55 protein-coding genes and 1 other annotated feature (1 of these 56 running past the window's edge) are annotated in these 57,671 nt (G+C 27.5%); of the genes, 42 read left to right on the top strand and 13 right to left on the bottom strand.

Annotated elements, in window-relative coordinates:
- The 19 genes from ruvB to I2A75_RS14085 all read left to right on the top strand — a co-directional run.
- Window positions 1–57: the final stretch of a Holliday junction branch migration DNA helicase RuvB gene (gene ruvB, locus I2A75_RS14175; RefSeq protein ID WP_195265644.1), read on the top strand. 969 nt of this gene lie to the left of the window's left edge; only the last 57 of its 1,026 coding nucleotides appear in the window; its start codon lies off the left edge, out of view; it ends in the stop codon at window positions 55–57.
- A 43-nt stretch (window positions 58–100) separates the two neighbouring features.
- On the top strand, window positions 101–1,129 hold the full coding sequence (queA, locus tag I2A75_RS14170; RefSeq protein ID WP_195265642.1) for a tRNA preQ1(34) S-adenosylmethionine ribosyltransferase-isomerase QueA: 1,029 nt from the start codon (window positions 101–103) through the stop codon (window positions 1,127–1,129).
- Window positions 1,130–1,150: 21 nt separating this feature from the next.
- A complete protein-coding gene (tgt, locus tag I2A75_RS14165) occupies window positions 1,151–2,293 on the top strand; it encodes a tRNA guanosine(34) transglycosylase Tgt (RefSeq protein WP_195265639.1) in 1,143 nt (380 codons plus the stop codon).
- Window positions 2,294–2,393: 100 nt separating this feature from the next.
- Entirely contained in the window at window positions 2,394–2,669 is a 276-nt protein-coding gene (gene yajC / locus I2A75_RS14160; RefSeq protein ID WP_195265637.1) for a preprotein translocase subunit YajC, read from the top strand.
- Window positions 2,670–2,720: 51 nt separating this feature from the next.
- On the top strand, window positions 2,721–3,089 hold the full coding sequence (locus I2A75_RS14155; RefSeq protein WP_195265635.1) for a TIGR04086 family membrane protein: 369 nt from the start codon (window positions 2,721–2,723) through the stop codon (window positions 3,087–3,089).
- A 402-nt stretch (window positions 3,090–3,491) separates the two neighbouring features.
- Window positions 3,492–4,757, top strand: coding sequence for a protein translocase subunit SecD (gene secD, locus I2A75_RS14150; RefSeq protein ID WP_195265633.1), 1,266 nt, complete (start codon window positions 3,492–3,494; stop codon window positions 4,755–4,757).
- A complete protein-coding gene (gene secF, locus I2A75_RS14145; RefSeq protein ID WP_195265631.1) occupies window positions 4,750–5,622 on the top strand; it encodes a protein translocase subunit SecF in 873 nt (290 codons plus the stop codon). The genes secD and secF overlap by 8 nt, the downstream gene beginning before the upstream one ends.
- Before the next feature lie 141 nt (window positions 5,623–5,763).
- On the top strand, window positions 5,764–6,615 hold the full coding sequence (locus I2A75_RS14140) for a DHH family phosphoesterase (protein ID WP_195265629.1): 852 nt from the start codon (window positions 5,764–5,766) through the stop codon (window positions 6,613–6,615).
- A 92-nt stretch (window positions 6,616–6,707) separates the two neighbouring features.
- On the top strand, window positions 6,708–7,226 hold the full coding sequence (locus I2A75_RS14135; protein ID WP_195265627.1) for an adenine phosphoribosyltransferase: 519 nt from the start codon (window positions 6,708–6,710) through the stop codon (window positions 7,224–7,226).
- Window positions 7,227–7,326: 100 nt separating this feature from the next.
- The gene (locus I2A75_RS14130) at window positions 7,327–9,519 is read left to right on the top strand and encodes a bifunctional (p)ppGpp synthetase/guanosine-3',5'-bis(diphosphate) 3'-pyrophosphohydrolase (RefSeq protein WP_195265625.1); all 2,193 of its coding nucleotides are present in this window, start codon (window positions 7,327–7,329) and stop codon (window positions 9,517–9,519) included.
- Between the two features lie 12 nt (window positions 9,520–9,531).
- Entirely contained in the window at window positions 9,532–9,981 is a 450-nt protein-coding gene (gene dtd / locus I2A75_RS14125; RefSeq protein WP_195265623.1) for a D-aminoacyl-tRNA deacylase, read from the top strand.
- Window positions 9,982–9,995: 14 nt separating this feature from the next.
- Window positions 9,996–10,598, top strand: coding sequence for an MBL fold metallo-hydrolase (locus I2A75_RS14120; RefSeq protein ID WP_195265621.1), 603 nt, complete (start codon window positions 9,996–9,998; stop codon window positions 10,596–10,598).
- Window positions 10,599–10,609: 11 nt separating this feature from the next.
- Window positions 10,610–12,034, top strand: coding sequence for a coproporphyrinogen III oxidase (locus tag I2A75_RS14115; RefSeq protein ID WP_195265619.1), 1,425 nt, complete (start codon window positions 10,610–10,612; stop codon window positions 12,032–12,034).
- A gap of 13 nt (window positions 12,035–12,047) precedes the next feature.
- Complete coding sequence (gene hisS / locus I2A75_RS14110; RefSeq protein ID WP_195265617.1) at window positions 12,048–13,295, top strand: histidine--tRNA ligase; 1,248 nt, start codon at window positions 12,048–12,050, stop codon at window positions 13,293–13,295.
- Between the two features lie 16 nt (window positions 13,296–13,311).
- Window positions 13,312–15,096 carry an aspartate--tRNA ligase gene (gene aspS / locus I2A75_RS14105; protein ID WP_195265615.1) on the top strand — a complete coding sequence of 595 codons (1,785 nt, stop codon included), beginning with the start codon at window positions 13,312–13,314 and terminating at the stop codon, window positions 15,094–15,096.
- Window positions 15,097–15,587: 491 nt separating this feature from the next.
- Window positions 15,588–15,962 (top strand): GntR family transcriptional regulator, encoded by a 375-nt coding sequence (locus tag I2A75_RS14100; RefSeq protein WP_195265613.1) that lies wholly within the window; start codon window positions 15,588–15,590, stop codon window positions 15,960–15,962.
- Between the two features lie 2 nt (window positions 15,963–15,964).
- Window positions 15,965–16,816, top strand: a complete 852-nt coding sequence (locus tag I2A75_RS14095) for an ABC transporter ATP-binding protein (protein ID WP_195265611.1) — start codon at window positions 15,965–15,967, stop codon at window positions 16,814–16,816.
- A gap of 1 nt (window position 16,817) precedes the next feature.
- The gene (locus tag I2A75_RS14090; protein WP_195265609.1) at window positions 16,818–17,444 is read left to right on the top strand and encodes an ABC-2 transporter permease; all 627 of its coding nucleotides are present in this window, start codon (window positions 16,818–16,820) and stop codon (window positions 17,442–17,444) included.
- 252 nt (window positions 17,445–17,696) lie between these two features.
- Window positions 17,697–18,653 carry a GNAT family N-acetyltransferase gene (locus tag I2A75_RS14085; protein ID WP_195265607.1) on the top strand — a complete coding sequence of 319 codons (957 nt, stop codon included), beginning with the start codon at window positions 17,697–17,699 and terminating at the stop codon, window positions 18,651–18,653.
- 21 nt (window positions 18,654–18,674) lie between these two features.
- Here I2A75_RS14085 and I2A75_RS14080 read toward each other — a convergent pair whose 3' ends face one another.
- From I2A75_RS14080 to I2A75_RS14065, 4 genes are all read right to left on the bottom strand, one after another.
- On the bottom strand, window positions 18,675–18,947 hold the full coding sequence (locus I2A75_RS14080; protein WP_195265605.1) for a DUF1294 domain-containing protein: 273 nt from the start codon (window positions 18,945–18,947) through the stop codon (window positions 18,675–18,677).
- A gap of 72 nt (window positions 18,948–19,019) precedes the next feature.
- Window positions 19,020–19,895 carry a carbohydrate ABC transporter permease gene (locus tag I2A75_RS14075; RefSeq protein ID WP_195265603.1) on the bottom strand — a complete coding sequence of 292 codons (876 nt, stop codon included), beginning with the start codon at window positions 19,893–19,895 and terminating at the stop codon, window positions 19,020–19,022.
- Window positions 19,895–20,761 (bottom strand): sugar ABC transporter permease, encoded by an 867-nt coding sequence (locus tag I2A75_RS14070; RefSeq protein WP_195265601.1) that lies wholly within the window; start codon window positions 20,759–20,761, stop codon window positions 19,895–19,897. Before I2A75_RS14070 ends, I2A75_RS14075 begins: the two co-directional genes overlap by 1 nt.
- 85 nt (window positions 20,762–20,846) lie before the next feature.
- The gene (locus tag I2A75_RS14065; protein ID WP_195265599.1) at window positions 20,847–22,133 is read right to left on the bottom strand and encodes an ABC transporter substrate-binding protein; all 1,287 of its coding nucleotides are present in this window, start codon (window positions 22,131–22,133) and stop codon (window positions 20,847–20,849) included.
- A 654-nt stretch (window positions 22,134–22,787) separates the two neighbouring features.
- On the opposite strand from I2A75_RS14065, the gene I2A75_RS14060 reads away from it, so the two are divergent.
- The 5 genes from I2A75_RS14060 to recQ all read left to right on the top strand — a co-directional run bounded on the left by I2A75_RS14060 (window position 22,788) and on the right by recQ (window position 29,124).
- Complete coding sequence (locus tag I2A75_RS14060; protein ID WP_195265597.1) at window positions 22,788–24,125, top strand: APC family permease; 1,338 nt, start codon at window positions 22,788–22,790, stop codon at window positions 24,123–24,125.
- A gap of 185 nt (window positions 24,126–24,310) precedes the next feature.
- Window positions 24,311–25,090 (top strand): EFR1 family ferrodoxin, encoded by a 780-nt coding sequence (locus I2A75_RS14055; RefSeq protein ID WP_195265595.1) that lies wholly within the window; start codon window positions 24,311–24,313, stop codon window positions 25,088–25,090.
- Window positions 25,091–25,169: 79 nt separating this feature from the next.
- Window positions 25,170–25,520 carry a DUF1540 domain-containing protein gene (locus tag I2A75_RS14050; protein ID WP_195265593.1) on the top strand — a complete coding sequence of 117 codons (351 nt, stop codon included), beginning with the start codon at window positions 25,170–25,172 and terminating at the stop codon, window positions 25,518–25,520.
- A 271-nt stretch (window positions 25,521–25,791) separates the two neighbouring features.
- Window positions 25,792–26,478 (top strand): TIGR01906 family membrane protein, encoded by a 687-nt coding sequence (locus tag I2A75_RS14045; RefSeq protein WP_195265591.1) that lies wholly within the window; start codon window positions 25,792–25,794, stop codon window positions 26,476–26,478.
- 213 nt (window positions 26,479–26,691) lie between these two features.
- A complete protein-coding gene (gene recQ / locus I2A75_RS14040; protein ID WP_195265589.1) occupies window positions 26,692–29,124 on the top strand; it encodes a DNA helicase RecQ in 2,433 nt (810 codons plus the stop codon).
- A 58-nt stretch (window positions 29,125–29,182) separates the two neighbouring features.
- On the opposite strand, the gene I2A75_RS14035 is transcribed toward recQ, so the two are convergent.
- Both I2A75_RS14035 and I2A75_RS14030 read right to left on the bottom strand, forming a co-directional pair.
- Window positions 29,183–30,349, bottom strand: coding sequence for an iron-containing alcohol dehydrogenase (locus I2A75_RS14035; protein WP_195265587.1), 1,167 nt, complete (start codon window positions 30,347–30,349; stop codon window positions 29,183–29,185).
- Between the two features lie 107 nt (window positions 30,350–30,456).
- Complete coding sequence (locus I2A75_RS14030; protein ID WP_195265585.1) at window positions 30,457–31,833, bottom strand: aldehyde dehydrogenase; 1,377 nt, start codon at window positions 31,831–31,833, stop codon at window positions 30,457–30,459.
- Between the two features lie 356 nt (window positions 31,834–32,189).
- Here I2A75_RS14030 and I2A75_RS14025 point away from each other — a divergent pair, with 356 nt between their 5' ends.
- From I2A75_RS14025 to I2A75_RS14015, 3 genes are all read left to right on the top strand, one after another.
- A complete protein-coding gene (locus tag I2A75_RS14025) occupies window positions 32,190–32,462 on the top strand; it encodes a metal-sensitive transcriptional regulator (RefSeq protein ID WP_195265583.1) in 273 nt (90 codons plus the stop codon).
- A 72-nt stretch (window positions 32,463–32,534) separates the two neighbouring features.
- Window positions 32,535–32,794, top strand: a binding site (T-box leader).
- Window positions 32,795–32,899: 105 nt separating this feature from the next.
- Window positions 32,900–33,913, top strand: coding sequence for an aspartate--ammonia ligase (asnA, locus tag I2A75_RS14020; protein ID WP_195265581.1), 1,014 nt, complete (start codon window positions 32,900–32,902; stop codon window positions 33,911–33,913).
- A 157-nt stretch (window positions 33,914–34,070) separates the two neighbouring features.
- A complete protein-coding gene (locus I2A75_RS14015) occupies window positions 34,071–34,259 on the top strand; it encodes a ferredoxin (RefSeq protein ID WP_195265579.1) in 189 nt (62 codons plus the stop codon).
- A gap of 43 nt (window positions 34,260–34,302) precedes the next feature.
- On the opposite strand, the gene I2A75_RS14010 is transcribed toward I2A75_RS14015, so the two are convergent.
- Together I2A75_RS14010 and I2A75_RS14005 are read right to left on the bottom strand one after the other, a co-directional pair.
- Window positions 34,303–34,776: a threonine/serine exporter family protein gene (locus I2A75_RS14010; RefSeq protein ID WP_195265577.1), complete on the bottom strand. Its 474-nt coding sequence runs from the start codon at window positions 34,774–34,776 to the stop codon at window positions 34,303–34,305.
- Between the two features lies 1 nt (window position 34,777).
- Window positions 34,778–35,542 carry a threonine/serine exporter family protein gene (locus I2A75_RS14005; protein WP_195265575.1) on the bottom strand — a complete coding sequence of 255 codons (765 nt, stop codon included), beginning with the start codon at window positions 35,540–35,542 and terminating at the stop codon, window positions 34,778–34,780.
- Between the two features lie 217 nt (window positions 35,543–35,759).
- Here I2A75_RS14005 and glyA point away from each other — a divergent pair, with 217 nt between their 5' ends.
- The 4 genes from glyA to I2A75_RS13985 all read left to right on the top strand — a co-directional run bounded on the left by glyA (window position 35,760) and on the right by I2A75_RS13985 (window position 40,149).
- Window positions 35,760–36,995, top strand: coding sequence for a serine hydroxymethyltransferase (gene glyA / locus I2A75_RS14000; protein WP_195265573.1), 1,236 nt, complete (start codon window positions 35,760–35,762; stop codon window positions 36,993–36,995).
- 223 nt (window positions 36,996–37,218) lie between these two features.
- Complete coding sequence (locus tag I2A75_RS13995) at window positions 37,219–37,974, top strand: exodeoxyribonuclease III (RefSeq protein ID WP_195265571.1); 756 nt, start codon at window positions 37,219–37,221, stop codon at window positions 37,972–37,974.
- Between the two features lie 349 nt (window positions 37,975–38,323).
- Window positions 38,324–39,136 (top strand): cation transporter, encoded by an 813-nt coding sequence (locus I2A75_RS13990; RefSeq protein WP_195265569.1) that lies wholly within the window; start codon window positions 38,324–38,326, stop codon window positions 39,134–39,136.
- Window positions 39,137–39,189: 53 nt separating this feature from the next.
- Window positions 39,190–40,149, top strand: a complete 960-nt coding sequence (locus tag I2A75_RS13985; RefSeq protein ID WP_195265567.1) for an RsmB/NOP family class I SAM-dependent RNA methyltransferase — start codon at window positions 39,190–39,192, stop codon at window positions 40,147–40,149.
- A 164-nt stretch (window positions 40,150–40,313) separates the two neighbouring features.
- Here I2A75_RS13985 and I2A75_RS13980 read toward each other — a convergent pair whose 3' ends face one another.
- Window positions 40,314–41,456 (bottom strand): amidase domain-containing protein, encoded by a 1,143-nt coding sequence (locus I2A75_RS13980; protein ID WP_195265564.1) that lies wholly within the window; start codon window positions 41,454–41,456, stop codon window positions 40,314–40,316.
- Window positions 41,457–41,610: 154 nt separating this feature from the next.
- Here I2A75_RS13980 and I2A75_RS13975 point away from each other — a divergent pair, with 154 nt between their 5' ends.
- Genes I2A75_RS13975 through I2A75_RS13965 form a run of 3 tightly spaced genes read left to right on the top strand, consistent with a single transcriptional unit; the run spans window position 41,611 to window position 44,295 of the window.
- Complete coding sequence (locus I2A75_RS13975; protein WP_195265562.1) at window positions 41,611–42,579, top strand: metallophosphoesterase; 969 nt, start codon at window positions 41,611–41,613, stop codon at window positions 42,577–42,579.
- Between the two features lie 13 nt (window positions 42,580–42,592).
- Window positions 42,593–43,525: a dipeptidase gene (locus I2A75_RS13970; RefSeq protein WP_195265560.1), complete on the top strand. Its 933-nt coding sequence runs from the start codon at window positions 42,593–42,595 to the stop codon at window positions 43,523–43,525.
- Window positions 43,526–43,551: 26 nt separating this feature from the next.
- Window positions 43,552–44,295 (top strand): SDR family oxidoreductase, encoded by a 744-nt coding sequence (locus I2A75_RS13965; protein WP_195265558.1) that lies wholly within the window; start codon window positions 43,552–43,554, stop codon window positions 44,293–44,295.
- 239 nt (window positions 44,296–44,534) lie between these two features.
- Here the strand turns inward: I2A75_RS13965 and I2A75_RS13960 are convergent, their stop codons facing one another.
- Entirely contained in the window at window positions 44,535–44,933 is a 399-nt protein-coding gene (locus I2A75_RS13960; protein WP_195265555.1) for a hypothetical protein, read from the bottom strand.
- 216 nt (window positions 44,934–45,149) lie between these two features.
- On the opposite strand from I2A75_RS13960, the gene I2A75_RS13955 reads away from it, so the two are divergent.
- From I2A75_RS13955 to I2A75_RS18135, 3 genes are all read left to right on the top strand, one after another.
- Complete coding sequence (locus I2A75_RS13955; protein ID WP_195265553.1) at window positions 45,150–47,348, top strand: DNA topoisomerase III; 2,199 nt, start codon at window positions 45,150–45,152, stop codon at window positions 47,346–47,348.
- Window positions 47,349–47,498: 150 nt separating this feature from the next.
- The gene (locus tag I2A75_RS13950) at window positions 47,499–49,559 is read left to right on the top strand and encodes an SPFH domain-containing protein (RefSeq protein WP_195265551.1); all 2,061 of its coding nucleotides are present in this window, start codon (window positions 47,499–47,501) and stop codon (window positions 49,557–49,559) included.
- A gap of 396 nt (window positions 49,560–49,955) precedes the next feature.
- Window positions 49,956–50,087, top strand: coding sequence for a hypothetical protein (locus I2A75_RS18135; RefSeq protein WP_279325042.1), 132 nt, complete (start codon window positions 49,956–49,958; stop codon window positions 50,085–50,087).
- Between the two features lie 114 nt (window positions 50,088–50,201).
- On the opposite strand, the gene I2A75_RS13945 is transcribed toward I2A75_RS18135, so the two are convergent.
- Window positions 50,202–51,716: a HAMP domain-containing sensor histidine kinase gene (locus tag I2A75_RS13945; RefSeq protein ID WP_195265549.1), complete on the bottom strand. Its 1,515-nt coding sequence runs from the start codon at window positions 51,714–51,716 to the stop codon at window positions 50,202–50,204.
- Complete coding sequence (locus I2A75_RS13940; RefSeq protein ID WP_195265547.1) at window positions 51,700–52,374, bottom strand: response regulator transcription factor; 675 nt, start codon at window positions 52,372–52,374, stop codon at window positions 51,700–51,702. Before I2A75_RS13940 ends, I2A75_RS13945 begins: the two co-directional genes overlap by 17 nt.
- Before the next feature lie 355 nt (window positions 52,375–52,729).
- Between I2A75_RS13940 and I2A75_RS13935 the strand changes: the two genes are divergently transcribed.
- Genes I2A75_RS13935 through I2A75_RS13925 form a run of 3 tightly spaced genes read left to right on the top strand, consistent with a single transcriptional unit; the run spans window position 52,730 to window position 55,714 of the window.
- The gene (locus tag I2A75_RS13935; protein ID WP_195265545.1) at window positions 52,730–53,968 is read left to right on the top strand and encodes a pitrilysin family protein; all 1,239 of its coding nucleotides are present in this window, start codon (window positions 52,730–52,732) and stop codon (window positions 53,966–53,968) included.
- A 16-nt stretch (window positions 53,969–53,984) separates the two neighbouring features.
- A complete protein-coding gene (gene recX, locus I2A75_RS13930; protein WP_195265543.1) occupies window positions 53,985–54,620 on the top strand; it encodes a recombination regulator RecX in 636 nt (211 codons plus the stop codon).
- Between the two features lie 23 nt (window positions 54,621–54,643).
- Window positions 54,644–55,714 carry a transglutaminase-like domain-containing protein gene (locus I2A75_RS13925; protein WP_195265541.1) on the top strand — a complete coding sequence of 357 codons (1,071 nt, stop codon included), beginning with the start codon at window positions 54,644–54,646 and terminating at the stop codon, window positions 55,712–55,714.
- A gap of 36 nt (window positions 55,715–55,750) precedes the next feature.
- On the opposite strand, the gene I2A75_RS13920 is transcribed toward I2A75_RS13925, so the two are convergent.
- Window positions 55,751–56,107 (bottom strand): tetratricopeptide repeat protein, encoded by a 357-nt coding sequence (locus tag I2A75_RS13920; RefSeq protein WP_195265539.1) that lies wholly within the window; start codon window positions 56,105–56,107, stop codon window positions 55,751–55,753.
- A gap of 275 nt (window positions 56,108–56,382) precedes the next feature.
- Between I2A75_RS13920 and I2A75_RS13915 the strand changes: the two genes are divergently transcribed.
- Window positions 56,383–57,327, top strand: coding sequence for a carbohydrate kinase family protein (locus tag I2A75_RS13915; protein WP_195265537.1), 945 nt, complete (start codon window positions 56,383–56,385; stop codon window positions 57,325–57,327).
- Between the two features lie 96 nt (window positions 57,328–57,423).
- Window positions 57,424–57,549 carry a CPC_1213 family protein gene (locus I2A75_RS18130; protein ID WP_257442288.1) on the top strand — a complete coding sequence of 42 codons (126 nt, stop codon included), beginning with the start codon at window positions 57,424–57,426 and terminating at the stop codon, window positions 57,547–57,549.
- Window positions 57,550–57,671 lie beyond the last annotated feature (122 nt).

Genomic DNA, 57,671 nt, shown 5'->3' with positions numbered 1-57,671 from the left:
TTAGGTAGAAGTAAGGGCAAGAGAAAAGTAACAGGGGAGCAGCAAAAGCTGTTTTAGAGAAAATATAAATTATTAACGATAAAGATTAGGAGACGAGAAAATGAAAGTAAGCGATTTTGATTTTGATTTGCCAGAAGAATTAATTGCACAACATCCTTTAGAAAGAAGAGATTCTTCAAAGCTAATGGTTTTAGATAAAAAAAGTGGAGATATAGAACATAGATCTTTTCATGATGTAATAGAGTATTTAAATGAAGGAGATACCTTAGTTTTAAATAATACAAGAGTAATGCCAGCAAGATTAATAGGTGAAAAAGAAGGAACTGGTGGAAAAATTGAGTTCTTGTTATTAAAAAGAATTGAGGGCGATAAATGGGAATGTTTAGCTAAGCCAGGTAAAAGAGCAAAGGTTGGTCAAAAATTTACATTTGGTGAAGGTAAATTAACATGCACTGTAGTGGATGTTGTAGAAGAAGGAAATAGAATAATAGAGTTTTCATATGATGGAATTTTCGAACAAGTATTAGATGAGTTAGGAGAAATGCCACTTCCACCATATATTACTGAAAAACTTGAAGATAAAGAAAGATATCAAACTGTATATTCAAAAGAAAAGGGATCAGCAGCAGCTCCAACAGCAGGATTACACTTTACAGAAGCATTATTAAAAGAAATCAAGGCTAAAGGAGTTAATATTGCATATTTAACTCTTCATGTTGGCCTAGGAACCTTTAGACCTGTAAAAGTTGAAGATATTAATGAACATATAATGCATTCCGAATATTATCACTTAGATAAGGAAAATGCAGATTTAATAAATGAAACTAAAAAAAGAGGAAATAAAGTAATAGCAGTTGGTACTACTTCCACAAGGACTTTAGAGACCATTGGCGATGAGAGTGGATTTGTAAGAGAGCAAAGTGGATGGACTGATATATTTATTTATCCAGGATATAAATATAAAGTTATTGATGAATTAATAACTAATTTCCATTTGCCTGAATCTACTTTAATAATGTTAGTTTCAGCTTTAGCAGGAAAAGAAAATGTAATGAATGCTTATAATGAAGCTGTTAAAGAAAAATATAGATTTTTCTCCTTTGGAGATTCTATGCTAATAAAAGAATAAACAAGAAGAGGAAGTGAGATTTTGAGTAAGAAAAGATATACTTTACTAAAAAAGGATGGAAACGCAAGAAGAGGGAGATTTGAAACTCCACATGGAACTATAGAAACTCCTGTATTTATGAATGTTGGTACGCTTGCTGTAATAAAAGGCGCAGTATCAACAATGGATTTAAAAGAGATAGGATGTCAAGTGGAGTTATCAAATACATATCATTTACATTTAAGACCATCAGATAAAGTTGTAGCAAAACTTGGTGGACTGCATGAATTTATGAATTGGGATAGACCAATACTTACAGATTCAGGTGGATTCCAAGTATTTTCATTATCAGGAATGAGAAAGATAAAAGAAGAAGGTGTTTATTTCTCATCACATATAGATGGTAAAAAGATATTTATGGGGCCAGAGGAGTCAATGCAAATTCAAAGTAATTTAGCTTCAACTATAGCAATGGCATTTGATGAATGTATTCCAAATCCATCTACAAGAGAGTATGTAGAAAAGTCAGTTGCAAGAACAACAAGATGGCTTGAAAGATGTAAAAAGGAAATGGATAGATTAAATTCACTTCCTGAAACTATAAATAAAGACCAAATGCTATTTGGAATAAATCAAGGTGGATGTTATGAAGATATAAGAATCGAGCATGCAAAGACTATAACAAAGATGGATTTAGATGGATATGCAATAGGTGGTTTAGCAGTTGGTGAAACCCATGAAGAAATGTATAGAATTATAGATGCTGTAGTACCATATTTACCAGAAGATAAACCTATATATTTAATGGGAGTAGGAACGCCAAGTAATATATTAGAAGCAGTTGACAGAGGAGTAGATTTCTTTGATTGTGTACTTCCAGCAAGAAATGGTAGACATGGTCATGTATTCACAAAAGAAGGAAAGATAAATCTAATGAATGCAAAATTTGAGTTAGATACAAGACCGATAGATGAAGGGTGTCAATGTCCAGCTTGTAAAAGCTATACAAGAGCATATATAAGGCACTTATTTAAAGCTAAGGAAATGCTTGCAATGAGACTATGCGTATTACATAATCTTTATTTCTATAATAAGCTTATGGAGGATATAAGAGCTGCTATAGATGGTGGATACTTTAAAGCCTTTAAAGAAGAAAAATTAAAAGAATGGAATGGAAAAGCTTAAAGTATTAAGTATCTGTTAATATAATTGACAATACCATATAAATAAGATATAGTTTTTATTATGAAACATATTAGTTATTTAATGAAGGGAATGAATATAAATGGCACAAATATTATCACTTGTAGTACCATTCGCATTAATGTTTGGTCTTATGTACTTTTTACTAATTTTACCTGAAAAGAAGAGAACAAAAAAATACAATGAAATGTTATCAGCATTAGAAAAAAACGATGAAATAGTAACTAGAGGCGGAATAATGGGAAAGATAATAATAGTAGAAGAAGACTATGTTATTATCGAAACTAGCGCTGAAAGAACAAAATTAAAAATTTCTAAAAATGGTATTGCATCAAAAGTAAATAAAGTAACAGAATAAGAATAATACCCCCTAGTATTTCATAAATTAATACTAGGGGGTGAAATGTTTATGGACTGGTCAAATTATTTTAAAAGTGTTCTAAAAGGTGTTGTTTGGGCAATTATGATTACATTTTTAGTAACAGCAATACTTTCTCTAGTAATGAATAGTGTTACTCTTGGAGAAGGTGTTTTTAATATTATTTATGTAGTTATTTCTTGTCTAGCTTTAGTTGTAGGCTCACTAGTTGCAGTAAAAGCACATGGAAGTAAAGGGTGGATTGTTGGTTTAGCAGTAGGATGTATGTTTTACATAGCTCTATATATAATTGGTATTATATTCGGCGCAGAACCAACATTAGGCATGTATGATTTTATTAAATTTACATTATGTGTATTTATTGGCCTTTTTTCTGGAATGCTAGGCGTAAATCTATAACGTTATTAATACAATAAAAATTTATTTGTAAAACTAAAGATTCTTTCAATCAATTCATAATAATTATATAATATATTAAAAAATAAGAGGATTTCGTGTTCTCTTATTTTTTTATTTAATAAAAATATATAATTGATTAATATTAAATTTAATGAATATATGATCAAAACTAAAGTTACTAATATTCTATGAAATATGAGATTAATCTAAATTATATGTAATTATTGTATAAATTTACAAAATAATAGTTATACTTATTTATATAAGTGTGCTAAATAATATTTATTAAGAGAATTTGGAATAAAAAGGATGGAAAACGACTCCAATTAAGTAAAAAGTAGTTGATATTACTTAACATAAGTAATATAATTTTAATTGAAAACTTACCAGAGGGGGAAGAACATGAAAGCGAGAAGCAAAAGCAAGAGTAAAAGTTCAATATTATTTATACTCTGTATCGTTGCTATTTTCTCATTAGCATTTACAGGTTTTAAAGGGTTTGAAATAGCAGGATGGGAGTTTAAGTCTTTTAATAAAGCAATAACTAAAGGACTTGATCTTCAAGGTGGAGTATCAGTTTTGATGGAGATTCAAGAAGATGATGTCCCATCAGATGTTCGCCAAAGAACAAAGCAATTATTAGAACTTAGAGTTAATAAAATTGGAGTATCTGAAACAGTAGTAACTGAAGAAGGTGAAAAAAGAATAAGGGTAGATATACCTGGAGCATATAACTCAAGTGAAATAGTTGATGGATTAAGTAAAACTGGTAACTTAGAATTTAAGGACCCAGAAGGTAATGTTGTTTTAACAGGTAAAGATGTTAAAGAAGCAACGGCTATTCTTGATGATACATCAAGACCAGTTGTATCATTAGAATTAAATGAGGAAGGGCAAAGAAAATTTGCTGAAGCTACAGCTGATAATATAGGAAAGACTATAAGTATATCAATGGATGATGAAGTAGTATCTCAGCCAGTAGTTCAAAGTGCTATTACTGATGGGAAAGCTGTTATTAATGGAATGTCTTCAATGGAAGAAGCAACAAAATTATCAGGAATTATAAGTTCAGGTGCGCTTCCAGTAACAGTTAAAGCAGTATCTATTAATAATGTAGGAGCTCAATTAGGTGCAGAAGCATTTCCAAATGCAGTCAAGGCTGGTGTTATTGGTATATCATTAATATTTATATTCATGATACTTTGGTATAGAGTTCCAGGAATTTTGGCAAGTATAGCATTAACATTATATATAACATTAGTACTTTTAGTATTTGTAGAGATGGGTGTAGCACTAACGCTACCAGGAATTGCAGCATTATTGCTAACAGTAGGTATGGCGGTAGATGCAAATATCTTAATTTTTGAAAGAATTAGAGAAGAACTTTCTAGAGGAATATCTGTTAAAAGCGCAGTAAAAAGTGGATTTGAAAATGCAATGTCATCAATAGTGGATTCAAATGCTACAACATTTATTGCTGCACTTATATTGTATTTTATAGGTTCAGGAACTGTAAAGGGATTTGCGGTGACACTAATGATAGGAATAGTTTTAAGTTTAATTACTGCTTTAGTAGTTACTAAAATTTTAATAAATTTTGCAGTAGATATGGGACTTTTAAAGAGTTTATGGCAGTTTAGAGTAAAGAGGGGGGCTAATAATGCTTAAAATTATAGAAAAAACTAAGCTTTGGTTCGCCTTATCAATAATAGTTATAGTAGTTGGAGTAGGATTTACTATTTCAAGAGGATTAAATTTTGGTATAGACTTTTTAGGTGGTACTAAAGTTGTTATTGAATTAGGTGAAGGATTTAATAAACCTGAAGCAGATGAAATAGTTAAAGGGATAGTTCCAGATGCAGTTACAAATGAGGCAAATGGAACACAATACGAAATTAAAGCAAAAGATTTAGATAGTAAAAAAGTTTCAGAAGTTTTTAAAGCCTTACAAGATAAATATAATCTAGAAGATGACGATTTATTATCACAGAATGAAATTGGAGCTTCAGTAGGAAAAGAACTTACAAGAAATTCAGTTGTTGCATTATTAGTAGCTTGTGTAGCAATGCTTGCATATATTGCAATGAGATTTGAAATGAATTATGGTATAGCTGCTATCATAGCACTTGTACATGATTTATTTATTACAATTAGCGTATTTGCAATTTTCAACATACCTGTTAATACACCATTTATAGCAGCCATATTAACAATTGTGGGTTATTCTATAAATGATACAATAGTAATTTTTGATAGAATAAGAGAAAATTCTAAAAACATGAGAAGAGCATCAGCTACTGAAATTGCAAATAAGAGTTTAACTCAAACTATGTCAAGATCAATAAATACAACATTAACGACATTAATTACAATTATAGCCGTAAATATATTTGTTCCAACAGTTAGGGAGTTTACATTCCCATTAATAATAGGTATTGCAACGGGGGCATATTCTTCTATATGTATAGCTTCACCAGTATGGGTTATATTAAAAGATGAAAGAGGTAAAAAAAGTAAAGCTGAATTGGCTTAATCTTTTAAAAAATAACAAAAAAAGTTAAACCTCCGAAATATTTTGGAGGTTTATTATTTTTTTCCTTAGAAAACATTTGTAATATTGGAGATTTTACATTATAATATATGTGTTTTCTTAAGTTTTATGGAGGAGTTTATAATGCGTAAGTTTTGGGAGAGTATTTATAGTCCAAATTATATTACTGGATATAATCCCTTTATACTTAAAAATATGAATAAAGCTATTGAACATATGGTAGAAGCTATAAATAATAGAAAAAAGATAGTTATTTATGGAGTACCTAATGTAGATGGAATATGTGCTATATCATCTTTAATATTGGTATTAAAATATTTAAATGCAGATATAGAATATATAATTCATGATGAAACTTCTAGTTCTGGAATAACATCAGAAGATATAAAGAATAATGTTAGTTTTCTAGGGGGTCAACTTTTGATAACCTTAGGTATAGATTTGAGTTCAGAAAAAGAAGAAAAGCTTTGTAGGGATCTTGGGATAGATTTGATAGTTTTGGAAAATAAAGAAGTTAATAATGAGAGAAATTACATATACATAAATCCAAATCAAAGGGGATGCCAGTATAGATATAAAAATTTATCTATTAGTGGATTAACCTTTAAATTAATGCAAGCAATTGCTATATACTATAACATAAAGAGCATAAATAAGTATTTGGATTTGATACTTATAGGAGAGCAGTGGGCAGAAGTTCCTTTAAAAGGAGAAAATGGTGTTATTTTAAAGGAAGGAAGAAAATTTTTAATAAATACTAATAATTATGGCTTAAGGTCTATAATGAATTATTATAGTATTGTTGAAATGGATGAAGAGTGCATATTGAAAATTATAGATGTCATTACACCAACTATAAATGCAGTTACAATGATGGATAATGCACGTATAATTATAGAACTTTTGACTACTACTAAGAAAGATAGAGCTGAACAAATAACAAAATATTTAAACAAATCAAAGATAACTATATAATTAATTAGATAATTACTGTAAAATTATATTGATGGTTTTTAGTAAGAAAAATGATTATATAGTTTGTAATTTTTAGTAATGGAGGATTTATCATGAATCTAAAAGAAAAGATACGAGTAATTGAAAATTTCCCAAAGGAAGGAATAAGCTTCAAGGATATAACAACAGTAATTGGAGACGGAGAAGCACTAAGATATTCAATTGATAAAATGGTTGAACATCTTAAGGATAAAAATATAGATTTAATAGTTGGGCCAGAAGCAAGAGGGTTTATTTATGGAGTTCCTGTAGCTTATGCAATGGGTATAGGTTTTGTACCAGTAAGAAAGCCAGGAAAGTTACCTGGTGAAACAATATCAATAACTTATGATTTAGAATATGGTAGCGATACATTACAAATACACAAAGATGCTATAAAAAAAGGACAAAGAGTTGCAATAGTTGATGATTTACTAGCAACAGGTGGTACAATAGATGCAGTAGCTAAGCTTGTAGAATTAGCTGGTGGAGAAGTAGTTTGTTTAGATTTCGCAATTGAGCTTACAGGTTTACATGGAAGAGATAAATTAGGAAAATATGAAGTTATGTCTTTAGTTGATTACGAATTTTAATATTGTTGAAATATCAAATCAAATATTATATAATAAAAGAAAATGGCTGGTTGTTAAAACCAGCCAATTATTTTAGACTTAATCAAAGGAGATTACCCATATGTATGAAAGCCTATTACGAAAAATAAATGAAAATTGTAACAATATAGATACAGATATCGTAAAAAAAGCATATGATTTAGCATGTGATGCTCATAAGAACCAAAAGAGAGAGTCAGGTGAGCCCTATGTAACACATCCAATAGATGTGGCTGAAATACTTGCTGAAATGGGTATGGATACTAGTACAATCGTAGCTGGACTTTTACACGATGTTATAGAAGATACACACTATACATATGATGATATAAAAAACATATTTAATGAAGAAATTGCAGATTTAGTTCAAGGTGTAACTAAGCTTGGAAAAATAGAATATAAGACAAAAGAAGAGCAACAAGCCGATAATGTTAGAAAAATGCTTTTAGCTATGGCAAAGGATATTAGAGTAATAATTATAAAGCTAGCGGATAGATTACATAATCTTAGAACTTTAAAATTTATGCCTAAAGAAAAACAAAAGCAAAAGGCTAAAGAAACTTTAGATATTTATGCTCCATTAGCTCATAGATTAGGTATTTCTAAAATTAAGTGGGAACTTGAAGATTTATCTTTTAGATATTTGCATGAAGAAGAGTATTATGATTTAGTAAAACAAATAGCAGAAAAAAGAGCTGAAAGAGAAACTTATATTGCTGAAATAATAGAAGATTTACATAATAAATTGGAGGAATCTGAAATAGATTCTGATATAGATGGAAGACCAAAGCATTTTTATAGTATCTATAAAAAGATGATAAATAAAAATAAAAGTATTGAGCAAATATTCGATTTAACAGCAATAAGAATTTTAGTAAATACAGTTAAAGATTGTTATGGTGTATTAGGGATAGTTCATACTATATATAAACCTATTCCTGGTAGATTTAAGGATTATATAGCAATGCCAAAGCCTAATATGTATCAATCTCTTCATACTACTGTAATAGGGCCTCAAGGGAAAACATTTGAAATACAAATTAGAACCTTTGAGATGCATAAAACTGCAGAATATGGTATAGCAGCCCATTGGAAGTATAAAGAGGGTGATACGCAAGAAGATAAGGAAAAATCCTTTGAAAATAAGCTTGCATGGTTAAGAGATATGCTTGAGTGGCAAAAAGAAACATCAGATGCAGAAGAATTTATTGAAGGTTTTAAGATAGATTTATTTACAGATGAAATTTTTGTATTTACTCCAAAAGGCGTTGTGATAAATTTACCAAGTGGAGCTACTCCAATAGACTTTGCATATAGAATACATACAGATATAGGAAATAGATGTATTGGAGCAAAGGTAAATGGTAAAATAGTACCTCTTGATTATAATCTAAAAACAGGTGAAATAGTAGAAGTATTAACATCTAATAATGCTAAGGGACCTAATATGGATTGGCTAAATATGGCTAAAAGTAATCAAGCTAAAAGTAAAATAAGACAATGGTTTAAGAAAATTAAAAAAGAAGAAAATATAGATAAAGGGAAAGAAGTTTTTGAAAAAGAACTAAAGAAGCAAGGGGTAATTTACTCAGAAATTGCCAAAGGTGAAGCATACGAAAAGTCAGTTAAAAGATACAATATTCACAGTATGGAAGATTTATATGCTTCAATAGGAGTGGGGCAGATTTCAGCTTCATCATATATAGCTAAGTTAAAAGAAGAAAATATTACTGAAAAACAAAGTTTAGAAAGCATAAATAAGTCAATTGATGATCATATTTCTAAATCAGATAAGGCAAATACAAATAAGAAAACATCTCCTAATGATTATGGAGTAACAGTAAAAGGCGTTAATAATCTTATGGTAAGGTTTGCCAGATGTTGCAATCCAGTTCCGGGAGATGAGATACTTGGATATATAACTAAAGGAAGAGGAATTTCAGTTCATAGAAGTGATTGCAGTAATTTAAAAGCTTTAATTGATTATGATAATGGAAAAGTTGTAGAAGTTTCATGGGGTTCTTCAAAGGGAACAGCCTATGTAGCTGAAATACAAGTTAGAGCAGAAGATAGAATAGGAATATTATCGGATATAATGATGATAATAACTGAAGCTAAATTACCATTAAATGCATTAAATGCTAAATCATCAAAAGGCAATATTGCCATAATAAATATAAAGGTAAAAATTGATTCCATTGAACAGCTAAGAGAGCTTATGAGAAAGATAAGAAGACTAAAAGGTGTAATGGATGTATATAGAATGAATAACTAAAGAGGTGATTATATGAGAGCCGTGGTTCAAAGAGTAACATCTTCTAAAGTTACAGTAGAAGAAAATATTATTGGGTCAATAAATAAAGGACTGAATGTATTAATAGGTATCTCAAAGGATGATACTGAGGAAGATTTATTATATATTAAAGAGAAGCTAGTTAATTTAAGAATATTTGAAGATGAAGCTGATAAAATGAATTTATCAGTTTTAGATGTAAAAGGTGAAATTTTAGTGATTTCTCAATTTACTCTTTATGGAGATTGTAGAAAGGGTAGAAGACCAAACTTCATGGAAGCAGAAGGTGGGGAAAAAGCAAAAGTTTTATATGAAAGGTTTGTTGAATTATTAAAGGAATCAAATTTGAAAGTTGAAACTGGTGAGTTTGGAGCACATATGAAAGTAGATATCCAAAATGATGGACCTGTGACTTTAATGTTAGATAGCAAAAAGAACTTTTAAAAAGGAGGATAAGTATGATAGTAAAAACATATCCGCTTGGATCATTGCAAACAAATTGTTATTTAGTAATAGATGAAAAGACAAATAAAGCTGCTGTAATAGACCCAGGTGCAGAGGCGAGTTATTTAATGAAAGAAATTGAAGCTCTAGGAATTGAAATAGAAGTAATACTTTTAACACATTGCCATTTTGACCACAATGGAGCTGTAGAAGAATTAAAAGATAAATATAAAGTAGATGTTTATCTTAATAAAGCAGAAGAAGAATATATGGAAATGGATTCTTCAGGAATATTTGGAAAGCTACCTAACATTTATAAATATATAAATGAGGGTGATGAAATAAAGGTTGGAGAATTAACTTTTAAAGCAATATTTACCCCAGGGCATACAAAAGGTGGAACTTGTTACTTAGTAGAAGATAAGGTATTTACTGGAGATACTTTATTTAATGGTTCAATAGGTAGAACAGACTTCTTAGGTGGTAGTTATAATGAGCTTATAGAAAGTATAGAAACTAAGCTTATGGTACTTGATAATGATGTAGAAGTTTACCCAGGTCATGGACCAAAATCTACTATTATATTTGAAAGGATGAAAAATCCATTTCTAGCATAAGAGGAGAATAAATGGAATTAAAAATAAGTTTAAATAATTTAAAATATAGATATGACGTATATCAAATGTTTAATATATATTATGCGCTTGATGAAATTAAGTTTGAAGAAGATGGTAACTATATAATAAACATAGAAGAAGATAAAATATCATTTTCATTTAATGAGTTTTATAGAGAATGTACTGTTTTAGAAAATATAAAAGAGGATATTAAGAGATTAATTTTTTCTTCATTGAAAGAAATAACAGGAGATTACTATCCATGGGGAATACTTGTAGGAATAAGGCCATCTAAAATAGCGTTGAAATACTTAGAAGAAGGAAAAAGTGAAAAGGAAATAATAGATATATTTGCAAAGAAGTACTTAGCTTCAGAAGAAAAAGCTAAGCTTTGCATAAAAGTAGCTAAAAAAGAGCAAGAACTTGTAAATAAAGATGAAAAGAGTATTGCTATCTACATTGGAATGGCATTTTGTCCAACAAGATGTTTTTATTGTTCCTTTACAGCTAATCCTATAGGTGGAAATAAAAAATTAGTAAATCCTTATTTAGAAGCATTAACATATGAAATAAGAGAAATGAAAGAATATGTTAATGAGAGAAATTTAAAAATAGAAAGTGTATATTTTGGTGGAGGAACTCCAACAGCAGTAAATAATGAAGAGTTTGAAGATATTATGGAAGAAATTTATAATGCCTTTGTATTAGATAAAGATATAGTTGAATTTACTGTAGAATGTGGAAGACCAGATAGTATAACTTTAGAAAAGCTTCAAACTATGAAAAAATATAACACTACTAGAATAAGTATTAACCCTCAAACAATGAACGATGATACATTAAAAATGATTGGTAGAGGACATACATCAAAAGATGTTATAGATAAATTTAACTTAGCTAGAAATTTAGGATTTGATGATATAAATATGGATATGATAATTGGCTTGCCAGGAGAAGGGATAAAAGAAGCAGAATATACTGCAAATGAAATCTTAAAGTTAAGACCAGATAGCTTAACTGTCCATGGATTATCCTTAAAAAGAGCATCAATTCTTTATGAAAACTTCATTTTAAAAAAAGGAATACAAATAAAGAAGCAAGATGAACTTTCATCAATGTATGAAGTAAGTAGAAGTTTAGCTAAAAGTTTAAATATAGAGCCATATTATATGTATAGACAAAAAAATATGGTTGGCAATATGGAGAATTTAGGCTATTCTAAAGAAGGCAAAGAATGCTTATATAATATACAGATGATAGAAGATAAGCAAACTATAATAGCTTTAGGAGCAGATGCCGTATCAAAAGTAGTCTTTCTAGAAGAAAATAGAATTGAAAGATTTGGAAATGTTAAAGATATTAGAGAGTACACAACTAGAATTAAGGAAATGGTAGAGGAAAAGATAAAACTTTTAGATACACTTTACCTTAAATAGGAGGAGATATTTTATGGAAATCCAAGCACCTAAGGGTACTAAGGATATGCTACCTCAAGATGCATATAAGTGGCATTATGTAGAGGGAGTTTTAAGAGAAGTTTCAAAAGCATATGGAGTAAGAGAAATAAGAACGCCAATGTTTGAACATACAGAATTATTTTTAAGAGGTGTTGGAGAAACAACTGATATAGTGCAAAAAGAAATGTACACTTTTAATGATAAAGGTGATAGAAGCATTACCTTAAAACCAGAAGGTACTGCACCAACAGTAAGAGCTTTTATAGAAAATAGATTATTTAATGAAGCTCAACCAACAAAGTTATATTACATAATACCTTGTTTTAGATATGAAAATGTTCAAAAAGGTAGGCTTAGACAATTCCATCAATATGGAGTTGAAGTTTTTGGGTCAAAAGAAGCTTCAATTGATGCTGAAGTAATTTCATTAGCTATGGAATCACTAAAGAAGCTAGGACTTAAAAGCCTAAGTTTAAATATAAATAATTTAGGATGTCCTAAGTGTAGACCTAAATACAATGAAGCACTTAAAAAATATCTTGAAGAAAATTATGATAATCTTTGTGGAATTTGTAAAACGAGATTTGAAAAAAATCCAATGAGAATTCTTGATTGCAAAGAAAAAAGTTGTAATGAAATAACTAAGAATGCTCCAATTATATTAGATTATATATGTGAAGAATGTGATTCTCATTTTACTGAGGTGAAAAATTATTTAGATGCTTTAGATATAAAATATAAAGTAGATCCAGGCATTGTTAGAGGATTAGATTATTATACAAAGACTATATTTGAAATATTAAATGATGATTTTACAGTTTGTGGTGGAGGAAGATACGATAAGCTTATAGAAGAAATCGGCGGACCAGAAATGCCAGCTGTAGGATTTGGATTAGGATTAGAAAGACTTATAATGACTTTAGAAAAAGAGGGCGTAGAAATTCCAAATGAGGGCTTAATTGATCTTTATATTGGAGCTAGAGGTGAAGAAGCAAAAACAAAAGGTTTTGTATTAGCTAATAAGCTAAGAGCTATTGGTATAAAGACAGAAATAAATCATATGGGAAGAAGCATAAAGGCAGAAATGAAATATGCAAATAAGATAGGTTCAGCCTTTACTACAATTTTAGGTGATGACGAACTTCAAAATAATACATTAAAGCTTAAAAGAATGAGCGATGGTGAGCAGTTTGAAGTAAGTTTAGATAATATAGAAGAAATAGCAAAGCTTGTAAAATAGTTAGGAGGAAGAAAAAATGGGTGAAGCTTTAGGTGGCTTAAAAAGAACCCTAATGTGTGGGGAAGTTAGAGAAAGTAATGTATCACAAAAAATCACATTAATGGGTTGGGTGCAAAGAAATAGAAAATTAGGAGGTCTACAATTTATTGACCTTAGAGATAGAACAGGAATAATGCAAATAGTATTTGGTGAAGAGATAAATGCTGAAGCTTTCGAGAAAGCTAAAGATGTTAGACCTGAATATTGTATAGCAGTTACTGGAGAAGTAGTCTTAAGAGAAGCTCCTAATCATAATATGCCAACAGGATTAGTAGAGCTTAAATGTGAGAGCTTAAAAATTCTTTCAGAATCAGATACACCTCCAATATATATAAAGGAAGGCTTAGATGCTGCTGAAAGTATAAGATTAAAATATAGATATTTAGATCTTAGAAGACCAGATATGCAAAGAATATTCATGATTAGAAATAGAATCTCTAAATCAGTTCGTGACTATTTAGATGATAATAACTTTTTAGAAGTAGAAACTCCAATGCTTACAAAGAGTACACCAGAAGGAGCTAGAGATTATCTTGTACCTTCTAGAAATTATCCTGGAATGTTCTATGCGCTTCCACAATCACCACAAATTTTTAAACAACTATTAATGGTTTCAGGATTTGATAGATACTATCAAATTGTAAAATGCTTTAGAGATGAAGATTTAAGAGCAAATAGACAACCAGAATTTACTCAAATAGATTTAGAAATGAGTTTTGTTGAACAAGAAGACGTTATTAAAATGAATGAAGGTTTAATAGCTCATGTGTTTAAAGAAGTAGCAGGAGTAGATGTTAAATTACCAATAAAGAGAATGACATTTAAAGATGCTATGGAAAAGTATGGTTCAGATAAACCAGATTTAAGATTTGGAATGGAAATAACTAATATTACAGAAGACGTAAAGGATATGGATTTTGTAGTATTTAAATCAGCAATAGAAGCTGGTGGATCAGTAAGAGCACTTTGCTTAAAAGGTGGAGCAGATCTTGGAAGAAAGCCAATAGATAAATTAGGTGAATTTGTTAAGACTTATAAAGCTAAAGGTCTTGCATGGATTCAATTAAAAGAAGATGGAGTTAAATCTTCTATTTCTAAGTTCTTAACTGATGATGTTACAAACTCAATAGTTAAAACTATGGGAGCAGAGGTTGGAGATGCTATCTTTATAGTTTCAGACAAGAATTCAGTAGTATTCCAAAGTTTAGGAGCATTAAGATTAGAGCTTGCTAAACAATTTGATTTAATAAAAGATAAAAATGAATTTAATTTTACTTGGATTACAGAATTCCCACTATTTGAATATGATGAAGAAGAGGGAAGATATCATGCAGCACATCACCCATTCACATCACCAATGGATGAAGATTTAGATATGCTAGAAACTAATCCAGGTGAAGTAAGATCAAAAGCATATGATTTAGTTTTAAATGGTGAAGAATTAGGTGGAGGATCTATAAGAATTCACGATTCAAAGCTTCAACAAAGAATGTTTAAAGCATTAGGATTCACAGAAGAATCAGCACAAGAAAGATTTGGATTCTTAATAGATGCATTTAAGTTTGGACCACCACCACACGGCGGATTAGCTTTTGGACTTGATAGAATGGTAATGTTCTTAGCTGGAACAGAAAATATAAAGGATGTTATTGCATTCCCTAAAAACCAAAATGCTTATTGTTATTTAAGTGAAGCACCTAATATAGCAGATGAAAAGCAATTACAAGAATTAGGTATTTCAATAAATGTAAAAGAAGACTAAAATATATTAAAAAGAGGATGTATCAAAATAAACTTTGATACTAGTCTAGAGAAAGGGAAGTTCGAATTAGAACTTCCCTTTTTTAGTATATTAATATCATTATGAAAGATTTTCGTGAAAATGTGAAACCTATGTAAGCATCAGGTTTCTTTATTTAAATTTCTTTTATACATAAGGAAGATGATTCAGTAAGATTACTATTCAAATTAAGCAGAATCAATGGGTTAAAAGGACCTCGCGTTTCGCGAGCCCCTTTAGAAAGAATTAATAGAAAAGTATATAAGGTGGTGATGAAACACGCCCCCTTTTATAAAAATAATAAATTTACTTTTTCAAGGTAATAAAGCTTACTTGAAAAAGTAAATTAAATTTTACGTTAAATATGTTTATTAGACTGTTAAATTTTTAATTCTATTGACAATAGTGTATATATGAATTAATATATGTATATATATAGTATATACACTTCATATACAATTGGAGGTGAAAAAGTGGATATAGTGATTAGCAATTCCTCACAAGTGCCTTTATATGAGCAAATTGAAAATCAAATAAAGAATCAAATTATTAATTTAACTTTAGAGCCTGGCGAAGCACTACCTTCAATAAGAACTTTAGCTAAAGAGTTGAAAGTAAGCATAATTACTACTAAAAGAGCGTATGAAGAACTTGAAAAAGAAGGATTTATTAAAACTGTTGTAGGTAAAGGAACTTTTGTAGCCGAAGCAAATAATGAACGACTTAAAGAAGTGGCTATGTTTGAAATTGAAAATAAATTAGAAGAAGCAATAATTTCTGCAAAAGCTATTGGATTAACATTAGATGAGGCGTTAGAAATATTTAAGAGTTTATATGAGGAGGTATAATAGTGGAGGCAATTGAAATTAAAAATTTAAAAAAAGAGTATAAGAATTTTAAATTAAATATAGAAGAATTAAAAGTAAAGGAGGGCTTCATAACAGGATTTATTGGCCCGAATGGTTCAGGAAAAACAACTACTATAAAAGCTATAATGAATATGATTAAATGTGATGAAGGAGAAATATTAGTTCTAGGAGAAAATATTTCGGAAGAACCTAAGGCTAAAGAACAAATAGGATTTGTTGGTGATGTATGTGGTTTTTTAGAAGAAAGTAAATTAAAAAATATAAAGGCTTCTGTATCTAGATTTTATAGTAACTGGGATGAAAATTTATATAATAATTTAATTAATAAATTCAATATAAAGGAGTCAGCGGTTTATGGAAAATTATCAAAAGGGCAAAAGAAGCAATTTGAATTAACTATGGCATTATCCATAAAGCCTAAAATTATAATAATGGATGAGCCTACTGCTAGTTTAGATCCAATTGTAAGAAATGAGTTTTTAGAAATATTGCAAGAAGAAATGGAAAAAGAAAACCTTACAATTTTTTACTCAACTCATGTAACTAGTGATTTAGAAAAATGTGCTGATTATATTATATTTATATATAAAGGTAAAATCATTTTATATGGAGAGAAAGACGAAATTTTAGAACAGCATTCTATAATAAAAGGAAAAAAAGAACTTTTAGATAATGAAACAAGAAAATATCTTATTTCTATTAAAACTAATGAGTTTGGGTTTGAAGGATTAGCATCAAATAAAAAAGAAGTATTTGAGATATTTGGAAGTGAAGTTATTTATGAAAAACCAACTTTAGAAGATATTATGCTTTATTATACTAGGAGGGATTAATATGAACAGAATACTAAATTTATTATTTTTGCAATTTCAAACAGTATTGTCGCTAAAGAAATATATGGCTCTAGTAATTGCTATGGGAATATTTTTAGGCTTTATAAGTCCTCAAATGATAACCTTTAGTGGAGCATTATATATAATGGCTACATGCTACAGCACTGCATTTTATGAAGAAAAAAGTAAAATGAATTATTTAATATATTCTCTGCCAATAAAGCCAAAAGAATATATATTATCAAGATATATATTTGTAGCTATTAATACACTAATAGCTATTATAATATCATCAGTATTATATACAGGATTAACTTCTTTTAATATAGTTACAATAAGTGAAATTGGTCCATTATGGTCATTGATTTATATAATGATAGGCATAGGTATTTTTATGATGTCCATATTGATTCCGTTCGAATTAATATTAGGATTTGAGAAAGGTAGAATAGCACTTGTATTTTTGGCAGTTTTTCCAATGGTGTTTTCAACTGAATTAATAAAGTACTTGCCTAAGATAAATTTTGATATGTTAATAGTTAAAATACTGGTTGGTCTATGCGTATTTACATTGGTTTTAGCATCATATTTTATTACATCTAACGTATATTCTAAAAAAGATATTTAATAAATTGGAATAGAATTTATGTTATATAAATTCTATTCCAATTTACTTTAGCTACTCTTTAGTAAGTAATATGAAGTCTATTCTATGGATAGTTTTTTTATAACCCTATTTTAATCTTTAAGTTAATATAATTTAATTTTAATATTAATATGGCTATAGAATAATAAAAATTACATATGTCCTCCTTTTTTTAGAACGTAATGAATTTAAGATTCATATATTTTATTAGAAGAAAAACTAGTAGGTGTAATTATGAAATTAGAGTTTGTAGATAAAGAAGATTTTAATAAAATAGTAGATGAATTAAAGGATTTAAATAAAGTTTGTCTTAATAAAGACTTAAGTAGGGATTATTTTTTATGGAGATATTTAAATAACCCAATAGATGATTTTATTCTTTGTATTGCAAGAGAAAATAATAAAATGATTGCAAGTTATTTAGTTTTACCTATTAATTTAGTAGTAGATGATGAGATAATTAAATCAGGAATATCTATGCCAATATTAGTTAGGCCTGATTTTCGGAATAATGGATTATCTTGTGAACTTGCAATAAAAGTTTATGAAAAGCTAAAAGAAAGAGACTATAAGTTATTATTAGGATTTCCAAATGAGATATGCCATTATAATTTAGTAAAAAAGTTTGGGTTTGAGGATATATATGAGATACCAACACTTAAGTTAGAAATTAAGGATAAGGATATTTATCATATAAATAGATGTGATATTCAAAAAGTATATATAGATAATGAGTATAATTTCAATTATTCATTAGTATTAAAAAATGATTCTAATAAAATAAAAATTTATAAAGATGCAAATTATTTAAGATGGTTATTTAGAGAAAATCCTATGGAGAAATATAATAATTATGTTGTTAGCAAAAATAAATTAGTATTAGCTTCAATTGTATTTAAAAAAGGTAAAAATAAAATTGAAATATTAGAATTAAATTCAATAGATAAAGAATACACTAAAATTTTATTATGCAAACTATTTAGAGATAGTATAGAAGAGGCAATTGAAAATATAGAAATTTGTTGTTCTATTTATAATAAAGACCACAGAGTTTTGGAGGAATTAGGTTTTAAAAATGATAAGCCTATAACATATTTTACTGTAAAAAGAATAAATTACTTGGATAATAAAATTGATGATTTTAAAAATTGGTTTATACAAATGAGTGATTTCAAAGATAGTTTAAAATAGAATTGGATAATTTATTATAAATTATCCAATTCTATTTTTTATAAATATAAAAATTGAGAGCTGTATTAAAATTATTAGTGGTATCCCTAAGGTGAACTTAAGATGTCTCGTTTTATGTCTAAAAAAATACATTCCTATATAAGTTCCTATACTTCCACCAATTGATGCAATAAAAATGATAGTAGATTCTTTAATTCTCCATTGTTTTTTTATAGCTTTTTGCTTGTCTATATAAACTGTTATAAAAGCTATAATGTTAACAATTAAGAGATAAGAAATAATAATATTTTCCATAAAATCTCCTTTATAAGTTTCGTAGTATATACTAAGTATAAACTATAAAACTTAATATAGGAAATAAAGTTATTATTTAATTGAACCTTGAACTATTCCTTTAATTATATATTTCTGAACAAAGAAGTAGAAGATAATAATTGGAATTACAGCTAAAATTAGCGCTGCCATAGCTAGTTCCCATTGCTTGGAAAATGCACCGAAGAAAGTATTCATGGCAAGCGGAATAGTATTAATTTTACCGTTTATAGTTAAGAAAGGTAATAAAAAGTCATTCCATATCCATATACCATTTAAAACCATAACTGTTACAGTAATTGGCTTTAAAAGGGGAAATACGATTTTATGGTATATTTGCCATTTGTTACAACCATCTATTATAGCAGCTTCTTCAACTTCTAAAGGAATATTATTTATAAATCCATGATATAAGAATATACTCATACTTGATCCAAATCCTATATACATAAAAATAAGTCCATAATGTGTTCCAAGCATACTAAAGTTTATAGCATCAATACGCATCATACCCATCCATTTTACTAATGGAAGCATTACAGCCTGAAAAGGAACTATCATTGCTGCTACAAACAAATAAAATATTGCTTTGCTTGTTTTTGTTTTAGTTCTAGCTAAAGTCCAAGCAGCCATTGAGGAAAATAAAACTATTAATATTATACTTAATGCAGTTATTATAAATGAGTTAATAAATGCACTGCTCATGTTCATTCTTTCAATTGCAGCTGAATAGTTACTAAAATTCCATTCTGAAGGTAAACCAGTAGTATTAGCAAAAATTTCTCTTCTAGTTTTAAAAGAGTTCATAATCATAAGATAAAATGGAATCATATAAACTATAAGCAATATCCATCCAAGAAATTCTAATATTCCTAATTTATAATTATAGCTATTTAATGTTTTTAATTTATTATGTCTTTTATTACTCATTACATTTCAACCTCCTTTTTCTTAGTAAAGTAAACTTGGGTTAAGGAAATTGCCGTAACAAATATAAAGAATATTATAGCTTTGGCTTGGCCAATACCCATATTATTTGATGAAAATGCTTCATTATATATATTTAAAGATAACATTTCAGTTGGCTTTAAAGGTGTTAAAGAGAAGTTTAGGTCAAATAATTTAAAAGAATTTGCAAGAGTTAAAAATAAACATATTGTTATTGATGGGGCAACCATAGGTAAAGTAATATGCTTAAAGGCTTGTAGCCCATTAGCACCATCAATATGACTTGCTTCAATTAAGTCAGTAGGTACATTTTCAAGTGCAGCTACATAAATAACCATTATATAGCCAGCATATTGCCAGGCTGAAACTATAAGCATGGCTAAAATGGCAGTATTTCTTTCTTGAAGAAGAGATGTTGCTAGAAAATCTGATCCCAATTTAGCGCCTACAGATGTAAACACTGAGTTGAATAGAAATTGCCATATAAATCCTAAAATAAGTCCACCGATTAAATTTGGCATAAAGAAACCAGTTCTAAGGAAATTCTTTGTTTTCAGATTTCTAGTAACAAAATAAGCTAGTCCAAAGCCTATTAAATTTATAGAGATAACACTTGCGATAGTATAAACTATTGTAATTTTGAAGGAATAAATAAATTGAGTATCTTTAAAAAGATTACTATAATTAGAGAGACCTACAAAATTGTAATTGGGATTAGCACCATTCCAATTAGTAAATGTATAATATATTCCTATCAAAAATGGAATTATTACTACCATAGTTAGTGCAAATAAAGAGGGAGCTAGAAAAAGCCAGAACCCCTTATTAGATTTACGTTTTTTCTTCATATTATCATCTCCTATAAAACTTATCTATAATAGAAGTATCCACAAGGTATTATAATCCCTTGCGGATACAAGAAAATATCATGGCTTATTTTTTTGTTGCAGCCTGAATTTCTTCAAGCATCTTAGTTTGATCAATTTCTCCTTTAGCATATTTAGAGAAAATAGGTGCTAATTTTTCTTTGTTGAATCCATCAGGAAGATTAGTAAATGCCCAAGGAAGAGTTTTTCCAGCATTGTTATATTCGATTATTGACTTAGCTAATTTATCTTCGGTTTCAACTTTGAAATTAGTAAATGCTGGTATCATATTCATATCTTCTATTAAAGCTTTTTGACCAGTTTCACTAGTAACCATCCAATCAAGGAATGCTTTAGCTTCAGCATTTGCAGCAGAATCTTTGTTAACTGTCCAGTACATTGGAACTCCAACAGGAATGCTTCCACTTATTTTAGTGTCATTATTAATAGATAATGGAATGAATCCCATATCAAAATCTGCACCTAGTCCTGCTAAATCTCCAGCAACCCAGTTTCCTTGATGTAAGAAAGCAGTCTTACCTAAAGCAAAGTTACCAACTTGAGTACTATAGTCTATTGTGTCTAAAGAAGCTCCTCCACCGTATTTACAAAGTAAGTCAACAAGGTTCATCCAATCTTTAAATCCTTGATTATTTACAATGTCTGCTTTACCATCAATATAATCTTTGGTAAATTGTGCAGGATTATTTTGTGCAGCTAGTCCAATATTAAAAGTATGATTTCCAGTTACCCAAAATTCTTTTGTGGTATAGGATATAACATTTTCTAAACCTAAATCAGCTTTCTTGGAATCTAATTGTTCAACAGCAGCTTTTAATTTATCGAAAGTGTCAATTGATTTTGGGTCTATAGATGCCTTATCTAAAATTTCTTTATTATATATTAGTCCGTATCCTTCAGTTGCAACTGGCATACCATAGATTTTACCATCCTTTGTTACTGTGTCTAATGTACCTTTAACAGCATTTGAAACCCATTTTTCAGAAGATAAATCATCAACTTTATGAGACCATACTTCTAAGTCACCAGCCCCTTGAACCATGAAAATATCTGGCTCAGTACCTTTTTGGAATTCAGCCTTTAAAGCTGCACCATAGTCAGCCCCACCACCAACTGAAGTAACTTCAACTTTGACTCCAGTTTCTTCTTCATATTTTTTTGCTAGTTGTTGTAAAGCATCATTAATCTCAACTTTAAGTTGAAATACTTTAACTACTTTATTTTCATCACTCTTATTGGTATCGTTTTCTGTTTTGCCAGAATTAGAAGAACATCCAACAAATACACCAGCCATCAAAGATGCAGCTAAAACAGTTGCTAATACTTTTTTCATTTTTTAACCCCTCCATATATATGTTAAAATTTAATAAGAAAGAGCAAACGATTGCACTCTCTACAAATATCTTACATTTAAAGAAAAAATTATTCAATAAGAATATTAATAAAATATAAAATTTGGATTTTTGCACTAAATAACATATTTAAGATTGAGATAATTTTAAAATATATACAAATTTCTTTTTCTATATAAATTAAATAAAGCTTAAAATGTTACATTTTTAAATATATCAATAATATATTTAGAAAAATTATAAATATTATATAGATAAAGTGGAGAATAGTGGCAATATTTTTATAAGTTTAGTGTTAAGATATTGAGAAGTAAAAGAAAAAATAAAATATTAAATTTGGCTAATTTTACAATTGATTAATGTTATATATAATTATTTTGGTAATTGATAATAAGAAGGGTAAGTAGATTTTAGAGATTATATAGAAATAGAAATAGTGTAATTATTAAAAATACCAATGGAGTTATTAAAAACAAATATAGAAAATTAAATTGGGTTTTATTGATAAAATGAATTAAATATTTAAATTATACTTAAAAATTGTTAATTTTATATTCTTATTTTTGCTTTTTTGTGATATAGTGGACATAGTTATTTGTCATTATTAATAAAACTTAACAAGAAGAGGTGGAAATATGAAGAAAAATGAATATGGCTTATTTACTGCCATAGGTATGATAGTAGGAATTGTAATAGGATCTGGAATATTTTTCAAGAGTGATAATATCTTAGTAGCAACTAATGGAAGTATAAGCTTAGGAGTACTTGTTTTCTGTATTGCTGCTATGGGAATTATATTTGGAAGCTTAACTATTTCAGAATTGGCATCTAGAGAATCAACTGCAGGAGGAATAATAACTTATGCTGAATTCTCATATAATAAATCAATAGCTTGTGCATTTGGATGGTTTCATACATTCTTATATTACCCTACACTTATTGCTGTAGTTGCATGGGTATCAGGTATATATATATGTATGTTATTTGGAGTTAGCGGTGGGTTAGAACTTCAAATATTTATTGGTTTTGCAGTTATTGTATTATTTTATATATTAAACATTTTATCAGCAAAATTAGGAGGGTATTTTCAAAATGCTTCAACTGTTATTAAAGTTATTCCATTAATATTAATAGCTTTAGCAGGAGTTTTCTTTGGAAATCCTAGTGAAATTTCAATAAATGATATTACGCAAATGAAGTCAGCAACATGGATAGCTGCAATTGCACCTATAGCGTTTTCTTTTGATGGATGGATTATAGCAACATCTATTGGACATGAAATAAAAGATTCAAAGAGAAATTTACCAAAAGCTTTAGTAGTTGCTCCATTATTTATATTAATTATTTATGTATTATATTTTGTTGGTATAAGTATGTATGTTGGTCCTGAAACAATTATGAGTTTAGGAGATGCACATGTTGATTTAGCGGCTAATAAATTGTTTGGAGCTTGGGGAGCTAAAATTATATTAACATTTGTAGTTATTTCTATTTTAGGAACTGTGAATGGCTTAATAATGGGACATACTAGATTACCATATTCCTTAGCTATAAGAGGAATGTTTCCAAAATCAAATAAAGTAAAAATTGTTAATGAAAAATTAGGAATGCCAATTTTCTCTTCATTAGTGGCATTTATAATTTCAATAACTTGCTTATTTATTCATTATTTAACACAAAGGTATAATCTTTTACCAAATAGTGATATATCAGAAATTTCTATTACAGTAAATTATGTACTGTATATATTATTATATTTTAAGGTATTTAAAATGGGATTAAGTGGCGAGGTTAAGGGATTATGGAAGGGTAAGATAAATCCTATTCTTGCAACAATTGGTTCTCTTATAATACTATTTGGAGGGCTTGGAAATTCATTATTCCTTGTATATGCATTAATATGTGGAGCCATATTAGTATCAGCAATTTTATTTTGGAAATTTAATGAATCAGATGCAATAATTATAGAATAAAAAATGAGTGAAAAAGATAGGAAAAAGTCCTATCTTTTTTTATTTTGATGAAAAAGAGTAAATAAGATATATATATGTAAAATTAAAATAATTTCCAATATTATGCATATAATATATAATTATTAACATAAGCTTATTATTGTAGCCTAGCTAAATTTTAATTGTAATAAAAGGAGAGGGTTATATTGAAGGGGTTGATCTTATATTTTAGTGGCAGTGGAAATACAAAGTTTATTGCAAATAAAATAGAAGAAGAATTTGTAAAAAATGGTTGTGACATAGAAAATCATTCTATAGAAGAAAAGATAAATATTAAGAACTTTGAATATGATTATTTAATACTTGGATTTCCTAAATATTTTGAATATATTCCTCAAAATTTTATGGAATATATAAACGATAATTTAGGTATGTCGTATAAAGAAGTAAAAACAATGATATTTACTACAGGGAAGGATAAAAATAAAATATGCTTTAATGAATTAGAAAAAATTTTATTAGAAAAAAAATATAAAGTTATAGTGACTAAGAATTTTAAAATGCCAGATAGTTTTATTATAAGTAAAAATTATAGAAATGTTAAAAATAATGATTTAGATAGAATTTATCAGAGTTCATCCAATGAAATAAAAGATACAGTTGCAAATTTTTTAATTGAAAATTATAGTAAAGAAGAAATAAATAATTTTAAAGCAACAATAATGAAGAGGTTATATAAATTTAAAACTAAAGATCTATATAAAAATTCTTATAAGTTTTCTATAAATTCTAGTTGTGATAAATGTAATTTGTGTGTAAAGGTTTGCCCTACAAGGAATATAGAATATATAGGAGATGATATTAAATTTAGAGACAATTGCATTATGTGTTGTAGGTGCATGAGCTGTTGCCCAAAAAACGCAATATTGTATAAAAATAAAAAATATCCACAGTACAAAGAAAATATAGATTTAATAATAGGTTAATTTATATATAAGAATAAATATATGATATAATGCAAAAACTTTCTATAGGAGGAAAATCTCTTATAGAAAGGATGATCAAATGAATAGATTAGCCTGTAATGTTAGAAAGTGCAATTATAATTTTTTTGGAATATGTGATAATGATAAAATTAAAATTGTCAATAAGCTAGATGATGAAATAAAAACATCTTGTGTAACATTTGAAAAATATAAAATTTCTAAAAGGGTATTCATGATGGGGAAGACAGATTTATATATAGATAAATTATATAAAATAAATGATAAATTACTTTTTCCACATATAGAGTGTAATGCAGAAAAGTGTTTTTACAATAAAGAAAAAACATGTTATTCTAACTACGTTATGATAAAATCTATAAAAGAAAATGGTAAATTTGAAAGAAGATGTGAATGTTTTAAAGTAGACTGAAAAAGTAGTAAAAATTAAAGATAATACTATGGATATAAGATATTTAGTATGAATTTCTACTAACTATCTTATATTTTTTTGTATTTCAATTAGTTTCAATGTAACTAAAATTAAATTGTTTTATACATAGAGTATTTGTTTTATTTTTTCTATTCAAAATTATAATTATTATGTTATTATGTATATAAGTTAAAATAGATATTTTATATTTTGCTAAATATTCATATAATTAATACTTATTAATAATGTTGAAAAATAAAAGAGGTAAACTATGAAGAGGTTGTTAATTTCAATATCCAAGATTATTCAAGGAATAATGGTAGCATTGTTTACAATTGGATTAAGCGTAATCATATCTTTAAATTTAAGGATTATTTATAGTTATTCAATAGATAAATATAATTTAACAAAATTAGGTCAACTTTCAAAAGAAGCGTTAATGAATGATTATAATCTATTATTAAATTACTTACAAAATCCATTTATAAAAAAGCTAAAATTTAATAATTTTATAATGAGTACTAATGGAGAATTTCATTTTTATGAAGTGAAAAAAATATTTTTGAATATTTACTTAATTATTATAGTTATAGTACTAGCCTTTTTAATAATTAAATTTATTTTAAATCGACACAATAAAAAATTTGAGGTCTTTAAAATTCTTAATTATGGAGCTAATACACTTATAAGTATAATCACAATATTACTTACTTCAATATTTATAGATTTTTCAAAGGCTTTTGTAATATTTCATAAGATATTTTTCAATAATGATTATTGGGTTTTTGATTCAAAAACAGATCCAATTATTGATGTATTACCAGAAGAAGTATTTAAATTATATGCTATAATAGTAATAGTATTTGTTTTGGGATTTATAACTTTTTACAAGATATTTTATTATAAAGAAAAGAATAAAAATAAATTAGTTAAGAATGAAATTATTATGAAAAAGTGAAGGAGTCCCTTCACTTTTCTTTTAAATATGTAAGTTACAACAAATGTTAAATGTACTAATTACAAGTGTTAATTATGAAGAGCATTAGTTGAAAAAATAATTGTACGATTTCTAGATAACTTATTTAACTATTATATATGATTAAGAACGTATGTTTGTGTCGATAATTATAATAGTTAAATAAATGGTAGATAGTTTTAAGGAGTGTTTTGTGTGAAAAATAGAGGCTTAGAAATATTAGAAAAATATTATGGATATAAAAGCTTTAGAAGAGGGCAAGAAAATATTATAAATAGCATTTTAAGTGGAAATGATGTATTAGCTATAATGCCAACTGGTGGAGGAAAATCGATTTGTTATCAAATACCTGCATTATTATTAGATGGAGTAACTATAGTAATTTCTCCGCTTATATCTTTAATGAAGGATCAAGTTGATGCAATAAAAGAGATGGGAATAGAATCTGCATATATAAACAGTTCATTAACTTCTAGAGAATTTGAAGAAATAATAACTAATGTTAAAGAAAATAAATACAAAATAATATATGTAGCTCCTGAAAGATTAGAATCATATGAGTTTATTATGGCTATAACGGAATGTAGAATAAGTCAAATTGCAATAGATGAGGCACATTGTGTATCTCAATGGGGGCATGATTTTAGATCAAGTTATAGAAGAATAAAAAATTTTATTGAAATGCTTAGTATAAGACCAATCATAACAGCTTTTACTGCAACAGCAACAGAAGAAGTAAAAGAGGATATAATAAATTTACTTGGACTTAGAAAACCAAGTTTATTTGTAACTGGGTTTGATAGAGAAAATTTATTTATTAATATAGAAAAAGGAAATGATAAAAAGAGCTATATATTAAAATATATAGAACAAAATAAAGACAGTTCAGGAATAATATATGCAGCAACAAGAAAAGAAGTTGATTATATTTATGAACTATTGACTTCTAATGGTTATAAAGCAGGTAGATATCATGCAGGGTTAAATGATGAATTAAGAAAAGAAAACCAAGAAGATTTTATTAAAGATAAAATTAATATAATGGTTGCCACCAATGCTTTTGGAATGGGAATAGATAAACCTAATATTAGATTTGTAATTCATTATAATATGCCTAAAAATATAGAAGGCTATTATCAAGAAATAGGTAGAGCAGGAAGAGATGGCGAAAAAAGTGAGTGTATACTATTATTTTCTCCAAGTGATATTCATACACAAAAATATCTAATAGAAGTTAGTACTGAAAATATAGAGAGAAAGAATAATCAATATTTTAAACTTAAGCAAATGGTAGATTTAATTTATAGTAATGACTGTTATAGAAAATATATTTTAAGCTACTTTGGAGAAGTTGTTAGTGAAAATTGTAATAACTGTAGTAGTTGTTTAAGTGAAGGCGAATTAGTAGATAAAACCATAGATGCACAAAAGGTATTATCATGTATTTATAGAATGAAAAAGTCTTTTGGAGTAACAATGGTAGTAGATGTGCTAAGAGGTTCTAAAAATAGTAAAGTTATCAATTTAAAATTTAATGAATTATCAACTTACGGAATAATGAAGGATTATTCTAGTGATGAACTTAAGGTATTTATAAACACTTTAATTTCTCATGGATATATGGATTATGTGGAGGGTACATATCCAGTTATAAAGCTTAATAATAGATCAATTAAAGTTATAAAGGGAGAAGAAAAAGTTCAATTTAAGGAAGTTAAAATTAAGAGTACTTCAAATGATAATAATACATTATTTGAAATTTTAAGAGAGCTTAGATTTAATATTGCAAACGAAGAAGGGGTTCCTCCTTATATTATATTTGGTGATAATACGCTAAGAGAAATGAGTACAAAATATCCACTTAATTTAGATGAACTTATGAATATTAGTGGAGTTGGAGAAGTAAAACTAAATAAATATGGAGAAATATTTATTAATACAATTAAAGAGTATGTTGATGAAAATAATATAAAACTAGTTAATAATGAATATAAGAAGAAAAATGAAGAAGTTTATTTGAATGTTGATAGTAATATAGAGTTGTTATCAAGGTTAAAAGTAATTAGAAGAGAATTTGCAAATAAAGAAAACTCTCTACCACAAGCTATTTTATCTTTAAATACTTTGAAAGAAATAAGTGGAAGATATCCTTTGAATCTAGATGAACTAAAAGATATATCTGGAATAGGACCTAAAAAAATAACTAAGTATGGAAATGAAATAATAGAAGAAGTAAGAAGGTTTGTAGTAGAAAAAAACTTAAATATACTTTTCGAAGAAAAAGGAAAAAGAAAAGTGATAATTGATGGAGAAAAGAGATCAAATGAAGAAATAGCTATAGATATGATAAAAGATGGAGTTAGTTTAGAATTAATTTCGGAAGATATTGAAGTATCTGTTTCTACAATATTAGGGTATGTAACAGACTATATAAAGGAAAATGGAGAATTTTCTATTAGTTTAAATTTAAATAAGTATTATAATAATGAAGATAAAGAAAAAATATTAAAAGCTTGTGAGGTAAATGGGTATGAAAAGGTAAGTATTTTGAAAAAATATTTACCTGATAGTATAAAGTATGAGTCAATAAGGGCTGTAATTTTAGAGGAATATTTTAAAGTATCTTAGATAAAGTTAGAAGGAAAAAAGGTGTTACTCAGCAGTAACACCTTTTTCATTCTATAGATTAAAGAGCTAATTTTAAAATTTCTAAAGCTTCAGGATAACGTATTTCTACAAAGTTTCCTACATGATCGCAATGAGCAACTAATTTTCTTGCCATTTCATCTATATGTCCATCGCTAATATTTACATGACTTAATCTAGTTGGAAGTTCAATTTTAGTAAAGAAGTTTTCTAAAGCTTCAATACCACGAAGAGCTGTTTCTTCAGGATCATTCATATTTATATCAATGTCAAAAACTCTATTTGCAAATTGAGCAAATCTATTTACATCATGTTTATAAACGTATTTCATCCAAGCAGGGAATATAATTGCAAGTCCAGCACCATGAGCAATATCATATATTCCACTTAATTCATGTTCTATATCATGTGTTGCCCAATCTCCAACTCTACCCATACTTAAAGAATCATTATGAGCAACCATACCTGATAACATGATTTCTGCTCTTGCATTGTAGTCATTAGGATTTATATTTAATCTTAATGCATTATTTATTATAGCTTTTAAAGAACCTTCACATAATCTATCAGTTAAATCAACATATTGCTCATTAGTAAAGTATCTTTCAAGTATATGAGCAAACATATCTGCAATACCACAAGAAGTTTGATATTTAGGTAAAGTAAATGTAAGTTCCGGGTTTAAAATAGAAAATACAGGTCTTAGTGTAGGGTGTCCAGCACTTCTTTTATATAATCCATCTTCATTTGTTATAACACAACCAGAGCTTGTTTCACTACCAGCAGCAGGTATTGTTAATATAGTTGCTACTTGTAGACATTTATGATTTATAGGTGTGCCTAAAAATAAGTCCCAAACATCTCCATTATAATTAACACCAGCAGCTATTGCTTTAGCTGAATCGATAACACTACCGCCACCAACAGCTAAGATAAAATCTATATCATTTTTTCTACAAAGTTCTATACCTTCTCTTACAAGGGATACTCTTGGATTAGGTTTAACTCCAGAAAGTTCAACTACTTCTATATTTTCTTTCTTTAATGAATTTATAACTTTATCATATAATCCAGTAGATTTTATACTACCACCACCAAAGTGAAGTAATATTTTATTAGCATATTTTTTTACCTCTGCACCAACATTATTTTCAGTATCTTTTCCAAATATGATTTCAGTACCATTTTTATAATTAAAATTTTTCATAAAGTCCTCCTTATATTTGAATATTAAAATATAAGTATATAATACTCTAATAATGAAAAGGTTTCAAGAGAGGTAAATTATATAAGATGTAATTTACATTTGAATATTTATTTCATAACTTTTTTTAATAATTTTATTTTATTATTATATGGTGCAAATTTAATTGGAAATTCAATGAAAGTTCCTCTTTTAATTACAGATTTTTTATGAGTGAATATATCAAAGCTTGCTTTGCCATGGTATGCCCCCATGCCACTTGGACCAACGCCACCAAATGGTAAATAGGAAGAAGCAACATGAATTATAGTGTCATTTATTGTAACGCCACCAGATGTAGTTGAACTTAATACTTTTTCTATAGAAGTGGAATCCTCCGAAAAATAATATAATGCAAGGGGCTTATCTTTATTTATTACATAACTTAAAGCTTCATCCAAATTTGAATATTCTAAAATAGGAAGAATAGGTCCAAAAATTTCTTCTTCCATAATCAAGTTGTTTTCTTTGATGTTTGTTAAAATAGTTGGTTCTAAATATAAATCTTTTTCGTCAACTGATCCTCCAAAATATATTTCACCATCATTTAAATAGTTTTTTAATCTTAATAATGAATGTTTGTTTACTATGCGTGGAAAATCAGAACTAGATTTTATATCAGTTCCAAATTGTAGTAATAATTCTTTTTTTAATTCCAGTAGTAATTTTTCTTTAACGTCTTTTTGAACTAATATATAATCTGGAGCAACACAGGTTTGACCAGCATTTAAAAATTTTCCCCAAACTATCCTTTTAGCAGCTAAATCTAACTTTGCTGAATCATCTACTATACAAGGGCTTTTTCCCCCAAGTTCTAAAGTAACTGGAATAAGATTTTTTGAGGCTTTTTCCATAACTATTTTTCCAACTCTAACGCTTCCAGTAAAGAAAATATAATCAAACTTTAAATCTAATAAGTAAGAAACCGTGTCTTTTCCACCTAATGGATTAACAACGCTTATATAATGTTCATCAAAATTTTCGTTTATTATTTTTTCAAGCAGTAAAGCTGTATTTTGAGTATTTTCTGAAGGCTTAATAATAGCACAGTTTCCAGCGGATATAGCACCTATTAATGGGGCTATAACCAATTGAAATGGATAGTTAAAAGGGCCTATTATTAAAGTAACACCATAAGGATCTTTATAAATATAACTTTTAGCAGGAAAGTGAACAATAGGGCTTTTCTTTCTTTCTCTTTTGGACCATTTTCTTAAATTTTTTATATGAAGATTTAATTCATCATAAACTAGTCCAATTTCAGTAGCATAACTTTCAAAATTTGATTTTCTTAAATCTTTGTATAATGCATCCATAATATCTTTTTCATTTTCTTTTATTATATTTTTAAGTTTTTTTAAATTATTAATTCTAAAGTTAATATCTTTTGTTTTATTAGAATAAAAAAACTCTTTTTGATTATTAAATATATTTAAAATTTTCTCCATAAGAACCTCCATGATTTATCATATAAAATTGAAATTAACATAATACTATTTATATATAAGCTTATTATAGCACTTAAAATAATAATAAATTAAATTATATAAAAAGCAGTAGTAGCTATATTTTTAATAATATAAGAACTATAGTGAATATAATTAATTTAAATTTATAAATAATACTTAATAAAACTAATTATACCAATTTATATAAGAGTAAATAAGATAGTTAAAAAATAAATTTTATTTATATTGGTTTACTGAATCATTAATAATTATGTACATTCTTAATTGAAAGATAGATATATAAATGTTAAAATATATATACCCTATAGAGGTATAGTATTATGGAGGTTTTAAGTATGGAAGAGGAAAACGAAAAGCTAAGAAAAGATATAGTAAATAGATTAAAAAGAATTGAAGGCCAAGTAAAAGGAATTCAAGGAATGATGGAGAAAAATGTGTGTTGCTCTGATATATTAGTACAAATATCAGCTATTAGATCAGCAATAAACAGAGTAGGTGGATTAACTATTGAGTATTATGCAAATAATTGCTTAGGTATTGAAGAGGGCTCATGTGAGCAAGAAACTTTAAAACAATTAATAAAAACTATAAATACATTTGTAAAATAAATATTGAAAAAATTTTAAATAGATATTTACAAGATATTAATAAAGTGATAATATTCTTTATAAATAATTGAATTACAGGCTATGATGAGAAGAAGTAAAATTGATGTATCTTTTCAGAGAGTTCTACATTTGCTGTGAGTAGAATAAGAAAGTTAATTTGAATAACATCTCTGAGCCGTACCCCGAAAGATAACAACTAGTAGGCGGTAACCGGGTTGCACCCGTTATAGTGCTAGAGTATCTAAGTTTTACTTACGTACTTGAAGAGTCTATTATTGTGAAGTAATAGTGAATTAAGGTGGCAACATGGAATTATAGCTTTCATCCTTTTATATATAAAGGATGAAAGCTTTTTTTATTGTAATAAAACTGTTTTACTCTTGGGGATTTGATTATTTAAATTTAATTAATTACTTATTTGAAGGGGGAAATTTAAAATGAAAGTAGAAGGAATAATAATACCAGAAGGTTACAAAAGTAGTACAACATTAATTGAAACAGAGGTTCATATTAAAAAAATAAAAGACTTCTTTGAAAAGAAACTAGCAGAAAGCTTAAATTTAACAAGGGTTTCAGCACCATTATTTGTTGATTCTAAAAGCGGTGTTAATGATAATCTAAATGGAGTAGAAAGACCAGTAAAGTTTGATGTATTAGCAACTGGAAATGATGTGGAAATAGTTCATTCATTAGCTAAATGGAAAAGATTAAGCCTTCATAGATATGGATTTAAAGTATCAGAAGGATTATATACTGATATGAATGCAATAAGAAGAGATGAAGAATTAGATAATTTACATTCTATTTATGTAGACCAATGGGATTGGGAAAAAGTTATAGATAAAAAAGATAGAACTGAAGAAAAACTAAAAGAAGTAGTAAGAAGTATTTATGATGTTTTTAAGGAAACTGAAAATTATGTCCATAAAGATTTAATCAAAGGTGAAGATAAGTTGCCAGAAGAAATATTTTTTATAACTACTCAAGAGTTAGAAGATAAGTATCCAGAATACACTCCAAAAGAAAGAGAAGATGCTATATGCAAAGAACATAAAGCAGTATTTTTAATGAAGGTCGGAGGTGTTTTAAGTTCAGGAGAAAAGCATGATGGAAGAAGCCCTGACTATGATGATTGGAACTTAAATGGAGATATATTATTCTGGTATCCTCTTTTAGATAGAGCTGTAGAGCTATCTTCAATGGGAATAAGAGTAGATGAAAAAGCATTAGATTATCAACTTAGAGTTTCTGGAAATGATGATAGAAGAAGTTTAGATTTTCATAGGATGCTATTGAATGGAGAATTACCTTATACAATAGGGGGAGGAATAGGACAATCTAGAATTTGTATGTATTTCTTAAATAAAGCTCATATAGGAGAAGTACAAGCAAGTACATGGGATGAAAAAAATTTAAAAGTATGTAGAGAAAACGACATAAACTTATTATAATCTATTAAATAAGGAATAATTAATATTTATTAGTAATAATGCTTGTCTAATAATATTGACAAATGAAAATAATTATTTATAATTATGGTATATTAACTTATAAATGCACATTAACTTTTGAAGATATAAGATAATGTGAGTAAAGGAGGCGAATTGCATGAAGGCATTTGTTGACGAAAATACATGTATATCTTGTGGACTTTGCGAAGGAGTCTGTCCAGAAGTATTTTCATTAGAAACAGGAGTTTCAGTTGCTATAGAAGGAACTGTTGCAGCAGAATTTGAAGATGCAACAAGAGAAGCTTGTGAAAGCTGTCCAGTAACAGCTATTTCAATAGAAGAATAATTTAAAAGCCATACACTAAAGGATATTATAGTGTATGGCTTTATTATTTAAATTTTCTTTTTGCACGTCTTTCTAATTCTCTAAATTCTCTCTTTTTTCTAGCAGACATTAAAAGTCTAGTAACTGTTGATACAAATATAACGCCAAGAGAAAGTGAACCAGCATTTGCTAGTGTAGTTAAACCTATTTCTAAAGACTTCATTATATCCCCATTTATAGCTTCATACATAGTATAATACATTCCTCCGCCAGGAACTAATGGAATTAAGGCACAAATTATAAGTGTTGTAACAGGGGTTTTTAATATTCTTGCAAGAACTTCTGAGTAAATACTAAATATAATTGATGAAATAAAAAATGATGAAGTAGTATTAAATCCTAAGCTCTCACAATATATGCTTATAAACCAACTTAATCCACCACCTAAAGCAGCATAAAATAATTTTTGACCTTTTATATTAAATAATATACCAAAACCAAGAGTAGAAAAAAATGCAAATAATGATTGTATTAGCATATTATAGTCCTCCAAAAGTAGAAATCCAAAAACTAAGTACAGCTCCTGTACCTACAGCTATTGATATAGCAACTAAAAAAGCCTCTGCTGCTCTTGTAAGTCCAGCTAGTAAATCTCCAGATATAGTATCCCTTATTGCATTTGTAATAGCGAGGCCTGGAACTAATAGCATTATGGAGCCGATTATAGTTTTGTCTATGTCATTTATAAAGCCTAACTTTAAAAATATAATAGCCATTATAGCAGCAATTCCTGCTGAAATGCTATTTATAAAGAACTGATTTATTTCAAGGCTAGAAAATTTTATGGATACAGATTTTATAACAAGTCCGATGAAAAAAGCAGCAATAGCTTCTTTTATTTTACCACCAAAAAGAAATACAAAGCAAAAGGCACCTAATGCAGAAATTAATATTGCAGTTTTATTATTGTATCTTTCTCCATTATTTATTATTTGAAGTTGATTTTTTAATTCGGATACAGATAAACCTCGACTTATAATATTTCTAGATAAATCATTTACCTTATCAACCTTATCTAAATCAATAGTTCTTGTTGAAACTCTTCTAATTAATGAATAAGTTTTTCCTTCATGACATACTGAAACCATAATACCAGTTGTAGTAACAAAGCTTTCTGCTTCTTCTACTCCATAGATTTTACAAATTCTCCATATTATTTCTTCAGCTCTATATGTTTCTCCACCAGACTCAAGCATTATTTTTCCAGCGAAAGTTGCAACGTGAAGTATTTCATTCATATCCATATTGTATGCTCCTTATAATCTAAAAATTTTCTTAAGGTATTATAACACAATAGCTTTATATATAGTATATACTACTTTTCAGAATTAATAATATATATCATATTAATAAGGAACTACTTTATAAATTTATAAAAAAACAAGAATAATTTAGAAATATTAATTGATTATTATTTGAATTATATTTATAATTTAGTAAAAAAGGATTTGGGGTGATAAAATGAATTTTGAAAATATTTCAAAAGAAGATAAAGCAATTTATGAATTAATAGAAAAAGAATTAAAAAGGCAGCAAGATGGAATTGAACTAATTGCATCAGAGAATTTTGCATCAAAAGCAGTAATGGAAGCTATGGGCTCATTTCTTACAAACAAATATGCTGAAGGATACCCAAATAAAAGATATTATGGTGGTTGTCATATAGTTGATGAAGTAGAAGATATAGCAAGAGAAAGGGCAAAAGAACTATTTGGTGCTGAACATGCAAATGTTCAACCACATTCAGGTTCACAAGCTAACATGGCTGTTTATTTCTCAGTATTAGAGCCAGGGGATACTGTTTTAGGAATGGATTTAAACCATGGAGGACATTTAACTCATGGTTCACCAGTAAATTTCTCAGGAAAGTTATTTAACTTTGTTTCTTATGGTGTTGATAAAGAAACTGAAACTATTGATTATAATATAGTTAGAGAATTAGCACTTAAGCATAAACCAAAACTTATTGTAGCAGGTGCAAGTGCATATGCAAGACTAATTGATTTTAAAGCTTTTAAAGATATATGTGATGAAGTAGGAGCTTTATTCATGGTAGATATGGCTCATATTGCAGGGCTTGTTGCAGCGGGAGTACATCCTTCTCCAGTACCATATGCCGATTTTGTAACTTCAACAACACATAAAACATTAAGAGGACCAAGAGGTGGATTAATTCTTTGTAAAGAAAAATACGCAAAGCAAATAGATAAAACCATATTCCCAGGGATACAAGGAGGACCACTTATACATACTATAGCAGCAAAAGCAGTATGTTTTAAAGAAGCATTAGATCCAAGTTATAAAGAATATATAAAAAACGTAGTTAATAATTGCAATGTTTTAGCAAATGAATTAACTAAATATGATTTTAAAATAGTTTCAGGTGGAACAGATAATCATTTAATACTTGTTGATTTAACTAATAAAGATGTTACAGGAAAAGATGCAGAAATTCTTTTAGATAGTATAGGAATAACAGTAAACAAAAATACTGTACCGAATGAAACTAAAAGTCCATTTATTACATCTGGAATTAGAATAGGTACTCCAGCTGTAACAACAAGAGGATTTAATGAAGAAGATATGAAGGAAGTAGCGTCTATTATAAATGATGCACTTTCTAAAAAAGATAATGATTTAGAATTATTAAAATCAAGAGTTAAAGCCTTATGTGAAAAGCATCCTTTATATGAGTAATAAAGTTTATAGGTAGTTATTAATTCATAGAAAATATAAAAATTAAGAATAGTGGAGATATGTATTATTTTAATAAGAATGATTTAATACATATTTCTACTATTTTTTATTTAAAACATAATTGATTAGTTGAATTATATAAGAAAATGTAGTCAATGATATAAAAATAAAAACGTGTTATAATATAATTAATATAATATTATAGCAAAAAGGAGAAGAAGATATGAAGTTAATATCATGGAATGTTAATGGAATAAGAGCCTGTGTTACAAAAGGCTTTTTAGAATATTTTAAAGAAATGGATGCAGATATTTTTTGTATTCAAGAAAGTAAATTACAAGAAGGACAAATAGATTTAGAGCTAGAAGGGTATAATCAATATTGGAATTATGCTGAGAAAAAAGGATATTCAGGAACAGCTATATTTACTAAAGAAAAGCCATTAAGTGTAAGATATGGACTAGGAATAGAAGAGCATGATAAAGAAGGAAGAGTTATTACTTTAGAATTTGAAGATTTTTATATGGTAACAGTATATACTCCAAATTCAAAGAATGAACTTGCAAGGCTAGATTATAGAATGATTTGGGAAGATGCATTTAGAGATTATTTAAAGGAATTAGATACAAAAAAGCCTGTTATAGTTTGTGGGGATTTAAATGTTGCACATAAGGAAATAGATTTAAAAAATCCTAAGACTAATTTAAGAAATGCAGGGTTTACAGAAGAGGAAAGAAGTAAATTTACTGAGTTATTAAATGCTGGTTTTGTTGATACATTTAGATATTTTTATCCTGATGAAGTTGGAGCTTATTCTTGGTGGTCATATAGATTTAATGCAAGAGCAAAGAATGCAGGATGGAGAATTGATTACTTCTTAGTATCAGATTCAATAAAGGATAAATTAGAAGATGCTAAAATTCATTCAGAAATTTTAGGATCTGATCATTGTCCAGTTGAACTTAGAATTAATCTTTAATCAAATAAACAATTAAGCTACTTTACTACTTATATAATAAATAGTAAAGTAGCTTTTTTCATTATAGAAATTACCAATATGAGTACTTATATAAGTAATTATAAGTACATTTGTGTTATTAAAATATTTTTATGTGAAATAATATCAAAACCTCTATGATATTAATTTCAGCATAATTAGAAATTACAAATTACTTTTGAAATGAGTAATATATAAATATAGAATATTACAAAAAGTTAGAGGTGAAATTATGGACAAAAATGAAAGTAATATTTTAAGATTTTCTGTATTAGGTACAATATTTTTTGCAGTATTTGGATTAGCTTGGGGATGACTGATAAAATCAGAAATGATTATTTTTGATGGACTATATTCATTTATAAGTGTTATATTATCGTCAGCTTCTTTGGTTGTATGTAAAGTTATAGAAGTAAAAGATAATGAAGATTTTCCATTTGGAAAGTATGTTTTGGAGCCATTAGTTGTATCTATAAATTCAATTATATTAATAATAATGTGCTTATTGTCATTATATGATGCTATAAATGCTTTATTGCTTGGAGGTAATAGCGTAAATACATCATCAGCAATAGTATATGCAATAGTATCAACTTTGGGTTCATTTATTTTCTACGATAGAATAAAAAAAGCAGGAAAGAAGATAAATTCTGAACTTATAGATGCCGAAAGTATACAATGGCTAATGGATGGAATATTAAGTGCTACAGTTTTATTTGGATTTATTTTATCTGCAATAATATCAAAAACTGAATTTTCATTTATAACAAAATATATTGATCCAACTATGGTTATAATAACATCAATTTTATTTTTAAAAGCTCCTTTAAAGATATTTATAAATAGCTTTAAAGAAGTTATTGGAGTAAGGGTTCCAGAAAGAATAAGTGTAGAAGTTGAAAAGCAAGTTGAAGTTATAAAAAATGAGTATAATTTTATACAAGCAGTGACAAGAGTATTGAAAATTGGTAGAAGTGTTAAAATTGAAGTTAACTTTATTATAGGAGAAAATAACCAGTTAATAACTAAAGAAGAAGAAGAAATTATAAAAAATGAATTATATATTGGAATAGACAGTGAAAATTATTTTAAAGATATGCAAATAATATTTACAACAAATAAAAATAATTTAATCACAGCATAATTTATACAATTGAAAAGTAATATATATTATGAATAAACTATAGGGGTGATGTAGTGTCAATTAAGGAAGTTAAAAATAGCTTACCAAAAGAACTTATAGAAATTTTAGAAAATATATTTACAGATAGGCAATTAGATCTTATTTATAAAAGTTATTATAGAGGAAGAAATACTACATTTAGAATTAATACTTTAAAAGGTAATACTAAGGAAGTAATGGATGAATTAAGCATGAATAGAATAAAAGCTGTAAATCATCCGTTATTGAAAAATGCATTTATTGCAAAAGACATTAAGGAGAGTAACTTAAGAAGATTAGAGATTTATAAATATGGTAAAATATATTTACAAAATCTATCTTCAATGTTACCTCCTTTATTTTTAGATTTAAAAGAAGATTTAGTTGTTTTGGATATGTGTGCAGCACCAGGAGGAAAGAGTCTTTACATGGCTGATATAACTAAAAATAAAGCTACTATTTTAGCAAATGATGTAAATGAAATAAGAAGAGAGAGATTAAATTATAATATAGAAAAACAAGGTGCAAATTCTATAATAGTTTTAGGAGCTGATGGATGTTCTATAGGTAAACGGTTAAATAAATACTTTGATAGGGTCCTTTTAGATGTTCCTTGCTCTGGAGAAGGAATAATAACATTAAAAAGTAGTAAGGCATATAAGGGGTGGAATGAAAAAAAAGTTGCACTATGCTCAAAATTGCAAAAAAAATTATTTGATAGTGCTTATAATGCTCTTAAACCTGGAGGGATAATGGTATATTCAACATGTACTTTAAATCCTTTTGAAAATGAAGAAGTGATAGAATATGCATTAAAGAAATATCCAGACTTGAGCTTAGAAAAAATTAATTTAGAGTTACCAAATGTAATAAGAGGTTTAAGCAAATATAAAGAAAAAATATATAGTGAAGAAATTACAAAATCAATAAGAATAATTCCAAATGAAAATATGGAAGGCTTTTTTATAGCTAAATTAGTCAAAAATAAAGAATAGTTTTGATGATAAAATGCTGTGTGATGCAAATTATCAATTTAAGTTTATGAATATAGTTGTAAATTCTTTAGATAAATATAAGGAATAAAATAAGTTGATATAAATAAAAATACCACTACAAAATTTGAAATCAAGCTTGTAGTGGTATTTTTGTGATTAAGATTTTAGTAATGAACATGAATTAAATGAAATCTTATATTATCATTACTCCAACCTAAGTCATAAGGAACAAGTAATCTATTGGTGTTATGACATGTAACTAATGGATAGCCTTTTGAGTCAAATCCAGTAACTGTTGATATATGAGTTATTCTGCCTTTCTTTTCATATGCAACAAAATCTCCAGGTCTCATATTAAATGCAGCTTTATATGTTTGCTGATAGGAGCCTTTGGCAATATATGAAGCTCTGCCACTTCCAACCATATAATTTTTAAATCCTTGCGCATTTAACCAAGCCTTAGTCCCTTCTTTTCCTGAGTAATTCCATAAACTATTTTTCTTGAATCCACCACCTTCAAAAAGAATTTGTGAAGCAAAATTTGCACAATCCCCACCATCAGGATTATGATCTTTATATTTTGAATTATACTTAAAAGTAAACTCTTCATCTTCAGATACTCCACAATATTTATGAGCGTACTCTATTGCCTTTGTTACTCTTTCACTTGGTACAAACTCTGGTTGTTTTTGAGATAATATATAATTTTTTATTTCATCAGATTTTATATTTTTTATATCAAGTGAGTCTGCAAAAGGGTCAGTATACCATTCCTTAGTGATAATATATCTATCATTTTCTTTCTTTAAGTTTAGGTAATGATTAGTTCCAAGTCTAAAATGATTAATAATATCTGGAGTATCTATATAATAATAATTAAAATCTGTTGCAACATCACAAATTACTCCATACAAACCAGGTTCTTTTTCAGCTACTTTTCTTATCCTTACAATAGATTTTAAATCTCTAAATTTAACTGCTTGTTTTTCTGACCAATTTATTAAATAGTTAGTTTTTTTAGCTTCACTTTCATATGCCCATAAACTTACTTTTATATTTAAATCATAAAATCCCTTTAATAGTTCACAATCTCCTGAAACTATTGCAGCATTTCTTTGTTCAAATAAATCTTCTAGTAAACCCTTGAACTCTTGTTTCATTTCTTCAGATGATAAACCATTATTTAAAAAAATAATAGCTTCCTCGTCTTCATTTAAATCTTCGGCAAAAATAGTAGAAAAGTGTAGTGTATTGAAAATAAATAGTGCAATCAAAATAAAAAAAATAAATTTATATTTAAGCTTCACAAATTTCGCCTCTTTCCTCTTTAAATTATATAAGTAGTTTATACAAAAGACGTTAAATTTATCTATAAGTTATTAGTATTTTGTATGGAGGTTTTTAGCAAATAAGTAATGAAAACATATAATAAAATATTATAAATTAAGTAAGGGGAAATTTATGAAAAGACTAAACTATCTTTATGATAATGCAATGGAAGTAAAATTTGATGATGGAGATAATATTGTGTTTATTTCAGATATCCACAGAGGTGATGGAACTTTTTATGATTCTCTTCTTCCAAACAGAAATATTTATAAGACGGCGCTTGCTTATTATTATAGAAAGGGTTTCACTTATGTTGAAGTTGGAGATGGAGATGAACTTTGGAAGAATAGAAATTTTAATGATATTGCATATTGCTATAGTGATATATTTAAATTGTTTAATAGGTTAAAAGAAGAAAATAGAATTTATATGATTTATGGAAATCATGATATAATAAAAAACAGGGAAAATTTTTATTACACACAATATAGGGCATTAAGAAAAGTTGGAGCTGATTATGGAAAAAACTTTTTAAAGTTCATTAAAGATATTAAATTTTATGAAGGTATTAATTTTAAATTTACTCCAGTTAATGAAAAATTTTTAGTTACTCATGGACATCAAGCAGATCTAATAAATTGTGATTATTGGATGATATCACGATTTTTAGTAAGATATGTATGGAAATTTTTAAATGGATTAGCAGGATTTAATGATCCAACAAGCCCTGCTAAAAATAATAAAAAAGGAAGCAAAGTTGATAGAAAGCTTGAAAAATGGACAAAAGAAAATGGTAAAATGTTGCTATGTGGACATACTCATAATAGTAGAATGCCAGGAAGTCTTGAACCACCATATTTTAATGATGGATGTTGTGTGTTACCATATGCAATGACAGCAATAGAAATAGAAAGTGGGAAAGTATCTCTTATAAAATGGAGCGTGGAATCTCAAGAATCAGGAGTTCTTTGGGCAAGAAGAAAAGTTATTACTGGTCCAGAAAATCTAGAAGATTATTTATTATGGGCTAGAAACGAGAGAATTAGAATTATAAATGATGCTAAAGAAGAAGATGGAATTAAAATAAAAAATACAAAATAAAGGAGAGATATATATGAACTCAATTGACTTACATTGTGATACAGCTAGTAGATTATTATATGAAAACCTAAAGCTAAAGGAAAGTATTTGTAAAGTTGATATAAAAAAATTGAAGGAAGCAAAAGCATTAGCACAGGTTTTTGCACATTTTATAGAACTAAATATAGTAGATAATCCATATTTAGAATTTAAAAGAATGCATGAAATTTTAATGAAAGAATTAAAAGAAAATTATAATGATATTGAAATTGTAACGAATTTAAAGGAATTAGAAAGCGTTAATAATAAAGGGAAACTAGGAGCTTTTCTATCAATAGAAGAAGGTGAAGTGTTAGAAGGAAAAGTGGAAAGAGTAAAAGAAGTTTATGATATGGGAATAAGATTTATAACTTTAACATGGAATTTTCCTAATAGCATAGGCTATCCAAATGCAGGGTATAAATATAAAGATAATGGTTTGACTGCTAAAGGAAAAGAAATAGTTAATGAAATGGAAAGAGTTGGAATAATACCTGATTGTTCTCATTTATCAGATGGTGGATTTTACGATTTAGTAGATATATGCAGAAAGCCTTTTATTGCAACTCATTCTAATTCTAGAGAAATCACTAATCATTCAAGAAATTTAACAGATGATATGATAGTAAAATTAGCTAATAAGGGTGGTGTGATGGGATTAAACTTTTGTGCACCATTTTTAGGAAGAAACAAGGTTCCAACAATTGAATCCATGATAGCACATATTAAACATATAAGAAATATTGGAGGAATAGATGTACTTTCACTTGGAACAGATTTTGATGGAATTGAAAATGAAGTAGAAATTAGAAATATTGGAGAAATAGGAAAACTTAGAGATGCCTTAATAAAAGAAAATTTCACAAACTCAGAAATTGATAAGATATTCTTTAAAAATGTAAAAAGAGTGATTAAAGAGTGTTTATAATATAAATTAAAATTTAGGAGAAAAAGATGGAAAACTTACAAGGAAAAATAGCATTAGTTACAGGTGCATCACGTGGTATTGGAAAGGCAATCGCCGTTGAATTAGCTAAAGAAGGAGCAACAGTAATTATAAATTACTCAAAAGATGATAATGGTGCAGAAACTACATTAGCAGAAATAATTGCATTGGGAGGATATGGTAAATTATATAAGTGTAACATATCTGATTATGATATGAGCAAAGAAATGATTGACTATGTTATAGAATCCTTTGGGAAAATAGATATATTAGTAAATAATGCAGGAATATCTACTATAGGATTATTTATGGATTCTTCAAAAGAGGATATAGATAATGTAATGGGAATAAATATTCTTGGAGCTATGTACTTAAGTAAACATGTACTTCCACATATGATTTCAAAAGGGAAAGGAAATATAATTAATATATCTTCTATATGGGGTGATGTTGGAGCTTCATGTGAAGTAATATATTCTACTTCAAAAGGTGCAATAAATTTATTTACTAAATCACTTGCTAAGGAAGTTGCGCCAATGGGAATAAGAGTCAATGCAATTGCGCCAGGAGTAATTAATACAGAAATGAATGCATTTTTATCAGAAGATGAAAGAAGTGAATTAGAAGAGGAGATACCAATGGGGAGATTTGGTGAGACGGACGAAATTGGAAAATTGGTAGCCTTTATATGTAATGATTCATGCAAATATTTAACTGGACAAATCATAAAAGTTGATGGAGGACTTATTTAGAATTAATATTAGGTAATTGATAATAGACATAAACTTCTATTTAAGTTTAAAAGCTTCTTTAAGTAAGTAAAATCAATGGTTAAAAAGGATGTCGCGAAACGCGACGCCCTTTATAAAAATAAGAGATTAACTTTATAAAGGCAATAAAGCCTATTTGAAATTGAATAAATTCATTTTAAATAAAAATTATATGTTAAAGTGATATTCAATACTATAAGTTAGTATGAAAAAGCCTATAATTATTTTTTATATTTCTTAAATATTTTCTTTATTGATATTACAATAAGTTTTACAAGTAAATAGACAAAGAATATATAAATAAAACCATATAAGCCATAAGCAATATCAGCAAATTCCATATTACCTCTATTTGTTAGTTTTTGTTGTATTTCTATAGCAAAAACTATAACTATCATTACTGTTAATGTATATATAAAAGATATTGCTGTAATGCTATATTTAGCAAGTTTTTTAAATAAAATTTGTGTTATTCCAAATATGATAATTCCTATTAAAGCCATGAATATAAAGTGGAGTTGTTTGTCATTTAATGGATATCCAGCTATGCTAACAATATCTAAAACTTTATCATGTAAGTCATTAATAATGCTAGCTATTAATTTCAATATTTCTACCATAGATATTCCCCCTATGTTTTTTATCATTTATTATATCATTAAATATAACAATTTACTAATTTTGTATAATAAATATACTTTGAATATCTAATGTTTAACTAAAGAAGGTTTACAGAATATTATAAATTAGATATAGTTTAATTAGATAAAAGAAAATAAATAGAGATTTTGTTAAGAGTTAAAATAGAACTCTTAAAAGAGAAAGGACTTAATAATATGGGAAAAGTATTAGTACTAGCAGAAAAGCCTTCTGTTGGTAGAGATATAGCAAAGGTTCTAAAAAGTAATCAAAATAAGGGATCATATATTGAAGGAAGTAAGTATGTAATAACTTGGGCGTTAGGCCATTTGGTTGGTCTTCAAGATCCAGAAGGTTATGATGAAAAATATAAAACTTGGAGCATGGAAACCCTTCCAATGTTACCTAAGTATATGAAGCTAACAGTTTTAAAAAAGACATCTAAGCAATTTTATGAAGTGAAAAAGCTTTTAAATAGAAATGATATTGAAGAAATAGTAATAGCTACAGATGCTGGTAGAGAAGGTGAGCTTGTAGCAAGATGGATTATAGAAAAGGCAGGAGTTAAAAAACCTATAAAAAGACTATGGATATCATCTCAAACTGATAAGGCGATATTAGATGGCTTCAAGAACTTAAAGCCTGGAATCCACTATGAAAACCTATATAAGGCAGCAGTATGTAGAGCAGAAGCTGATTGGATAGTTGGACTTAATGCAACAAGAGCTTTGACATGCAAATATAATGCGCAACTTTCAGCAGGAAGAGTACAATCTCCAACTTTAGCTATGATAGTTGATAGAGAAGATGAAATAAAGAATTTTAAACCAAAAGACTTTTATACTATATCTGCAAAAGCAAATGGAATATCACTTCAGTGGATGAATAGTGATAATAATTTAAGGATTTTCAATGAAGAAGTAGCAAATAAGATTTTAAATAACTTAAAGGGACATGATGCTAAAGTAACATCTATAACAGAAACTCCTAAAAAGAAGTTTTCACCAGCTTTATATGATTTAACAGAGCTTCAAAGAGATGCAAATAAAATATGGGGATATTCAGCAAAGCAAACTTTATCAATAATGCAAAGGCTTTATGAAAATCATAAGATATTAACATATCCAAGAACTGATTCTAGATATATATCTACAGATGTTGTTTCAACTATTCCAGAGAGATTAAAAGCAATATCTATTGGTGAATATAGAATGGCAGCATCTGAAATATTAAAGGGAAAAATAAGTGCTAATAAAAGCTTTGTAGATAATAGCAAAGTTAGCGATCACCATGCAATTATACCGACTGAACAAAAGCCAAATTTAAGTAATTTAAGTTCAGAGGAAAGACATATATATGACCTTGTAGTTAAAAGATTTCTAAGTGTTTTAATGCCTGCATTTGAATATATACAAACAAACATTAAAGCAGAAATAAATGGAGAAAATCTTGTTGCAAAGGGGCAAGTTATAAAATCAAAAGGCTGGAAAGCTTTATATGATAAAGAAATAATAGATGATAATTCAAAAGAAGATGATTTAAAAGATCAGTTGCTTCCAAAGCTTAATACAGGAGATATATTAAAGATAAACTCAGTAGATTTAAGTAAAGGTCAAACTAAGCCACCAGCTAGATTTAATGAAGGAACTCTTTTATCAGCTATGGAAAATCCTCAAAAATATATTAGTGTAGATAAAGATTCTGCTAAAACATTAAACGAAACAGGTGGGCTTGGAACTGTTGCAACTAGAGCAGATATAATAGAAAAATTATTTAATTCTTTTGTAATAGAAAAGAAGGGAAAAGAAATTATACCTACATCTAAGGGAAGACAGCTTATAGATTTAGTTCCAAAAGAACTTAAATCACCATTATTAACTGCAAAATGGGAAAAGAGATTAGATGGAATAAGCAAAGGAAAAGAAGATGCTAATATATTTATAAAAGAAATGAGAAACTATGCTGTAGCATTAATAGAAGCTATAAAAGGAACTAACAGTAAATTTATTCATGACAATAAAACAGGTAAGAAGTGTCCTAATTGTGGCAAATACCTTTTAGAGGTAAAAGGTAAGAATGGAGTTATGAATGTTTGCCAAGATAGAGAATGTGGCTATAGAGAAAGTGTAAGTAGAAATACAAATGCAAGATGTCCAGAATGTAAAAAGAAATTAGAGCTTAGAGGACAAGGAGAAGGTCAAATATATGTATGTCCAAATACCAATTGTACATTTAGAGAAAAAGCTTCAGTATTTAATAAAAGATTTAACTCTAAGTCTGATAAGGTAAATAAAAAAGAAGTAAATAACATAATGAAGAAGATGAAAAAGGAAGCGGAAGAACCACTAAACAATCCTTTTGCAGAACTATTAGGAAAGATGAATTTAAAAGACTAATGTAATAATTAGATAGTAAAAGGAATAGGTATTTCTACCTATTTCTTTTGCTTTTTTTCATAGAAAATACAAGATATTTTGTTCAAAATGAATATACATTTATAAACCAATATTTGGTATAATTCTCTTATTAAATATCGGAGGTGTGGTATGGATGAAATGATTTTACTTGGAATTAAAGTAATAGCTATAATCCTTGGAATAATAATATTATTTTGGATTATAGGATTTAGAATAGTTCCAAATGATAAGGTTGGTATTGTGGAAAAATGGTGGTCTACAAAAGGTTCATTAAAGGAGCAAATAATTGCATTAAAAGGGGAAGCAGGATATCAGCCTGCATTGCTAAGAGGAGGTATTCATTTTAGGACGCCATTTATTTATAAAGTCCATATAGTTCCTTTAGTAACAATACCTCAAGGAAAAATTGCATATGTTTTTGCAAGAGATGGTAAACCATTAGATGCAACACAAACTTTAGGAAATGTAGTTAAAGAGGGAAACAACTTTCAGGATGTAAGAGGATTCTTAGAAAATGGAGGACAAAAAGGTCCGCAAAGAGGCATAGTAAGAGAAGGTACTTATGCTTTTAACCTCGCACAATTTGTGATTATTACTGAAAATAAAACTTATTATTTGAAGATGGGAAATAAACAAGAGATGGATACTATTTCAACTATGTCTAGATTAATTTCTGAAAGAAGAGGGTTTGAGCCAGTTATAATTGAAGGTAATAGTGATTTAGTAGGAATAGTAACAGTGCATGATGGACAGTCATTAGGTTCAGAAAATATAATTTGTCCTATAGTTGGAGATAACCATAATGATGAAAATTATCATAATAATTTTCAAGATATCGATGCATTTTTAAGAGCAGGAGGATATAGGGGAAGACAATATCAAGTTTTAGCTGATGGTACTTACTTTATAAATAGGTTATTTGCCACAGTAGAATATATTCCTAAGATAGTTATTCCAGTTGGATTTGTAGGTGTTGTTGTTTCATATACAGGATCAAAAGGAGAAGATTTTTCAGGAAACGATTATAAACATGGAGAATTAGTTAAGAAGGGATATAGAGGGGTTTGGAATGAACCATTAATGCCTGGTAAATATGCATTTAACACATATGCCGGCAATATTATTAAAGTACCAACTACTAACGTTATATTAAAATGGATTAGTAACCAAAATGGTAGTCATAAATATGATGAAAATCTTAAAGAAGTAAATTTAATCACTAAGGATGCATTTGAACCAACATTACCATTGTCAGTAGTATTCCATATAGATTACAGAAAGGCGCCTCTTGTGATTCAAAGATTTGGAGATATAAAGATGCTAGTAGATCAAACATTAGATCCTATGGTATCCGCATATTTTAAAAATATTGGACAAACTAAAACATTAATAGAATTGATACAACAAAGAAATGAAATTCAAGCTCAAAGTTCATTAGAAATGCAAGGGAAGTTTGAACACTATAATTTAGAATTAGAAGAAGTATTAATAGGAACCCCTGGAAGTTCTAAAGCTGATACAAATATTGAGACGATATTAACACAGCTAAGAAGTAGACAAATTGCAAAAGAGCAGCTTGAAACTTATGAAACTCAGCAAAGAGCAGCCGAAAAAGAAAAAGAACTCAGGGAAGCAGAAGCTATTGCAAAACAACAAACTACTTTAACTGAATCAGATATCAATATTAGGATACAGGAAAATCAAGGTAAAGCTGAGCTTATGAAGGCTAAGCAAGATGCTGAAAAAATACAAAATCTTTCTGAAGCTGAAGCTTATAAAGTTAAAAAGCAATCCGAAGCTGAGGCATTTAAAATAAAAATAACTGCAGAAGCTGACGCTGATAAGGAAGCAAGAGTAGGTATATCAAAAGCTATAGCTGCAAAAGAGCAAGTAAATGCTTATGGAGGACCACAATATAAAGTTATAAATGATGTTATGACTTCATTTACAAATGCAATTAAAGAGGGAAGTATTGATATAGTGCCAAGAACTCTTATAAATACTGGAACAGAAGGAGAAGGTAAGGGATCAAATGCTTTTGAATCTTTAGTTATGCTTTTGCTAAGTGAAAAATTAACTGCTATTCAAGAAAATAAATCTATTGATGAATCAGAAGAGTTATTAAAAATAAAAGAAGAAATAATGAATAATTTAAGAGAAAAAAAACCTACAGAATTAGAAATTGAGTAGTAAGAATAGTTAATTTTATGTTCTTGGAAAATTTTAGAAGTCCGGATAAAGGAAATATGCAGAAATGTATATTTCCTTTATTTTTTGTAGAAAAAGAGAGATATTTTTGTTTAAATTGATGTGTATATATCCACCAGTATCTGGTATAATATCTTTTGTTAATTATACTGTTATGTTGAAGCAAAATAAGAAATGATATTAAAATAAATATAAGAAGAAAATAGGAAGTATGAAATAAAATAAAAAAATTTTTTATAATAATTTTTGAATATTTATATAAAATAAGAATAGAAATATATAGTCTGAAAAATTTCTATCATAAATTTAAAGTTATTTATAGATGAATAAAAATAATAACAGATGGTGAAAATTATAACAATAAGGAGGAATGTGGAAATGAATAAATCAGAATGTACATGTACTAAATGTGGATACACTTTCGAGGAGTTAAAGAATGAATGTTTAATTATATGTCCATATTGTAAAAAAATAAAGAAGATACAAGATTTTAACTTAATAGAAGGTTAAATTGTTAAGTAGTAGAAAGTCTAAATTCTACTACTTTTTTATAACAAAATATAAAGAAAATAATATTATGAATTAGAGTTTTTTAAAATAATATAAGGGATGAAGTTTCATCACTTATATTATTTCTGAATCATCAGCTTTTTTTAATGTAAATTCAAACTTAACTCCATCATTTGTATTACTTAGAGAATAAGAACTTTCATGTAAGGTTAAAATTCTTTTTACAATTGCAAGTCCAAGCCCGTTACTATTATTAGAAGTAGTCCTTGCTTTATCAATTCTATAAAATTTTGTATATAAATTTTCAATCTCATTTTCAGGTATATACGCGCCTTTATTCTCAATGGAAATATTAACTAAAGAGTCAGTACTATTTACCTCAATAATTACTTTTTTTCCATTAGGAGTATATTTTAGAGTATTACTTATAAGATTTGTAATAACTTGTTCTAACTGAAATATATCACCGATTACATAGCAATATTCAAAATCTGTCTTTAATTCTAGACTTATATCTTTTGAATCAAATTCCAATGAGAAGCTTTTAATAAGCTTTTGTATAAGTCTAAGTATATTAAATTTTTCTAAAACTAGCTCTATGCTTCCAGATTCAAGTTTTGAAAGTTCTAACATATTAGTTACTAGTTTATTCATTTTATGTGATTCATCAATTATAGTGTCTAGATAAACTAAAGCATCTTTACCAGTAGCAATTCCATCTTTAAGGCCTTCTGCATATCCTTCTATTATTCCAATAGGTGTTTTCAAATCGTGAGAAACACTTGCAACAAAATCTTTCCTCATTTCTTCTAGTTTACGTTCTTTTTCAATATCTTCCTCTAATTTTTTGTTTTTTTGTTTTAAATCATCTAATGCATTTTCAAGTGTGGAAGATAAAAAGTTTAATGTTATAGCAAGATTACCAATTTCATCATCAGAATTTACTTCACATTTAGCTTTAAAATCCATTGCTGACATTCTTTTAGCAACTTTATTTATATTTATTAACGGTTTAGAAATCAAATTTGCATATACAAAAGATAAGAAGACTGCAATAATACTAAAACCTAAAAATAAATATACATAAAACTCTTTAGTTACACCAGCAGCTTCATTTATAGGTTGCATTGATGAAACAGATACAATAATTGAATCATTTTTAGAAGTTAATGACATTGGAGATAAAATACCGATTTTTTTTGTACCACTTAACTTATTCTCAAAAACGCTAGCTTGTGGCTTACCAGAAGTTAAAACTTCATTAATAAGATATTTATCATTGATAAGTTCAGCACAAAATGCAGTTAAAATTTGAAAGTCATCTGTATTTTTACCGTAATTAGCTAGAAATTTAACTGTACCATCTAATGAAAGAATAACAACTCTGGAATCAGTTTCTTGCTCGAATCTAAACAATGCTTTATTTAAAATATTTTCATCAGTATAATAAGAATTTAAAGTGCTAAATTTACTAGATTCCTTGATCATGTCTTTTACTTTTCTATTTAAATAAAAATCTTCAAAAAATAGAATTTGAAATAACATGCTAAATATTAATAAAATAAATATTAAACCAAAGGTTATTAAAAATAATTTTTTTGAAATGCTAAATTTATCTTTGTGCTTCAAATCTATATCCACTTCCTCTAACAGTAACTATATAGGATGATTTATCTCCAAGCTTTTCCCTAAGTCTTTTTATGTTTGTATCAACAGTTCGTAAGTCGCCATAGTAATCTAATCCCCATACATTATCTAATATTGTATCTCTGGATAATGCAATTCCTTCATTATCAGATAGGTAAGATAATAGCTCAAATTCTTTTGGAGATAAATTTATTACTTCATTGTTTACCTTAACTTCATGAGATAATTTATTTATAGTTAACCCATTATATTCATTTGAACCAGAAAAAGTATCTTCAGAAGTTCTCTTAAGTAAAGCTTTTACCTTGGCTATTAGTAGTTTAGGTGAAAAAGGTTTGGTTATATAATCATCAGCGCCCATTTCATATCCAAATAACTTATCTTCTTCTTGGCCTTTGGCAGTTAATAATATAACAGGTACTGTAGAGACCTTTCTTATCATTTCTAAAACTGTAATTCCATCAACCTTTGGCATCATAATATCTAATATAACTAGATCTATTTTATTACTAATGAAAAAATTTAGCCCTTCATCTCCATCAGCAGCTTCAATAATTTTAAATCCTTCTTTTAAAAAATAATCTCTAAGTAAAAATCTAATACGAGTTTCATCTTCAATTAATAGAATATTTTTTTGCATAAAACCCTCCATATAATCAATTCTTTAATATAATTATAAATGTCAAGACTTGAGTGGTAAAGATTAATTAATCAAATTAAATAAAAAGTAATATTTATCTTGTTATATAGCTAAGTACATTTTTATATTGAAAAACAGTATTAATTTTGAGAAAAATTTCATAAAAATAAGTAAAGATAGTTATTAATTACTTCTTGCGTAAATTGTTTAAAAATAATAAGTAATTATTTGATTTAAAAAGAGTAATAATGTAGATTCTTAGTTGAAACATATATATAATTATAGTATTGTATTTAGAATATAGTCATATTATATTTTTAATAAGTAAAGTAGTATGAAGAATGGGTGGATTAATATGTTTAAATTGAATTTTGATGTTGAAAGACATTTTTTAGATAATGGATTAGAAGTTATAACAATAAAAAAAGATACAAAAATTTCAGCTATAAACGTTGGAATTAAGGTTGGATCACTTTATGAAAATATGAATGAAAAGGGAATTTCTCACTTTATAGAGCATATGCTGTTTAAAGGAACAAAAAAAAGAAGTTATGAAGAATTAAATGATGAATTAGAGTTTCTAGGGGGAGAGTATAATGCATATACAGATTATACATCTACAGTGTTTACTATAAGTTGTTTGGAAGAGGAATTTAAAAATGCTATAGAAATTTTAGGCGATATGGTTATAAATCCCGCATTTAATAAAGGAGAATTAGAAAAGGAAAGAGGAGTAATACTTGCAGAAATGAGAACTAGCAAGGACGATATTGAAGATTTAAGTTTTAAAAGAACAAATGAAGTAGCATTTAATAAAAGTCCGTTAAAGTATGATGTAGCAGGAATTGAAGCAAATGTAAGAAATTATAATAGGGATGATTTGATTAATTTTTATAAGAAGCATTATATTCCAAATAATGCTTTAGTTACAGTAGTATCCTCATATGATCATGATGAAGCATTAAATGAAGTGAAAAAGGTTTTTAAAGAATGGGAACGAGGAGAAAAGATAGAAAAAAGTATTTTAGAAGAAAAGAATATATGTAAGTCTATAACAACAACCAAATCTAATATAGAACAAAATACAATAGTTTACTTATATACTTTCTATAATTTAAATAGAGATTTAGAACTTCCTCTTAGAATTTTAAATCATAGATTAGGAGAGAGCTCTAACTCACTTTTATTTAGAGAAGTTAGAGAAAAAAGAGGACTTGCTTATGATATCTATACAAGTATAGATATGACTAATAGTGTTAAGACTTTATATATCTATACAGCAGTTGGAGAAGAAGACCTTAATGCTGCAGTAGATGCAATAAATGAAACAATATCTGGGGTTAAAAGTGGAAGTTTAGCAATTGGTGAAAGAGATTTAGAACTTATGAAAAAAGTCCATAAAACAGCTGTTATTTCCACTTTAGAAGATCCTTCAGAGCTGTGTAATTATATGCTTCATCAAGGATTAGATGGTGAAGACTTATATGAATTTGTTAAGGATATGGAAAAGTTACATTCTCTTGATATAAATAGAATTCAAGAAGTTGCTAGGGAAGTTTTATGTAATCCAACAATTCATATATTAAAATCTTAAAATATTGGAGATAATTATGAATATTATTACAAAAATAGAGGTACAAAAGAGAAACAAAGAAAGAGTAAATATATATATTGATAATGAGTATTCATTTTCTTTAAGTGCAGAACTAGTATATAAAGAAGGACTTAAAATAAATGAAAAAATTGATTTAGAAAAAATGAAATCTATTGCTAAAGAGGATAATTATATGAAGTGCAAAAATGCTGCACTTAGAATAGTAGAAAAATCATATAAGAGTGAAAAAGAGTTAAAGGATAAACTTTTATTAAAGGGATATGATAATTTAACAATTGATAAAACTTTAAGTTTTTTAAAAGAATATAATTTTTTAAGTGATACAAATTATGTGAAAATGTATGTTAAGGATAGAAGTAGACTACAAGGAAAAAAGAAGATAAAATATGATCTAATAAAAAAGGGTATTAACGATAACCTTATAGAAAGAGAAATATCTAATATAGATGAAGAAGAAGAAAAAGAAGTAGCATATAATATGGCACTAAAAAAGTATAATGTTTTATCAAAAAGAGAATCTGATAAATATAAGTTATCTCAAAAGATATATAGATTTCTATTATCAAAAGGATATGATTACGATACAGTATCATATGTTGTAAAAAGAGTAACAAATACTGATGATATGTAGATTATTAAAAAGGAGAGACATTAATGGTTACATATTTACCTTATATATTATGTGCTATATTAATGCTTTTTTCAATAAAGGGTAGTATACAAGGGTCTTTAGAAGAAGGAAGTGCTAAGTACTCTTTAAATAGATTAGTTTATTATTTTTCTATTTTTATAACATTTTTAATTATGCTTACTAATTTAGATAAGATATATCTAGAAGTATTAAAGTTTGTAAGTGATAATTCTAATGTTACTTTAGTAAATAATAATTTATTTAAAGCATTAGTATTAGGAATAGTTTTTTTAGTTATACAAACTATTATTTATTGGATTTTAAAATGTTTAAGTGAACCATTATCAAAAGCTTATAAATTCTTATTAAGCGAAGGTAAATTAAGGATAGTATTATTTTCATCACTGTTTGGATTTTTAAAAGGGTTAGTTATTATTTTAATAATGTTTATGGGAATAATAACTTATAATACAACCTTCGGAAGAAGTATGAAAATCAATTTATTTAACAGCATTAATGGATATAATACTTTAGAAAATATAATGTCAATAAATAAGCCGGTTTTATCTTACGATGATTTTAAAGAGTATATTCCGGTAAATTCTAATGTAATAGTATATTATAATGGTGTCACTTTAGAGGATGGTATTAAATCATCCAAAGAAATAGATGAAAAGGCACTTGAAATAATAGGAAATGCTAAAAATGATAGAGAAAAGGCAAAAAGATTATATTCATGGATAGGCTCAAATATAAAATATGATTTTGCAAAAGCAGAGAAAGCATTAGGACCGGAAGGTGTAACTAATAGTGGAGCCATTGAAGCTTGGAATACTCGAAGTGGGATTTGCTTTGATTATGCATGTCTTTATGTAGCTATGGCAAAATCAGTTGATTTAGGAAGTAGAATAGTAACTGGAGATGCATTTGATGGTCAAAATTATGGACCTCATGCATGGAATCAAGTATATCTTAAAGATGAGGGTATTTGGATTAATGTTGATCCAACATTTTATTTAGCAGGAGATTACTTTGATAATAAAGACTTCAATGAAGATCATTTAAATGCTCAAATAGCAGGTGAATGGCTTTAAGTGTATAAGTTAAAAAGCATTATAACCTTAAACAGGTTATAATGCTTTTTTGTTTTTAGACATTATTAAATTTATTGCTTTTTCACAATCAGTATCTGAACTATCTAAGGACCAAGCTATGTTAAAATAAATTAATGCTTTTTTAACTTCTTCTTTCATTGCATAACAATATGCTAAGTTAAAGAAATATTTACTTTCTTGTTGCATAGCAAGTGCTTTCTTTATCATTGATATTGCTAAATCAAAATTTTTAAGTTTTATATAACAAACTCCGCAGTTGTAGTAAGAACATGCTGTACTTTCATTGTTTTCAATTGCCATAGTATAATATTCAATTGCTTTTTTATATTCTTTAAGATTATAGTATTTATTACCTTCATTAAAGTAATTCATTTTTACCTCCAAGCGACAATTAATATGTATATAAGTCGTAATAAGTATTTTATATTTAAAGTATTGACAGCTAAATTAGTTAATATTCAATATATGAATATTAAAAGAAATTGTAGCAAATTTTAGAAATTTTTAAACTAAATATATTGATAAAAAATATTATTAAAAAATAAAATTCGACAAACTTTGTAAAATTGACTTTATTTTTTTATATTTCTCGAATATAATATATTTATGTTTTTTAGTAACGGATTTTAAAGAGCAGGAGAGATGGTATGTGTAATAATAATCCTTATATATTAGTATTAGGAGCATCAATAGTAGATATAATAGGTTTTAGCAGAAAAAAATATCATGAAAGAGACTCAATACCTGGAAATATCAAAATATCTTTAGGTGGAGTATGTAGAAACATTGCGGAAAACTTAGCAAGAGTTAATGTTAATACAGAATTTATTTCTATCTTAGGTGGAGATGACCAAGGAAGAAATATCCTAGAAAACTCAAGGTTAATAGGATATAATATGGAGCACTCATTGATTTTAGAAGATGAGTACACACCAACATATATGGCAATTTTAAATGAAGATGGAGAAATGGAATCTGCCATAGTAGATATGGACAGCCTAGATAAGATGGAAACTTCTTTTATTGATTCTAAATCTCATATAATTGAAAATGCTGAATATACAATATTAGATTCAGATAATCCAGAACTTTTAGAATATATTTTAACTACTTTTAAAGGCAAAAGTAAATTTGTTTTAGATCCAGTTTCAGCTACAAAAGCAGAAAAAATAAAACATTTAATTAAATATTTTCATACTGTAAAGCCAAACAGACTAGAAACAGAAGTTTTATGCGGATTTAAAATTGAAAATGATGATGATTTAAGAAGAGCAGCAGATTATTTCTTATCATTAGGAGTTGAAAATGTATTTATAAGTCTTGATGCTGATGGAATATATTATAAAAGTTTTAAGGAAGAAGGAAAGATTAGAACTAGTAGTGTAGAAGTTAAAAATGTTACTGGCGCTGGTGATTCTTTTGTAGCTGGTGTTGGTTATGGATATATGAATAATCTTTCTATGAAGGATACAGTTAAATACGCTATTGCTATGTCAACAGTTACAATAACTCATGAAGAAACTATTAATCCAAGTATGAGTGAAGACTTTGTTAATGAGTTTATTGAAGACATGGAGTGGATTGAAGGATAATAATAATTACATATTTTCACTTTCTTTCTTAAGATTAAATAAAATAAATAAATTTCTTTTACATAATCTAAGTATATAAGCTTGGAGGTGAAAGAAATGGGTAAGAAATCAAAGAATAGTCATAAGAAACATATTAATCATAATCCACAAGTGGAAAGTGTAAAAGCAGCTTTTGGAGAACCAAAAGCAAAAGAACATGATAAAAGAGACTTTATAATTTAGTAATCAATAAAAGGTGCTATTGTATCATAGCACCTTTTATATTTATTGTGTTGAAAACCACTGGCTATGCCGGTGGATAAAATGGCTTAAGCTCTGCACAGAAAAAAGCTCCTATGATATAA

The sequence above is a fragment of the Clostridium sp. 1001275B_160808_H3 genome (assembly GCF_015550425.1).
GTDB lineage: Bacteria > Bacillota > Clostridia > Clostridiales > Clostridiaceae > Clostridium.
This window is presented reverse-complemented; position numbering and strand designations above follow the sequence as displayed.

Bases quoted from the DNA above. Each gene is read 5' to 3' on its own strand.
- I2A75_RS13935 (WP_195265545.1), top strand. From the start codon at position 52,730: ATGTTTAAATTGAATTTTGATGTTGAAAGACATTTTTTAGATAATGGA.
- I2A75_RS14065 (WP_195265599.1), bottom strand. From the start codon at position 22,133: ATGAAAAAAGTATTAGCAACTGTTTTAGCTGCATCTTTGATGGCTGGT.
- I2A75_RS14115 (WP_195265619.1), top strand. From the start codon at position 10,610: ATGGAATTAAAAATAAGTTTAAATAATTTAAAATATAGATATGACGTA.
- I2A75_RS13970 (WP_195265560.1), top strand. From the start codon at position 42,593: ATGAACTCAATTGACTTACATTGTGATACAGCTAGTAGATTATTATAT.
- I2A75_RS18135 (WP_279325042.1), top strand. From the start codon at position 49,956: ATGAATAAATCAGAATGTACATGTACTAAATGTGGATACACTTTCGAG.
- asnA (WP_195265581.1), top strand. From the start codon at position 32,900: ATGAAAGTAGAAGGAATAATAATACCAGAAGGTTACAAAAGTAGTACA.
- I2A75_RS14015 (WP_195265579.1), top strand. From the start codon at position 34,071: ATGAAGGCATTTGTTGACGAAAATACATGTATATCTTGTGGACTTTGC.
- I2A75_RS18130 (WP_257442288.1), top strand. From the start codon at position 57,424: ATGGGTAAGAAATCAAAGAATAGTCATAAGAAACATATTAATCATAAT.
- I2A75_RS13915 (WP_195265537.1), top strand. From the start codon at position 56,383: ATGTGTAATAATAATCCTTATATATTAGTATTAGGAGCATCAATAGTA.
- aspS (WP_195265615.1), top strand. From the start codon at position 13,312: ATGGGTGAAGCTTTAGGTGGCTTAAAAAGAACCCTAATGTGTGGGGAA.
- recX (WP_195265543.1), top strand. From the start codon at position 53,985: ATGAATATTATTACAAAAATAGAGGTACAAAAGAGAAACAAAGAAAGA.
- I2A75_RS14035 (WP_195265587.1), bottom strand. From the start codon at position 30,349: ATGAAAAATTTTAATTATAAAAATGGTACTGAAATCATATTTGGAAAA.
- secF (WP_195265631.1), top strand. From the start codon at position 4,750: ATGCTTAAAATTATAGAAAAAACTAAGCTTTGGTTCGCCTTATCAATA.
- I2A75_RS14080 (WP_195265605.1), bottom strand. From the start codon at position 18,947: ATGGAAAATATTATTATTTCTTATCTCTTAATTGTTAACATTATAGCT.
- I2A75_RS14135 (WP_195265627.1), top strand. From the start codon at position 6,708: ATGAATCTAAAAGAAAAGATACGAGTAATTGAAAATTTCCCAAAGGAA.
- I2A75_RS14030 (WP_195265585.1), bottom strand. From the start codon at position 31,833: ATGGAGAAAATTTTAAATATATTTAATAATCAAAAAGAGTTTTTTTAT.
- yajC (WP_195265637.1), top strand. From the start codon at position 2,394: ATGGCACAAATATTATCACTTGTAGTACCATTCGCATTAATGTTTGGT.
- secD (WP_195265633.1), top strand. From the start codon at position 3,492: ATGAAAGCGAGAAGCAAAAGCAAGAGTAAAAGTTCAATATTATTTATA.
- I2A75_RS14085 (WP_195265607.1), top strand. From the start codon at position 17,697: ATGAAATTAGAGTTTGTAGATAAAGAAGATTTTAATAAAATAGTAGAT.
- I2A75_RS13995 (WP_195265571.1), top strand. From the start codon at position 37,219: ATGAAGTTAATATCATGGAATGTTAATGGAATAAGAGCCTGTGTTACA.
- I2A75_RS13955 (WP_195265553.1), top strand. From the start codon at position 45,150: ATGGGAAAAGTATTAGTACTAGCAGAAAAGCCTTCTGTTGGTAGAGAT.
- I2A75_RS14045 (WP_195265591.1), top strand. From the start codon at position 25,792: ATGAAGAGGTTGTTAATTTCAATATCCAAGATTATTCAAGGAATAATG.
- I2A75_RS14010 (WP_195265577.1), bottom strand. From the start codon at position 34,776: ATGCTAATACAATCATTATTTGCATTTTTTTCTACTCTTGGTTTTGGT.
- I2A75_RS14120 (WP_195265621.1), top strand. From the start codon at position 9,996: ATGATAGTAAAAACATATCCGCTTGGATCATTGCAAACAAATTGTTAT.
- I2A75_RS14075 (WP_195265603.1), bottom strand. From the start codon at position 19,895: ATGAGTAATAAAAGACATAATAAATTAAAAACATTAAATAGCTATAAT.
- I2A75_RS14050 (WP_195265593.1), top strand. From the start codon at position 25,170: ATGAATAGATTAGCCTGTAATGTTAGAAAGTGCAATTATAATTTTTTT.
- I2A75_RS13940 (WP_195265547.1), bottom strand. From the start codon at position 52,374: ATGCAAAAAAATATTCTATTAATTGAAGATGAAACTCGTATTAGATTT.
- I2A75_RS13990 (WP_195265569.1), top strand. From the start codon at position 38,324: ATGATTATTTTTGATGGACTATATTCATTTATAAGTGTTATATTATCG.
- I2A75_RS13960 (WP_195265555.1), bottom strand. From the start codon at position 44,933: ATGGTAGAAATATTGAAATTAATAGCTAGCATTATTAATGACTTACAT.
- I2A75_RS14140 (WP_195265629.1), top strand. From the start codon at position 5,764: ATGCGTAAGTTTTGGGAGAGTATTTATAGTCCAAATTATATTACTGGA.
- hisS (WP_195265617.1), top strand. From the start codon at position 12,048: ATGGAAATCCAAGCACCTAAGGGTACTAAGGATATGCTACCTCAAGAT.
- I2A75_RS14155 (WP_195265635.1), top strand. From the start codon at position 2,721: ATGGACTGGTCAAATTATTTTAAAAGTGTTCTAAAAGGTGTTGTTTGG.
- I2A75_RS14025 (WP_195265583.1), top strand. From the start codon at position 32,190: ATGGAAGAGGAAAACGAAAAGCTAAGAAAAGATATAGTAAATAGATTA.
- I2A75_RS13950 (WP_195265551.1), top strand. From the start codon at position 47,499: ATGGATGAAATGATTTTACTTGGAATTAAAGTAATAGCTATAATCCTT.
- glyA (WP_195265573.1), top strand. From the start codon at position 35,760: ATGAATTTTGAAAATATTTCAAAAGAAGATAAAGCAATTTATGAATTA.
- I2A75_RS14090 (WP_195265609.1), top strand. From the start codon at position 16,818: ATGAACAGAATACTAAATTTATTATTTTTGCAATTTCAAACAGTATTG.
- I2A75_RS13975 (WP_195265562.1), top strand. From the start codon at position 41,611: ATGAAAAGACTAAACTATCTTTATGATAATGCAATGGAAGTAAAATTT.
- I2A75_RS13965 (WP_195265558.1), top strand. From the start codon at position 43,552: ATGGAAAACTTACAAGGAAAAATAGCATTAGTTACAGGTGCATCACGT.
- I2A75_RS13920 (WP_195265539.1), bottom strand. From the start codon at position 56,107: ATGAATTACTTTAATGAAGGTAATAAATACTATAATCTTAAAGAATAT.
- I2A75_RS14130 (WP_195265625.1), top strand. From the start codon at position 7,327: ATGTATGAAAGCCTATTACGAAAAATAAATGAAAATTGTAACAATATA.
- I2A75_RS13925 (WP_195265541.1), top strand. From the start codon at position 54,644: ATGGTTACATATTTACCTTATATATTATGTGCTATATTAATGCTTTTT.
- queA (WP_195265642.1), top strand. From the start codon at position 101: ATGAAAGTAAGCGATTTTGATTTTGATTTGCCAGAAGAATTAATTGCA.
- I2A75_RS14060 (WP_195265597.1), top strand. From the start codon at position 22,788: ATGAAGAAAAATGAATATGGCTTATTTACTGCCATAGGTATGATAGTA.
- I2A75_RS14070 (WP_195265601.1), bottom strand. From the start codon at position 20,761: ATGAAGAAAAAACGTAAATCTAATAAGGGGTTCTGGCTTTTTCTAGCT.
- I2A75_RS14005 (WP_195265575.1), bottom strand. From the start codon at position 35,542: ATGGATATGAATGAAATACTTCACGTTGCAACTTTCGCTGGAAAAATA.
- dtd (WP_195265623.1), top strand. From the start codon at position 9,532: ATGAGAGCCGTGGTTCAAAGAGTAACATCTTCTAAAGTTACAGTAGAA.